Source organism: Enterococcus rivorum (genome assembly GCF_001742285.1).
GTDB classification, from domain to species: domain Bacteria; phylum Bacillota; class Bacilli; order Lactobacillales; family Enterococcaceae; genus Enterococcus_L; species Enterococcus_L rivorum.
Genome location: NZ_MIEK01000013.1, coordinates 1 through 57,671 on the forward strand (window position 1 = coordinate 1; position 57,671 = coordinate 57,671).

The 57,671-nt window shown below is 35.0% G+C and carries 53 protein-coding genes (1 of these 53 running past the window's edge); 40 read left to right on the plus strand and 13 right to left on the minus strand.

The features are described 5' to 3' along the window. The first annotated feature begins 462 nt into the window (after window positions 1-462). The 6 genes from acnA (at window position 463) to BCR26_RS18920 (ending at window position 8,170) form a co-directional block, all read left to right on the plus strand. Window positions 463-3,183, plus strand: a complete 2,721-nt coding sequence (gene acnA, locus BCR26_RS06170) for an aconitate hydratase AcnA (protein ID WP_379962665.1) — start codon at window positions 463-465, stop codon at window positions 3,181-3,183. 32 nt (window positions 3,184-3,215) lie between these two features. Beyond that, on the plus strand, window positions 3,216-4,361 hold the full coding sequence (locus tag BCR26_RS06175) for a citrate synthase (RefSeq protein WP_069698109.1): 1,146 nt from the start codon (window positions 3,216-3,218) through the stop codon (window positions 4,359-4,361). After that, a complete protein-coding gene (gene icd / locus BCR26_RS06180; protein ID WP_069698110.1) occupies window positions 4,358-5,632 on the plus strand; it encodes an NADP-dependent isocitrate dehydrogenase in 1,275 nt (424 codons plus the stop codon). The genes BCR26_RS06175 and icd overlap by 4 nt, the downstream gene beginning before the upstream one ends. Before the next feature lie 129 nt (window positions 5,633-5,761). After that, window positions 5,762-6,046, plus strand: a complete 285-nt coding sequence (locus BCR26_RS06185; protein ID WP_069698111.1) for a YtxH domain-containing protein — start codon at window positions 5,762-5,764, stop codon at window positions 6,044-6,046. A gap of 137 nt (window positions 6,047-6,183) precedes the next feature. Continuing rightward, window positions 6,184-7,002 carry a ZIP family metal transporter gene (locus BCR26_RS06190; RefSeq protein ID WP_069698112.1) on the plus strand — a complete coding sequence of 273 codons (819 nt, stop codon included), beginning with the start codon at window positions 6,184-6,186 and terminating at the stop codon, window positions 7,000-7,002. 208 nt (window positions 7,003-7,210) lie between these two features. Continuing rightward, the gene (locus BCR26_RS18920; RefSeq protein ID WP_069698113.1) at window positions 7,211-8,170 is read left to right on the plus strand and encodes a peptidoglycan amidohydrolase family protein; all 960 of its coding nucleotides are present in this window, start codon (window positions 7,211-7,213) and stop codon (window positions 8,168-8,170) included. A gap of 86 nt (window positions 8,171-8,256) precedes the next feature. Here the strand turns inward: BCR26_RS18920 and BCR26_RS06200 are convergent, their stop codons facing one another. After that, the gene (locus BCR26_RS06200; RefSeq protein ID WP_069698114.1) at window positions 8,257-8,715 is read right to left on the minus strand and encodes an S-ribosylhomocysteine lyase; all 459 of its coding nucleotides are present in this window, start codon (window positions 8,713-8,715) and stop codon (window positions 8,257-8,259) included. A gap of 299 nt (window positions 8,716-9,014) precedes the next feature. Here BCR26_RS06200 and BCR26_RS06205 point away from each other — a divergent pair, with 299 nt between their 5' ends. From BCR26_RS06205 to BCR26_RS06220, 4 genes are all read left to right on the plus strand, one after another. Continuing rightward, window positions 9,015-10,070, plus strand: coding sequence for an aspartate-semialdehyde dehydrogenase (locus BCR26_RS06205; RefSeq protein ID WP_069698115.1), 1,056 nt, complete (start codon window positions 9,015-9,017; stop codon window positions 10,068-10,070). Between the two features lie 25 nt (window positions 10,071-10,095). Next, the gene (dapA, locus tag BCR26_RS06210) at window positions 10,096-10,968 is read left to right on the plus strand and encodes a 4-hydroxy-tetrahydrodipicolinate synthase (RefSeq protein ID WP_069698116.1); all 873 of its coding nucleotides are present in this window, start codon (window positions 10,096-10,098) and stop codon (window positions 10,966-10,968) included. A 32-nt stretch (window positions 10,969-11,000) separates the two neighbouring features. Continuing rightward, window positions 11,001-12,683 carry a ribonuclease J gene (locus BCR26_RS06215; RefSeq protein ID WP_069698164.1) on the plus strand — a complete coding sequence of 561 codons (1,683 nt, stop codon included), beginning with the start codon at window positions 11,001-11,003 and terminating at the stop codon, window positions 12,681-12,683. Window positions 12,684-12,836: 153 nt separating this feature from the next. Then, complete coding sequence (locus tag BCR26_RS06220; protein WP_069698117.1) at window positions 12,837-14,018, plus strand: AI-2E family transporter; 1,182 nt, start codon at window positions 12,837-12,839, stop codon at window positions 14,016-14,018. Between the two features lie 112 nt (window positions 14,019-14,130). Here the strand turns inward: BCR26_RS06220 and BCR26_RS06225 are convergent, their stop codons facing one another. After that, on the minus strand, window positions 14,131-14,589 hold the full coding sequence (locus BCR26_RS06225; RefSeq protein ID WP_069698118.1) for a methylated-DNA--[protein]-cysteine S-methyltransferase: 459 nt from the start codon (window positions 14,587-14,589) through the stop codon (window positions 14,131-14,133). A 165-nt stretch (window positions 14,590-14,754) separates the two neighbouring features. On the opposite strand from BCR26_RS06225, the gene BCR26_RS06230 reads away from it, so the two are divergent. Genes BCR26_RS06230 through BCR26_RS06245 form a run of 4 tightly spaced genes read left to right on the plus strand, consistent with a single transcriptional unit; the run spans window position 14,755 to window position 18,235 of the window. Continuing rightward, complete coding sequence (locus tag BCR26_RS06230) at window positions 14,755-16,155, plus strand: bifunctional metallophosphatase/5'-nucleotidase (RefSeq protein ID WP_069698165.1); 1,401 nt, start codon at window positions 14,755-14,757, stop codon at window positions 16,153-16,155. 11 nt (window positions 16,156-16,166) lie between these two features. Continuing rightward, window positions 16,167-16,814 (plus strand): YutD family protein, encoded by a 648-nt coding sequence (locus BCR26_RS06235; protein ID WP_069698119.1) that lies wholly within the window; start codon window positions 16,167-16,169, stop codon window positions 16,812-16,814. Window positions 16,815-16,820: 6 nt separating this feature from the next. Continuing rightward, entirely contained in the window at window positions 16,821-17,594 is a 774-nt protein-coding gene (locus BCR26_RS06240) for a TIGR01457 family HAD-type hydrolase (protein ID WP_069698120.1), read from the plus strand. Beyond that, window positions 17,591-18,235 carry a TIGR01906 family membrane protein gene (locus BCR26_RS06245; RefSeq protein ID WP_069698121.1) on the plus strand — a complete coding sequence of 215 codons (645 nt, stop codon included), beginning with the start codon at window positions 17,591-17,593 and terminating at the stop codon, window positions 18,233-18,235. The genes BCR26_RS06240 and BCR26_RS06245 overlap by 4 nt, the downstream gene beginning before the upstream one ends. Window positions 18,236-18,345: 110 nt before the next feature. On the opposite strand, the gene BCR26_RS06250 is transcribed toward BCR26_RS06245, so the two are convergent. Together BCR26_RS06250 and BCR26_RS06255 are read right to left on the minus strand one after the other, a co-directional pair. Further along, complete coding sequence (locus BCR26_RS06250; RefSeq protein ID WP_069698122.1) at window positions 18,346-18,936, minus strand: DUF2812 domain-containing protein; 591 nt, start codon at window positions 18,934-18,936, stop codon at window positions 18,346-18,348. Window positions 18,937-18,949: 13 nt separating this feature from the next. Then, window positions 18,950-19,258, minus strand: coding sequence for a PadR family transcriptional regulator (locus BCR26_RS06255; RefSeq protein ID WP_069698123.1), 309 nt, complete (start codon window positions 19,256-19,258; stop codon window positions 18,950-18,952). Window positions 19,259-19,554: 296 nt separating this feature from the next. Between BCR26_RS06255 and BCR26_RS06260 the strand changes: the two genes are divergently transcribed. The 4 genes from BCR26_RS06260 to BCR26_RS06275 are packed head-to-tail and all read left to right on the plus strand — an operon-like array spanning window position 19,555 to window position 23,396. After that, window positions 19,555-19,959, plus strand: a complete 405-nt coding sequence (locus BCR26_RS06260) for a DUF2177 family protein (RefSeq protein ID WP_069698124.1) — start codon at window positions 19,555-19,557, stop codon at window positions 19,957-19,959. Between the two features lie 3 nt (window positions 19,960-19,962). After that, window positions 19,963-21,786 carry a DegV family protein gene (locus tag BCR26_RS06265; RefSeq protein WP_069698125.1) on the plus strand — a complete coding sequence of 608 codons (1,824 nt, stop codon included), beginning with the start codon at window positions 19,963-19,965 and terminating at the stop codon, window positions 21,784-21,786. Between the two features lie 5 nt (window positions 21,787-21,791). Next, window positions 21,792-22,565 carry a DUF1295 domain-containing protein gene (locus BCR26_RS06270; RefSeq protein WP_069698126.1) on the plus strand — a complete coding sequence of 258 codons (774 nt, stop codon included), beginning with the start codon at window positions 21,792-21,794 and terminating at the stop codon, window positions 22,563-22,565. A gap of 18 nt (window positions 22,566-22,583) precedes the next feature. Continuing rightward, window positions 22,584-23,396, plus strand: coding sequence for a lantibiotic ABC transporter permease (locus BCR26_RS06275; RefSeq protein WP_069698127.1), 813 nt, complete (start codon window positions 22,584-22,586; stop codon window positions 23,394-23,396). Window positions 23,397-23,479: 83 nt separating this feature from the next. Here BCR26_RS06275 and BCR26_RS06280 read toward each other — a convergent pair whose 3' ends face one another. The 3 genes from BCR26_RS06280 to BCR26_RS06290 all read right to left on the minus strand — a co-directional run bounded on the left by BCR26_RS06280 (window position 23,480) and on the right by BCR26_RS06290 (window position 25,909). Beyond that, the gene (locus BCR26_RS06280) at window positions 23,480-24,430 is read right to left on the minus strand and encodes an AEC family transporter (RefSeq protein WP_069698128.1); all 951 of its coding nucleotides are present in this window, start codon (window positions 24,428-24,430) and stop codon (window positions 23,480-23,482) included. 172 nt (window positions 24,431-24,602) lie between these two features. Next, entirely contained in the window at window positions 24,603-25,523 is a 921-nt protein-coding gene (gene yidC, locus BCR26_RS06285) for a membrane protein insertase YidC (RefSeq protein WP_069698129.1), read from the minus strand. A 110-nt stretch (window positions 25,524-25,633) separates the two neighbouring features. Then, a complete protein-coding gene (locus BCR26_RS06290) occupies window positions 25,634-25,909 on the minus strand; it encodes an acylphosphatase (RefSeq protein WP_069698130.1) in 276 nt (91 codons plus the stop codon). A 123-nt stretch (window positions 25,910-26,032) separates the two neighbouring features. On the opposite strand from BCR26_RS06290, the gene BCR26_RS06295 reads away from it, so the two are divergent. From BCR26_RS06295 to BCR26_RS06360, 14 genes are all read left to right on the plus strand, one after another. Next, window positions 26,033-26,797, plus strand: a complete 765-nt coding sequence (locus BCR26_RS06295) for a TrmH family RNA methyltransferase (RefSeq protein ID WP_069698131.1) — start codon at window positions 26,033-26,035, stop codon at window positions 26,795-26,797. Between the two features lie 223 nt (window positions 26,798-27,020). Beyond that, on the plus strand, window positions 27,021-27,806 hold the full coding sequence (gene rpsB / locus BCR26_RS06300) for a 30S ribosomal protein S2 (protein ID WP_069698132.1): 786 nt from the start codon (window positions 27,021-27,023) through the stop codon (window positions 27,804-27,806). Window positions 27,807-27,954: 148 nt separating this feature from the next. Beyond that, complete coding sequence (gene tsf, locus BCR26_RS06305) at window positions 27,955-28,836, plus strand: translation elongation factor Ts (RefSeq protein WP_069698133.1); 882 nt, start codon at window positions 27,955-27,957, stop codon at window positions 28,834-28,836. A 253-nt stretch (window positions 28,837-29,089) separates the two neighbouring features. After that, complete coding sequence (gene pyrH / locus BCR26_RS06310; protein ID WP_069698134.1) at window positions 29,090-29,812, plus strand: UMP kinase; 723 nt, start codon at window positions 29,090-29,092, stop codon at window positions 29,810-29,812. 3 nt (window positions 29,813-29,815) lie between these two features. Beyond that, window positions 29,816-30,373 carry a ribosome recycling factor gene (gene frr / locus BCR26_RS06315; RefSeq protein WP_069698135.1) on the plus strand — a complete coding sequence of 186 codons (558 nt, stop codon included), beginning with the start codon at window positions 29,816-29,818 and terminating at the stop codon, window positions 30,371-30,373. 246 nt (window positions 30,374-30,619) lie between these two features. Beyond that, window positions 30,620-32,098: an ABC transporter permease gene (locus BCR26_RS06320; RefSeq protein ID WP_069698136.1), complete on the plus strand. Its 1,479-nt coding sequence runs from the start codon at window positions 30,620-30,622 to the stop codon at window positions 32,096-32,098. A 12-nt stretch (window positions 32,099-32,110) separates the two neighbouring features. Next, window positions 32,111-32,785 (plus strand): ABC transporter ATP-binding protein, encoded by a 675-nt coding sequence (locus BCR26_RS06325; RefSeq protein WP_069698137.1) that lies wholly within the window; start codon window positions 32,111-32,113, stop codon window positions 32,783-32,785. Beyond that, window positions 32,778-34,493: a Stk1 family PASTA domain-containing Ser/Thr kinase gene (locus tag BCR26_RS06330; protein ID WP_069698138.1), complete on the plus strand. Its 1,716-nt coding sequence runs from the start codon at window positions 32,778-32,780 to the stop codon at window positions 34,491-34,493. The genes BCR26_RS06325 and BCR26_RS06330 overlap by 8 nt, the downstream gene beginning before the upstream one ends. A gap of 197 nt (window positions 34,494-34,690) precedes the next feature. Continuing rightward, on the plus strand, window positions 34,691-35,500 hold the full coding sequence (locus tag BCR26_RS06335; protein WP_069698139.1) for an undecaprenyl pyrophosphate synthase: 810 nt from the start codon (window positions 34,691-34,693) through the stop codon (window positions 35,498-35,500). Continuing rightward, window positions 35,500-36,300 carry a phosphatidate cytidylyltransferase gene (locus BCR26_RS06340; RefSeq protein WP_069698140.1) on the plus strand — a complete coding sequence of 267 codons (801 nt, stop codon included), beginning with the start codon at window positions 35,500-35,502 and terminating at the stop codon, window positions 36,298-36,300. The genes BCR26_RS06335 and BCR26_RS06340 overlap by 1 nt, the downstream gene beginning before the upstream one ends. A gap of 74 nt (window positions 36,301-36,374) precedes the next feature. After that, window positions 36,375-37,574 carry a 1-deoxy-D-xylulose-5-phosphate reductoisomerase gene (locus BCR26_RS06345; RefSeq protein WP_338070478.1) on the plus strand — a complete coding sequence of 400 codons (1,200 nt, stop codon included), beginning with the start codon at window positions 36,375-36,377 and terminating at the stop codon, window positions 37,572-37,574. Beyond that, window positions 37,571-38,839: an RIP metalloprotease RseP gene (rseP, locus tag BCR26_RS06350; protein WP_069698141.1), complete on the plus strand. Its 1,269-nt coding sequence runs from the start codon at window positions 37,571-37,573 to the stop codon at window positions 38,837-38,839. The genes BCR26_RS06345 and rseP overlap by 4 nt, the downstream gene beginning before the upstream one ends. A gap of 121 nt (window positions 38,840-38,960) precedes the next feature. After that, window positions 38,961-40,673, plus strand: a complete 1,713-nt coding sequence (locus BCR26_RS06355; RefSeq protein WP_069698142.1) for a proline--tRNA ligase — start codon at window positions 38,961-38,963, stop codon at window positions 40,671-40,673. A 393-nt stretch (window positions 40,674-41,066) separates the two neighbouring features. Then, entirely contained in the window at window positions 41,067-45,422 is a 4,356-nt protein-coding gene (locus BCR26_RS06360; RefSeq protein ID WP_069698143.1) for a PolC-type DNA polymerase III, read from the plus strand. A 156-nt stretch (window positions 45,423-45,578) separates the two neighbouring features. Here BCR26_RS06360 and BCR26_RS06365 read toward each other — a convergent pair whose 3' ends face one another. Together BCR26_RS06365 and BCR26_RS06370 are read right to left on the minus strand one after the other, a co-directional pair. Then, window positions 45,579-46,280 (minus strand): hypothetical protein, encoded by a 702-nt coding sequence (locus tag BCR26_RS06365; RefSeq protein WP_069698144.1) that lies wholly within the window; start codon window positions 46,278-46,280, stop codon window positions 45,579-45,581. 219 nt (window positions 46,281-46,499) lie between these two features. Beyond that, a complete protein-coding gene (locus BCR26_RS06370; RefSeq protein WP_069698145.1) occupies window positions 46,500-46,700 on the minus strand; it encodes a cold-shock protein in 201 nt (66 codons plus the stop codon). Window positions 46,701-47,153: 453 nt separating this feature from the next. Between BCR26_RS06370 and BCR26_RS06375 the strand changes: the two genes are divergently transcribed. Beyond that, complete coding sequence (locus BCR26_RS06375; RefSeq protein ID WP_084387044.1) at window positions 47,154-48,953, plus strand: choline/carnitine O-acyltransferase; 1,800 nt, start codon at window positions 47,154-47,156, stop codon at window positions 48,951-48,953. A gap of 342 nt (window positions 48,954-49,295) precedes the next feature. On the opposite strand, the gene BCR26_RS06380 is transcribed toward BCR26_RS06375, so the two are convergent. After that, window positions 49,296-50,426 (minus strand): baeRF6 domain-containing protein, encoded by a 1,131-nt coding sequence (locus BCR26_RS06380; RefSeq protein WP_069698146.1) that lies wholly within the window; start codon window positions 50,424-50,426, stop codon window positions 49,296-49,298. 564 nt (window positions 50,427-50,990) lie between these two features. Here BCR26_RS06380 and BCR26_RS06385 point away from each other — a divergent pair. Together BCR26_RS06385 and BCR26_RS06390 are read left to right on the plus strand one after the other, a co-directional pair. Next, window positions 50,991-52,295 (plus strand): Y-family DNA polymerase, encoded by a 1,305-nt coding sequence (locus BCR26_RS06385; protein ID WP_069698147.1) that lies wholly within the window; start codon window positions 50,991-50,993, stop codon window positions 52,293-52,295. Then, entirely contained in the window at window positions 52,292-52,759 is a 468-nt protein-coding gene (locus BCR26_RS06390) for a hypothetical protein (RefSeq protein WP_245341917.1), read from the plus strand. Before BCR26_RS06385 ends, BCR26_RS06390 begins: the two co-directional genes overlap by 4 nt. 167 nt (window positions 52,760-52,926) lie before the next feature. On the opposite strand, the gene BCR26_RS06395 is transcribed toward BCR26_RS06390, so the two are convergent. The 3 genes from BCR26_RS06395 to BCR26_RS06405 all read right to left on the minus strand — a co-directional run bounded on the left by BCR26_RS06395 (window position 52,927) and on the right by BCR26_RS06405 (window position 54,667). After that, on the minus strand, window positions 52,927-53,304 hold the full coding sequence (locus tag BCR26_RS06395) for a PH domain-containing protein (RefSeq protein WP_069698149.1): 378 nt from the start codon (window positions 53,302-53,304) through the stop codon (window positions 52,927-52,929). Between the two features lie 306 nt (window positions 53,305-53,610). Then, window positions 53,611-54,288 carry an ImmA/IrrE family metallo-endopeptidase gene (locus tag BCR26_RS06400; protein WP_069698150.1) on the minus strand — a complete coding sequence of 226 codons (678 nt, stop codon included), beginning with the start codon at window positions 54,286-54,288 and terminating at the stop codon, window positions 53,611-53,613. A 4-nt stretch (window positions 54,289-54,292) separates the two neighbouring features. Beyond that, complete coding sequence (locus BCR26_RS06405; RefSeq protein ID WP_069698151.1) at window positions 54,293-54,667, minus strand: helix-turn-helix domain-containing protein; 375 nt, start codon at window positions 54,665-54,667, stop codon at window positions 54,293-54,295. Window positions 54,668-54,966: 299 nt separating this feature from the next. Between BCR26_RS06405 and BCR26_RS06410 the strand changes: the two genes are divergently transcribed. The 5 genes from BCR26_RS06410 to BCR26_RS06430 form a co-directional block, all read left to right on the plus strand. Then, window positions 54,967-55,278 (plus strand): hypothetical protein, encoded by a 312-nt coding sequence (locus tag BCR26_RS06410; protein WP_069698152.1) that lies wholly within the window; start codon window positions 54,967-54,969, stop codon window positions 55,276-55,278. A 13-nt stretch (window positions 55,279-55,291) separates the two neighbouring features. Beyond that, window positions 55,292-55,717: an ArpU family phage packaging/lysis transcriptional regulator gene (locus BCR26_RS06415; protein WP_245341916.1), complete on the plus strand. Its 426-nt coding sequence runs from the start codon at window positions 55,292-55,294 to the stop codon at window positions 55,715-55,717. 184 nt (window positions 55,718-55,901) lie between these two features. Further along, window positions 55,902-56,312 carry a phage holin family protein gene (locus tag BCR26_RS06420; RefSeq protein ID WP_069698154.1) on the plus strand — a complete coding sequence of 137 codons (411 nt, stop codon included), beginning with the start codon at window positions 55,902-55,904 and terminating at the stop codon, window positions 56,310-56,312. Further along, window positions 56,312-56,986, plus strand: coding sequence for a peptidoglycan amidohydrolase family protein (locus tag BCR26_RS19210; RefSeq protein WP_069698155.1), 675 nt, complete (start codon window positions 56,312-56,314; stop codon window positions 56,984-56,986). Before BCR26_RS06420 ends, BCR26_RS19210 begins: the two co-directional genes overlap by 1 nt. Window positions 56,987-57,245: 259 nt before the next feature. After that, window positions 57,246-57,671 carry the 5' portion of a DRTGG domain-containing protein gene (locus BCR26_RS06430; RefSeq protein WP_069698156.1) on the plus strand. It continues 903 nt past the right edge of the window, so only the first 426 of its 1,329 coding nucleotides appear in the window; it begins with the start codon at window positions 57,246-57,248; its stop codon lies off the right edge, out of view.

Here is a 57,671-nt window from a genome sequence, read left to right on the forward strand (position 1 = left end):
GGAAGGCGGACTGATTCAGTAGGTCTTTAGACCAAGGCCGGTAAGAGCGGGTTCCACCCGCAGAGCAAACCACCCGTTCTCACGGGTGGTGCTGATTTATAAAAAATTTTGGATAACATGACAAAGATAGTTTAGATCGAAAAATAAGAACAATTCTCTTCGCTATGTAATTGATTTAAAATGAGTTTTAAGTTGCAAAAAAAATGAAAAAAAGGTGTGTTTATTTATATAAAAAGCTCATTTTGTTCTTGCAATTAGGACATAAATGATACTTCAAAAGAGTTTTGAAAGGAAGGTTGAATCTTACATATATGTTACGTAACTATGTTAATTTTGTTTACTTCAAGTCCTTTTGTAAGTATTTACATTTTTTTATTATGTAGGTATAATAGCTAAAATCAGCATTGCAAAACTAGCCTATTCGCTGTCTGCTAGATGCATTTATAATTTGGAGGGATGATTGTGACGAAAACAAATCAATTGAAAGATACTTTTTTTGAAATGAATCAACAAAGGTACCATTATTATCCGTTAGATTCTTTAGAAACGGCAGATGCTCCGTTTATATATAAACTTCCATATAGCATAAGGGTCTTGTTGGAATCGTTATTGAGACAGGTGAATGAGAACGGCATAACGCAAGAACATATTAAACAGTTAGCAAAATGGTCCCCTTTAAAAAAAGTAACAGGAGAAGTGCCTTTTAAACCTGCCAGAGTCATTTTACAGGATTTTACAGGTGTTCCTGCGATTGTAGATTTAGCTTCCCTAAGAAAAACGTTAGCAGATTTGGGTGGTGATCCAACTCAGATTAATCCAGAAGTGCCAGTTGATTTAGTCGTCGACCATTCGGTTCAAGTCGATGTTGCAGGAGTGAAGCAAGCGCTACAATTAAACATGAAGATGGAGTTTCAGAGAAATCAGGAGCGTTATCAGTTTTTAAGTTGGGCACAAAAAGTTTTTGACAACTACCGAGTGGTTCCGCCAGCAACAGGAATCGTTCATCAAGTGAATGTTGAATATTTAGCAACCGTAGTAACACAAAAGAAAATAGATGAGGAAAATGTCCTTCTTTATCCAGATAGTTTAGTGGGTACGGATTCTCATACGACGATGGTCAATGCTTTAGGAGTTCTTGGCTGGGGAGTCGGAGGAATTGAGGCAGAAGCCAGTATGTTAGGAGAACCTTCTTATTTTCCAATTCCAGAAGTAGTTGGTGTTCGTTTGATTAACGAACTTTCAAGTGGGGCTACGGCAACAGATTTAGCTTTAAAAGTAACCCAAACATTAAGGCAAGAAAAAGTAGTTGGCAAATTTGTAGAGTTTTTTGGTTCAGGGCTAGCAAGTTTAAGTTTGGCTGATCGTGCAACAGTTGCCAATATGGCGCCCGAATATGGCGCAACTTGTGGCTTTTTCCCTGTAGACGATGAAACAATTGATTACCTTCGTTTAACTGGTAGAAACAGTCAAGATATTGCTGTTACAGAAATGTATCTGAAAAAAAATCAACTTTTTTATGATTCACAGTTAACACAAGAGCCTTCGTATTCTAAAATAGTAGAAATTGATTTAAGTCAAATTGAAGCGAACTTATCAGGACCAAAAAGACCTCAAGATTTAATTCCACTATCAAAAATGCAATCCATATTTGAAGAAACTTTAGTTGCACCTGAAGGGAACCAAGGCTATGGGCTTCCAAAGCAAGATTTAGAAAAATCAGTTTCCCTTACTATTGATGAAGAGAATTATGAGATGAAAACAGGTGCAGTAACGATTGCTGCGATAACTTCTTGTACGAACACATCGAACCCCTTTGTGATGCTTAGTGCTGGTTTAGTGGCGAAAAAAGCCGCAATGCTAGGATTAAAAGTACCGAAATATGTCAAAACATCGTTAGCACCAGGATCAAAAGTAGTAACAGCCTATTTAGAAAAAGCTGGTTTACTACCTTATTTAGAACAATTGGGTTTTCATCTAGTGGGCTATGGCTGTACAACTTGTATCGGAAATTCAGGTAAATTAAGGCCAGAAGTAGAACAAGCGATTAAAGAGCACGACTTATTAACTGCGGGAGTCTTAAGTGGAAACCGAAATTTTGAAGGTCGCATCCATCCATTAGTTAAAGCAAACTATCTAGCCTCACCACCACTAGTAGTACTTTATGCGTTGGCTGGAACAGTCAATTTAGATGTTTTAAAGGAGCCAATTGGTTTTAGTGAAAAAGGAGAAGCAGTTTATTTTAGCGATTTATGGCCAACCAGAAATGAAATCGAAGCGCTTATTTCTGAATGCGTCACACCAGAATTGTATCGCGAAGAATACGCGCGTGTTTTTTCAGACAATCAAGAATGGAACGCGATTGAAACAACTTCTGACCCTCTATATAACTGGGATCTTTCATCAACTTATATCGCTAATCCTCCTTATTTTGAAGGGATGACAGAAAATGTAACACCAAGAGAATCGTTACAAAAATTAGCTGTTCTAGCAAAATTTGGCGATTCTGTGACAACAGATCATATTTCACCAGCAGGAAATATTCAGAAGAATAGCCCAGCAGGAAGCTATTTGCTTAATCATGGAGTACCTGTGAATGAATTTAATTCATATGGAGCCAGACGTGGCCACCATGAAGTAATGATGAGAGGTACTTTAGCGAATATTCGGATTCGAAATCAATTAGTCCCTGGAACGGAAGGTGGCTATACTAAATTTATGCCAACGCAAGAAACCATGTCAATTTACGATGCAGCTATGAATTATCAAAAGCAAGGGACTAAAACGATTATTTTAGCAGGAGAAGATTATGGCATGGGCTCTTCTAGAGATTGGGCGGCTAAAGGAGTGCAATTGCTTGGTGTAGAAGCTGTGATTGCAAAAAGTTATGAGCGAATTCATCGTTCTAACTTAGTGATGATGGGTGTTTTACCATTACAATTTCAAAATGGCGAAGATGCAGATCGTTTAGGCTTAACAGGAGAAGAACGATTTGACATTGAAATTGATGAAACAACTGGCATTTTAGCTGATGTAAAAGTAACCGCGACGAAACCAAACGGAGAGAAGATTTCATTTACCACGACGGCACGCTTTGATTCTGCTGTGGACATTACCTACTACAAAAATGGTGGAATTTTGCCAATGGTCATTCGCAAAAAATTAAAAATGAAGACAGAAAAATAACTCGGGAAATAATAGATATAGGAGGAACTAGGATGAAGATTCATAAAGGATTGGATGGCGTTATTGTTTCTGAAACGAAAATCAGTGCAATTGTAGAGAACCAATTGCTGTTTGCGGGATATAATATTGACGAATTAATCAAAGAAAATGTTTCCTTTGAAGAAGTCATTTATTTATTGTGGTATTTAAGAATGCCTAGCAATGAAGAATTAAGTTGTTTTAAAAAAGAATTATATGCTCAAATGCCTATATCGGATACAATCGTTACGTGCTTAAAGATTCAAACACGACAAAATCTTCATCCAATGAGTGTATTGCGTTCAACGATTTCGCTTTTAGGTGTGTTTGATCCAGATGCTGAAGAAACGACGAATACAGCAACATACCAACAAAGTATCTCTTTGCAGGCAAAAATTCCAACGATTATCGCGGCCTATGCTCGCTTGAGAAAAGGACTAGATCCGATTCAACCGAAGACTGATGTTTCTATGGCAGAAAATTTTCTATATATGCTAACAGGAGAAGAACCTGAAGTGATAAAAGTAGATGCTATGAATAAAGCTTTAGTTTTACACGCAGATCACGACTTAAATGCAAGTACTTTTACAGCAAGAGTTTGTGCCTCAACATTATCTGATGTCTATTCATGTATCACAGGGGCCATTGGTTCTTTAAAAGGACCACTTCATGGGGGAGCAAATGAACGAGTTTTTGAAATGTTGCGTGAAATCGATTCAGGTGATTTAAGTGTTGAAGAATATTTGAATCAAAAATTAGATCGCAAAGAAAAAGTCATGGGGTTTGGTCATCGAGTCTATAAAACAGAAGACCCAAGAAAGAAACATTTAAAGAAACTCGCTAAAGAGTTAACGACTATTTCAAATAAAGAGCAATGGTTCTTCTTATCTTGTGAAGTTGAACAGTATTTAAAAGAAAAAAAAGGTCTAATTCCCAATGTCGATTTCTATTCAGCCACGGTTTATCATTGCTTAGATATTGATAGTGACTTGTTTACAATGCTTTTTGCAATGAGTCGAATTTCAGGCTGGTTAGGGCATGTCTATGAGCAAAAACAAGAGGATTGTTTAATTCGTCCTCGGTCTTACTACACAGGACCGAAAGATTTAAAATATAAAAAGATAACTAATCAGGTTAGTTTTGGAGGAATCGAAGCATGAAGGTAGGAGAAAAAGTCTATTTTGAAAATGGTGAACTAAAGGTGCCTGATTTCCCGATTATTCCTTTTATAGAAGGAGATGGCATTGGTCCGGAAATTTGGCAAGCATCGAAACAAGTTTTTGAAGCGGCTATCAAGAAAGCATATGGAGAAAAACGAGGTATCGTCTGGAAAGAGTTGTTGGCTGGGGAAAAAGCTTTTAACGCAACTGGAAGTTGGTTACCTGATGAGACGCTTGAAGTCATTAAAAGTCATTTACTAGCAATTAAAGGGCCTTTAACAACGCCAATCGGTGGGGGCTTCCGTTCTTTAAATGTGACATTAAGACAAGAGCTTGATTTATATATATGCTATCGACCAGTTCGTTATTTTCAAGGGGTTCCGTCGCCATTGAAACATCCTGAAAAAACAGATATGATGATTTTTCGTGAAAATACGGAAGACATTTATGCAGGGATTGAATTTTCAGCTGGAAGCCTCGATGCAAAAAAAATTATCAACTATTTGAAAGAAGAGTTCGGTGTCAATAAAATTCGTTTTCCAGAAACTTCCGCGATTGGAATCAAACCAGTATCCCAAGAAGGAACCGAACGTTTAGTTCGTGATGCCATCAAGCATGCTTTAAAAAATCAAAGAAAATCGGTGACTTTAGTTCATAAAGGAAATATTATGAAGTTTACTGAAGGTGGTTTTAAAAATTGGGGCTACGCTTTAGCAGAACGAGAATTTTCTGAACAAGTCTACACATGGGCACAATATCAACGGATTCAAAAAGAATTCGGTAAAGATGAAGCAGACAAGCAATTACATGAATCAGAGAAAAACGGGAAATTAATCATTAAAGATAAGATTGCAGACATTTTCTTACAAGAAATTTTACTTCATCCAGAAAAGTACGACGTAATTGCAACGTTAAACCTGAATGGTGATTACATTTCTGATGCATTGGCTGCACAAGTAGGTGGTATTGGGATTGCGCCAGGAGCGAATCTTAACTTGCAAACTGGACATGCCATTTTTGAAGCAACCCATGGAACTGCACCAGAATTTGCAGGCTTAAATCAATTAAACCCATCATCGTTATTGTTGTCGGGAGTCTTACTATTTGATTATTTAGGTTGGAACGAAGTCGCAGAGTTGATTACTAAGAGCATTGAGCAAGCCATCAGAAACAAAACAGTAACAAAGGATTTTGCGGAGCAAATGGACGAAGCAACACTACTAAGCTGTTCAGCTTTCGGAGAAGAATTAGTTCGATTAATCAATAGCTAGCCGTCCTTTTTCTTAACGCTTTCTTTTGAAAAAATCTTTGTTGTTTTTATCAAGTATATCTTTTGTAGCAAGTTGGAAATGGTGCTATGCTAAAGGTGCAATAAATAAATTAACGGGAGGCGTTTTAGCATGACAGATTTGAACGAGCACTTAAACGATGCAAAAGAGAAAGTTGAAGGTACAGCAAAAGAAGTGACTGAAAAAGTAGATGTCAAGGCGAAAGAAGTAACCGGTAAGGTCGATGAAAAAGGTAAAGAAGCGGAAAACAAAGCTCATAATGTTTTCGGAGAAGCGAAAGAAAAAGCACATGATGCTGGTGAAGATATCAAAGAAGGTGCCGAAAAATTAGGCGAAAAAATCAAAGAGGGTTTCGAAGATATCAAAGATAAATTTCACAAACATGATAGTAAATAAAATTTAAATCCAATAGACCATCCGTGCAAATTGAGACGGGTGGTTTTTTAGAAATATTTTGTTATTTTAAATAGCTTGGAAAACGATTATATGCTAGAGTTAAGTGGATAGAGAAGGAAAAAGGAGTTGGGGGATATATGGTCAGTTGGTTGTTGACGTTAGAAGCTTGGCAGCAAGCATTACTTGGAACGGGATTCACGTATTTCATGACAGCCTTAGGTGCAGGCTTAGTTTTTTTCTTTAAAAATATAAAAAAAGAAGTTTTAAATCTAATGTTGGGTTTTGCTTCTGGGGTTATGATAGCGGCAAGCTTTTGGTCATTGTTGGCTCCAGCTATTGAACAGGCAGAAGAGAATGGCGATATCGCTTGGTTGACTGTCAGCTTTGGGTTTGGTTTAGGAGGCGTTTTCCTTTATATTGCGGATAAAACATTGCCTCACATGCACTTCGGACCCAATCATGAAAGGGAAGGGTTGCCTAGTCATTTAAAAAGAACTATTTTATTAGTATTTTCCATTACCTTGCATAATATTCCAGAAGGTTTAGCGGTGGGGGTGGCTTTTGGGGCAGCGGCGTCAGCAGATGATCCAACGAAGGCTATTTTAGCAGCTATTTCTGTTGCGATTGGAATTGGGATTCAAAATTTTCCAGAAGGAGCAGCAGTGTCTATCCCTTTGCGACAAGAAGGCTTGAGTCGTTGGAAAGCTTTTTTATATGGGCAAGCTTCAGGAATTGTTGAGCCTATTGCTGGCGTGATTGGAGCCGTTCTCGTTATGAAAATAACAGTGCTGTTGCCATATGCGCTTGCCTTCGCAGCAGGTGCCATGATTTATGTCGTCGTAGAAGAATTAATCCCAGAAGCGCAGCAAACCCTAACTAGTAAAAGACATTTTGCTGTTTTCGGGGTCATGCTTGGCTTTATTATGATGATGATTTTGGACGTAGCCTTGGGATAGGATGTTAAAAAAGCTAGGAAAGACTTTTTATAAGCTTTCCTAGCTTCTTCCAGAATAGAACTAAGCAGAAATAAATAGGAAGCGGTAATCCTTGGGAACTTCAACTGTTTTTTATATTTGGGAGAATAGTGATAGTTCCAACAAATAATTATTCTTTATACTAACATTGTAAGATCTTACAAAATAAATAGTGTTAGGAGAGAATATTATGGCAAATACTGAATCAGTAATAAACTGGTTTCGAGCAAGAGAAGGAAAGGTAACATATAGCATGACGAATCGCTATGGTCCTTATAGTTATGACTGTAGTTCAGCTGTGTATAATGCGTTAATTGAAGCTGGTTTTTTACCAGTTGGGACTGCAATAGGAAACACAGAAACTCTTTATGCGTTAGATGGATCACTATTGCAACCAATCTCACGTTCGCAAGCAAGTAGAGGTGATATTTTTATCTCAGGAGGCAAAGGAACCAGTTTAGGTGGAAATGGACATACAGGAGTATTCGTAAGTAACAGCAGAATTATTCATTGTAACTACGGGTCAAATGGAATTTCAGAAACATCTACAGAAAATGGTTGGATGGGTGGACCACCAAGTAATTTTTATCGATTAAAAGGTGGAACTACAACAACTGAAACAGAGAAAAACGGCATTGCGATTGACAATATTTCATTTGACCAAGCAAAACATATGGTGGCTTGGATTCAAACGAAATATTCTTGGACGTTATTAAGAGAACAAGTCAAAGCTGATAAGCAGAGTGACGGTCGGTATAAATTAGTGATTAAAAGTGGACAAGGTGCTCGTTTAAATAATTCACTGGCTCGATTACAGCAGGAGTTAAGAACATACTATCCTGGATATATGCAGCAAAATATAGCTGTTATAGATGGAGATAAAAGTAGTTCTTGTATTGAAGCGCGTAATATGTCAGCTTCTGCTTTTACAGAAAACAATCCTTTTGATTTGCACATGCGAAATTTTTTAAAAGATATTTTGTTGGATGGTCAAACATATGGTGAAAAAAATTCTTATGGTACTTGGGATGTTCGAGTAAAAGGGGAAGGATTTAACAACCATGATACACCTATCGTAAAAAATGAAATTGAAGCAGAAGTTCGAAAAACAGGGGCTAATGCTTTTGCAGTAAAATCATTTAAATATTAAATGTAGCGTTGGGATAGTCAAAATATTATTAAAAATAAAAAATACTGTGGGGATAATTACTATCCTCCACAGTATTTTTCATTCATTTAGAGAATCCGTTCAAAAGGATCTAAGCTAATGCCTTTTTCTAAAACGATTTTTGCATATTCTTGGGCAGAAAATAGTGAATGGTCTTTATAATTGCCACATTCTTTTGCGGAGACCGCCGGAACGAAATCTGTTGCTACAATAAATTGCAAGACAGTCACTAAAGCATCACGAATTTCTTTTGCTGAATGTTGGTTCCACATAATCATATAAAAACCAGTACGACAGCCCATTGGAGAAATATCAATAATTCCTTCTAAATGATCTCTTAAATTTACAGCCAATAAATGTTCTAATGTGTGAACCGCTGCTGTTGGCAATTCATCCTCGTTGGGTTGTAAGAAACGTAGATCATACTTCTCAATTAATACATCCCCTTGTTTTTCAGTTCCTGCTAAACGAACATAAGGAGCCTTTACTGTATTGTGATCTAATTCAAAACTTTCTACTCTAGCCATCTTAATTACTCCTTTTTCTTTATGTTTTGAGTACTATCATTTCTAAAAAATAAGACTTGCAAAATTAGTAAAACTTCTCTGTCATATTTATTCAGTAAATTCGCTTTTAACTATAGCAAAAGATCCTTAAAAGTCAATAGATAGCGTTTAAGCTTTTGGAAAAAAACAAGTAAGCCTTTTTTATAGATAAGTGCTAACAGAACATGCGAATACTGTGAAGTATTGATATCAAAACGATGTAGATTATGGTAAAATAAAAAAAGTAGGTTTCTTCAGTATTTTAAGAGGGGATGTTAAGTATGGAAAATGGATATAATGTTGCAGTGGTAGGTGCAACAGGTGCAGTAGGAACAAAAATGATTGAAATGTTGGAAAATACAACGTTACCATTAAAGAAAGTAACTTTATTGGCATCAAAGCGTTCAGCCGGTAAGGAACTGACATTCAAAGGGACTAAGTTAATTGTAGAAGAATTATTACCAGAATCTTTTGAAGGTATTGATATAGCTTTGTTTAGTGCTGGCGGAGGGATTTCAAAGCAATTTGCTCCTGAAGCGGTGAAACGTGGCGCGGTAGTGGTAGATAATACGAGTCATTTTAGAATGGACCCTAATGTTCCTTTAGTTGTTCCAGAAGTCAATAAACAGGCATTAAAAAATCATCAAGGGATTATTGCCAATCCTAATTGTTCAACGATTCAAATGATGGTGGCTTTAGAGCCAATTCGTAAAGTCTATGGCTTAGACAGAATTATTGTGTCTACCTATCAGGCGGTAAGTGGAGCTGGAATCAATGCTTTAGAAGAGTTGAAATCACAAGCTTTAGCACATATTGAAGGCACACATGCAGAACAATTAGAAGCAAATATTTTACCTTGCGGTGGCGATAAAAAACACTATCCAATCGCTTTTAATGCATTGCCACAAATTGATGTATTTTCAGATGATGATTATACTAGTGAAGAGTGGAAAATGATCAATGAAACGAAAAAAATCATGGAAGATGATGCAATTAAAGTAGTAGCAACTTGTGTTAGAATTCCTGTTTTATCAGGTCACTCTGAATCTGTTTATATTGAAGTGGAAAAAGATGGATCTTCCGTTGAAAAAATTAAGCAGTTGGTAGCAGAAGCACCTGGGGTTACATTGGAAGATGATCCAAGTCAACAAATTTATCCACAAGCATTGACTAGCATTGGAAGCAAAGAGACATTTGTAGGACGAATTCGCAGAGATATTGATATTGATAAAGGCTACCATATGTGGGTCGTTTCAGATAACTTGCTAAAAGGTGCTGCGTGGAATTCTGTACAAATTGCAGAAACACTTCATGAAATGGATTTAGTTCGGATCTAAAAAAATGAACGGGGGAAAATTAAGTATGGATTTGAAAAATGCAACGATAATTACAGCGATGGTTACCCCTTTTGATGAAAAGGGAGCAATCGATTTTGAACGTTTGCCACAATTAGTGGAACATTTATTAGCTAATCATACTGAAGGAATTATCCTTGCAGGGACAACTGGGGAGTCACCGACACTTACTCATGACGAAGAGATTGATTTGTTTAATGAAGTGATTCGCTTAGTTGATGGTCGAGTGCCAATTATTTGTGGTGTTGGTACTAATGATACAAGAGACTCGGTAGAATTTGTTCAAGAAATTTCTGCAATTCGTGGGATTGATGCTGGTTTAGCTGTAGTCCCTTATTATAACAAACCGAATCAAGAAGGTTTATACCAACATTTTAAAGCAATCGCCGAAGCTAGTGATTTGCCAATTATTTTATACAATGTTCCTGGTAGAACAGTAGCTAACCTTGAGGTGGAGACAACTTTACGTTTAGCTGAACTTGATAACATTGTTGCAATTAAGGAATGTTCAGGATTAGATGCGCTGACAGAATTGATAGAACATGCACCAAATGACTTTTTAGTTTATACTGGAGAAGATTCATTAGCTTTTGCAACAAAAGCTTTAGGTGGCCAAGGGATTATTTCTGTTGCAAGTCATGTGCTTGGTACAGAAATGCATGAGATGTATCACGCACTAGAAGGTCAAGAACTGGTAAAAGCTGCGGCTATCCAACGCAAATTGTTGCCGAAAATGAACGCACTATTTTCTGTTCCTTCACCTGCGCCAGTAAAAGCAGCTTTAAATCATTTAGGTGTTTCTGTTGGCGAATTACGACTACCTCTTGTATCATGTACAAATGAAGAAAAAGCGAAAATTTTAAGCACACTAGATTTCTAATGCTAGTGTGAGAATATAGAGAGGTGAAAATGTTGAGTACAATAAAAATCGTTCCCTTAGGTGGTGTCCGCGAAAATGGAAAAAACATGTACATTGCAGAAGTGGAAGATGAAATTTTTGTACTGGATTGTGGATTAAAGTATCCAGAGAATGAACTTTTAGGGATTGATGTAGTGATTCCAGATTTTACGTATTTGGAAGAAAATATTGATCGTGTAGCAGGAATTTTTCTGACACATGGTCATGCCGATGCAATAGGCGCATTACCTTATCTTTTATCGAAAGTTCATGTACCAGTATTTGGTACAGAATTAACAATCGAGCTAGCAAAATTAAACGTAGAAAACCATGCTGATTCAAAAAAATTCAATGACTTTCATATCATTGATGCTCGGACTGAGATTGACTTTGGCAAAGCAACAATTAGTTTCTTCAGAACAACTCATACGATTCCAGATTCAATTGGAATTAATCTGAAAACAAAAGAAGGCAACATCGTATACACAGGAGATTTCAAATTTGATCAAAGTGCGATCCCGATGTATCAAACGGATTTTGGACGCTTAGCGGAGATTGGCAGTGAAGGTGTTTTAGCGTTGTTAAGTGACTCTTCTAATGCTGAAAACCCAACACAGGTTGTTTCTGAACTTCAAATTGCTGAAGAAGTATTTGATACCATTAAATACTGGGAAGGCCGAATCATTGTTGCTTGTGTTGCCAGTAACTTGTTACGAGTGCAGCAAGTATTGGATGCAGCTTACAAGTCAAATAGAAAAGTTGTTTTAACAGGGCAAGATTTAGAACGTATCATTAGAACAGCCATGCGTTTAGAAAAATTACAATTACCAAGCGAAGACTTGTTAATTAATGCAAAAGAAATGAAAAAATATGCACCAGAAGAATTAGTTATTCTGGAAACAGGAAGAATGGGCGAACCAATCAAATCCTTGCAAAAAATGGCTAACAGTACTCATGGAACTGTAAGAATCCAAGAAGGTGATTTAGTTTATATCACAACAACACCAACAACTGCTATGGAAACGATGGTAGCAAAAACAGAAGATATCGTATATCGAGCAGGTGGAATTGTGAAGCAAATTTCTGATAACCTTCGTGTTTCAGGTCATGCCGGTCCAACAGATCTTCAATTAATGTTGAACTTAATGAAACCAAAGTACTTTATTCCTGTTCAAGGAGAGTATCGCCAGTTAGCTGCTCATGCTGATTTAGCCCACGAATTAGGGATTCCTTATAAACAAATCTTCATTACAGGCCGTGGCGATATTTTAGAGTATAAAAACAAAAAAATGACAGTTGCTGGAAGTACAACAGCAGATAATATTATGATTGATGGATTGGGTGTTGGAGATATCGGCAACATTGTTCTCCGAGATCGAAGAATTCTTTCAGAAGATGGTATTTTTGTAGTGGTTGTCACAATCAATCGCCGTGAGAAAAAAATTGTATCTCCAGCTAAAATTACTTCTAGAGGTTTTGTTTATGTAAAAACAAGCAAAGACCTTATGAAGGAAAGCGGCAGTATGGTAACGGAAATTGTCGAAAAACATTTAGCTAGTTCTGATTTTGAGTGGAGCAAGTTAAAACAAGAAATTCGCGATAACTTGAGTCGTTATCTTTTTGAACAAACAAAACGTAGACCAGTGATCCTTCCTGTAATTATGGAAGCAACACAACGTAAATGGTCTAAAAGTTAATAAAAATGAACTGTAATTTTCGCTTGTCGAGGTTACAGTTTTTTTGATAATGATGGAGAATAAATGAACGTCTGAATGGTTAGTTGAGTGGATTAGTTATTAATTTACCTTTTGACGCTTCTTCGTTACAATGAAGAGAAAGGGGATGATGGCATGGAAAAAAAGAAAGAAACAAAATGGATTCAATTTCTTGGAGGGAAAAACTTACTATTTACTTTGTTTTCTTTATTGCTCCTTGGATGTGTGATTTTCGTTTTTCATCAAATAAGTTTTATTTTTAAGCCGATTCAAGTCGTTTTTAAAACAACGATTGGACCGATGATTTTAGCATTGATTCTCTATTATCTTTTTAATCCAATAGTAAACTTTTTAGAAAAACGCAAGATTAAACGAATTTACAGTGTCATTGGTATTTTCATTCTAATTATTGCTTTAATCGTTACAGGGATTCTTTTAGTCGTTCCGATTTTACAGAAACAAGGAGATAGTCTCGTAAAAAATTTCCCGAAATACATGGACGATTTGAATCAAATGATTACTAAATTATTCCACAGTTCCTTTTTAGAAAAACCATTAACTAATGCGCTTGATAGTGTGCAAAGATGGTTTGATAATATCTCCAGTAGTTTAGGAAATTACTATAGTAAGGCGATAGAAGGAGCGTCTACAGTTTTCTCAACAATTACTGGTTTTGCTTTGATTGTTTTGACTGCACCGATTATTACATTCTTTCTATTAAAAGATGATCAAAAATTTTTCAGTTTTCTATTAAAAATAATTCCACCTAGTTTTCGGAAAGATGCCAAGGAAATTGGAGAAACGATGAATAATCAAGTTGGAGCTTATTTAAAAGGACAGATTATTGTTTCTATTGCAATTGGTATTTTAACATTTATTGGTTTTTTCTTGATTCAAGTACCTTACGCAGGAACATTAGCGATTATTGTTGGGATTACAGCCGTGGTTCCATATGTGGGTCCGGTGATTGCTTTTATTCCGGCTGCAATTGTTGCTATTATGGTTTCATTTGGTATGTTTATTAAGATGTGCATTGTTTGGATGATTGTTCAAAGTTTAAATGGGCATTTGATTCAACCTCAAATTATGGGGAAAAAGTTAGTCGTTCATCCACTAACGATTATTATCGTATTGCTAGTAATGGGTGATTTATTAGGAATGTTTGGCTTCATTTTCGGAATTCCAATTTATGCTATTTTTAAAGTTCTAGTAACTTATCTATTCCGTAAGTTTAAGCAACGTTACAATCAGTTTTATGGAGAAAATGGAGAGTATGAAGACACCGAATTTTCCAAAGAAGAATATTTAGACGAGTAGATTGGCTTAGTAATTTAAGCATAGAAGCTAACCATGATCCGCACAAATTTTAATCGGCTGAAGTAAGTTTACGCTTAGTTCAGCCGATTTATTTTATATGAAATATTCAGGATTAACTAATAAAGTTTTCTAAAGCAAGTAACTGTTTTTTTATGGATAAACCATCTAGCTCAGAACGCCCTAAGTAACCAACTAACTTTCCGTTTTTTCCAATGACGCGATGACAAGGAACAATGATTGGTAGAGGATTACGACTGTTGGCTTGACCAATTGCTCGAACCGCTTTTGGTGAGTTGACAGCAATCGCAATGTCTAAATAGCTACGAGTTTCTCCAAAAGGAATCGTATAGAGAGCCTTCCAAACTTTTTGTTGAAAAGGGGTTCCTTTCTCAAAAATAAAAGGAACGGTAAAATTTTGTCTTGTTCCAGCAAAGTATTCATGTAATTCTTGCGCTGCTTGTTCAGTAAATATATTTGTTTTAGCATTCTCAATTGATTGAAAAGAAACTTTGGTCAAGCCCAAGTCATTTGCATCTAGCCAAAGAGGGCCAATGGCAGTGTTGATTTTCATTATTTCAGAACCCCAATCCGTTGATATTTTCAGTCATTCTTTATTATACTCTGTATAGAAATATGGTACTATAATTTGTAGAGTAAGAAAGTCATATTTTTTTATTCAGTATAGCATAAAACGAGACGGATTATTTATGACAGAAGATGAAAGGAAATGGTAAAAATGGAAGAAGTGGTGATTTTCCACACCAATGATTTACACTCTCATTTAGAAAATTGGCCTAAAATTCGTCGATATATACTAGAAAAAAGAGCAGATTACTTAGCTGAAAATAAATCAGTAATTACCCTTGATTTAGGCGATTTTGTTGATCGCTGGCATCCGTTGACTGAAGCAACGGATGGGCAAGGAAATATTGAATTAATGAATACCTTGAATTACGATGCTGTAACGATTGGTAACAATGAAGGCGTTGGAAACTCCAAAGAGCAATTGAATCAACTATATACTAAAGCAAATTTTGATATTATCCTTGGCAATTTATTTGATAAAGAGACGGGAAGAGCCCCTTCTTGGGTGCAACCGCATAAAATGATAGAGACAAAAGAGCATAAGATTGGACTCCTTGCTTTGACTGCACCCTTTCCATTAACCTATAGTCCTAATGGTTGGAAAATTCATACAACGGATCAAGTATTACCAAAACTCATTAATGAAGTGAAAGAAAAATGCGATATCTTGATTTTAATGAGTCATCTTGGCATTGATGAAGATTTAAGAATTGCTAATACTTATCCTGAAATCGATGTTTTACTTGGTTCTCATACCCATCATTTATTTCCTGATGGAGAAAAAGTTAATCAAATGCAACTTGCAGCAGCTGGAAAGTTCGGAATGTATATCGGTGAGGTTCATTTAACCATTAATCAAGGACAGATTATTGATAGTTTTGCTAGAACCATTCCAACAGCTGAATTATCAGGAGAAACAGAAGATCAAGAAGAGATAGCGAACTTTTTAGATCAAGGCCATCATTTGTTAACCGAAAAAAGGATCGCTGAAATTCCTTGGATGTTAAGTAGAGATTTGAAACAGGAACATCCCTTTATTGAAGTTGCGTTGGAAGCTCTAAAAGAACGTGGAAAAACAGAAGTAGCAATTTTAAATAATGGATTGTTTATGGTAGATATTCCTGCTGGAGATGTTAATGAAGATCTGTTGCATCAGGCGTTGCCTCATCCTATGCATTTGATTAATGTAACATTAAGTGGCACTGATTTAATTCGTTTAGTACGAGAAATGGAGAAAAATAGGCATTTTTTGAGAAAGTTTCCAATTGTCGGAATGGGCTTTAGAGGAAAAGTTTTTGGCGAACTTCGATATAATGGATTATCGTATGATAAGAAAAACCAAAAGGTCTATTGGCTAGGTAACTTAGTTGATGAAACAGCCAATTATACATTTACTACAGTCGATCATTTTATGTTTGTTCCATTTTTTCCCACAATTGAGTTGGCTGGGAAAGTTGAATTTATTTTTCCTGAATTTATTCGTACAGTTGTAGGAGCTTATCTGAAACGATACTATCCAATCATTTCAAAACAAGGTATAATAAAGAAATAGGCGGTGAAGAAATGACAGAAAAAGAAACAAAATCAAATAAAAAATCAGAAAAACAAGAAGCCACATTAACAGATGAAATCACGGCTGTCCTTGAAGAAATAAAAGAAGAACCGATTAAAGAAAAGAAAAAAGGTGAAATTGTCACGATTCTTGACGAAAATCAGATTACTATAGGGGACAAAAAATACCGAATTGTTAAAGACCATCGTGAAGCGTTCGATGCAGAACGATTAGGGGAACGCTATAGTGATGTTCTTTCTCGTTATGACTATATTGTAGGCGATTGTGGTTATGATCAGCTTAGATTAAGAGGCTTTTTCAGTGAAAGTAATCGCAAAGCGGCACCGGAGCAACGGATTGATACCTTAGAAGATTACCTTTATGAATTTTGTAATTTTGGTTGTGCTTATTTTGTAATTGAACGTCTAGGCAGCAAAAAAGAAAAAACACAAAATAGAAAAAAACGTCCTAGAAAAGGGAATGGACAACAACAAGCTCATATAGAAGAAAAACAAGTTACTGTTCCTAAAGGAGCCAAAAATAAGGCGAAACCAGTAATTAAAAATCGCCAAGAAACTAAGAAACAACCGGTTGGCAAAAAACAAGAAAATAAAGAAACGAATGGTCGATCTTTTACGATTCGAAAACGTGAGGAGTAAGAGCCAGTGAGCAGAGAGTATCAAGGATATTTGATTGATTTAGATGGAACGATATATTTAGGAGAAGAGATCATTCCAGCAGGGAAAAGATTTATCGAACAGCTACAACAAAGAAAGCTACCTTTCTTATTTGTTACAAACAATACTACAAAAACACCAGAAGCTGTTGCCAATCGTTTAGCAAAAGAGTTCGACATTCATGTTTCAAAAGAAACGATTTATACAGCGAGTCTAGCAACGATTGATTACATGAAAGAATCTGGTAAAGGGAAAAAAGTCTATGTGATTGGAGAATCAGGATTAGTAGATTTAATTTTGTCTGCTGGTTTTATCTGGGATGAAGAGACACCGGATTATGTCGTTGTTGGCTTAGATACTCATATTACCTATGAAAAAATCTCCAAAGCAGTTCTTGCAATCCAAAAAGGTGGAACATTTATTGGGACCAATCCTGATAAAAATATTCCTACAGAAGCAGGTCTCTTACCAGGTGCAGGGTCTCTCATTTCTTTGGTAGAAACGGCCACGCAAGTAAAACCAATATTTATCGGCAAGCCTAATGCAATTATTATGGATGAAGCGATTAAAATAATGAACTTAGCTAAAAAAGATGTGCTAATGGTTGGAGATAATTATGAGACAGATATTCAATCAGGAGTTCAAAACGGAATTGATAGTTTGTTAGTACTATCTGGCTTTACACCTAAGACTGCCGTAGCGGATTTACCAGTTCAACCAACTTACGTTTTAGATTCTTTAGATGAGTGGGTATTTGAATGAGAAAGAAAATAGACTGGCGTTGGCTTGAGCGAGGCGGTATTTTTTGCTTGATTTTAACCATTCTGACATTAAGTATCACGATAACCATTAATTTTAGACTATTGTATGTTTTTGATATCGACAGCTTAAATATTTTGAACGGTATGGATATGAGCAAAACTGTCTTATTGAAAAATTTTGACCAATTGATGAACTATCTTAACAATCCTTTTGTGCATACGTTGAAATTATCTGATTTTCCTGTGTCGGAAAGTGGAGCCTTTCATTTTTATGAAGTAAAAAGATTGTTTTTACTCTGCTATGGTGTTTTAATTGTAACCATTGTACCTAGTATTTTGTTTATTCGTCAATTAAGTAAAAGAGATAGAATTTGGCGATTAATTAGACCTTTTCAATGGGGGATGGCAATTCCAGCGCTATTTGCTGGAGTAATGGTTCTTTGGTTTGACCAATTTTTTATTGCCTTTCATGGTGTTTTTTTCAATAACGATGATTGGCTTTTTGATCCTTTGACAGATCCAATTATCAATGTTTTGCCAGAAGAATTTTTCATGCATTCTTTTATTTTATTTTTTATCGTCCTAGAATTGTTGTTTTTTATTGGGATTATTATTGGAAAACGTTCGCTAAAAAAAATATAAGTCGTCGAAAAATTCGCTTTAGAAAAGATAGTTTATCGCTTAGAACTAAAAAAATAAGAGCATAAAAACGCACAAAATCAGCATTTTAATAATGTATTTTGTGCGTTTCTTTAGATATCATTCTTTAAAATTTTTTTCGCTCTAGTTCCTATCTTTATGTAGTAAAGAGAGCAGAGTAGTAAAAATAACGGAGGAGCTACCCGAAGTACTACGAAGAATGTTTTGACAAGAACTTGACCAATAATTTGTAGCCCAGATTGTTCCCAAGCAGGTGATGCCAAATACCACGAAGGAATATCGCTAAAATTTAGTTTAAGAATAAATAAATTGATAATAAATAAGACACTATAAAAGGTAGCTTGTTGATACAAACGCTTATATCGCTCGTTACTTGATTTAATATCTGAAAATATATTTAAGTTTTGGTTGTTTTTTGGTAAAAAGAAATGAAAGCCACTGTTTTGACTCCCACTTATATGAGACCAGCCGCTATCTTCAAACAAAGTCAAGTAATCAACGTAACTAGTTTTGTTTCTAAATGTTTGATAGTCAATTTTATAATTGGAGCTTGTCGGTGTGGATTTTTCAAATGTATAAATATTCCAGCTATTGTACTTAGCTAAACGCCAACCTTTTTCTGACATTTCTTTTAAATAATTCTCTTCTTTCTCCATATCAACAAATACTCTAAACTTTTTCATTTTATCTAGCCTCCTATAATAATTCATCAGCAATCACGACTAATTGTTTTAATCTTTTAACTTCCAGCGCTAAAACTTTTTTTCCTGCATCTGTTAATACATAGACTCGACGACGTTTATCATTGCTAGGTACTTCTCTAATCAGTTTCTGTTTTAATAAGTTTTCAGTTGCACCATACATAGTTCCAGCAGCAATACGAACTCTTCCGTTGCTTAATTCCTCTACTTTTTGCATAATGGCATACCCATGTAATGGTTCTAGTAATGAGATCATAATATAGAAGGTTGTTTCAGTTAAAGGTAATAGCTTATTTATATTCATTGTCTCCTCCTATTTTTCTTGTATTTATATAAACAGTTATACTGTATAGTTTGATTATATATAGTAAGACTGTATATGTCAATTAATAGTTGTAAGAGAAAAGTAACGATTATATTTCCGGAATCTTTCTTTTATAGTGTTAAATGATTGATTTAATAACATTTTTTTACTATATTAAGCTAAATATTTTCATAAATTATTTAACAATGCTAATCTTAACATATAGACAGAATCTGAATGATTAATAGTTTCAGAATTTTTTTCTGTTATGTAAAAAAAGAAAGAAGGAAAAGAGTATGTTTGATTGGATTAAGCTGTATTTCATCGCTGCAATAACATTTGTAGCTTTAGACTTTATTTGGTTGTTATTCATTGCTAGAAAATTGTATCAAGAGCAGTTAGGTGGCTTATTAGGAGAAACCAGAATAGCACCAGCAGTTATTTTTTATTTACTTTATTTAGCAGGGATTTTATTTTTTGTTGTAAACCCAGCAATTGAAAAAGAGAGTCTATCTTATGCCATAATGGCAGGTGGTTTTTTAGGCTTGCTGTGCTATGGAACTTACGATTTGACCAATTTATCAACAATTAAAGATTGGCCAATTCTTGTAACTAGTTTGGACTTAGTTTGGGGAACTTTTGTAACAGCTTCAACTTCTGGAATTACGTACTTTATAGCACAATGGATAAATGGGAGATAAGAAATGATGGAAACTGTCGATACTTCGCAAATGCTTGATGCTAAGGAATTATTGTTTGCAATTCAAGAGGGTGCTAAACGATTAATTAATGAAAAGCAACAATTAAATCAAATGAATGTTTTCCCTGTACCTGATGGGGATACTGGTAGCAATTTGGCCTCTCTAATGCAAACTATTCTAGAGGAAACAGAAGCCGATTTTTCTTCTGTAAAAAGTATTTTTGAAAAAGTAGCTGATGCCTCGCTGGTGGGGGCTAGAGGAAATTCAGGAATTATTTTTGCTCAGTATTTAAATGGTATTTATAATCATTTGCTTACATTTGAAGAACCAAATAGTGTACAGCATTTTATTAAAAGTGCGAAAGCGGCTACTAAAGAAGCATATCAAGCAATTGAAAATCCGGTTGAAGGTACTATGATTACGGTCATTCGAATCTGGTCAGAAGCGTTGAGTTTAACCTCTGAAAACGAAAACGATAATACGTTGGAAAATATTTTGACCAATGCGTTAAATAAAGCAAAACGAGCAGTTGAAAATACGACACGTCAATTAAAAATCCTGCAGCAGAATAAGGTGGTAGATGCCGGTGCAAAAGGTTTCTATTTATTTATCGAAGGATTTACTCAGGCTTTTATAAGTAACGAAAAAACAACCTATGTAAGCCTTTCAGAAAAAATGGAGTTAGTTATTCCCACCGAGATTCATCAAAATTCTGAAAAGCCAGTTTTTCGTTATTGTACAGAAGTTCTCTTAGATGAGGTCTCCTTGTCTAAGGCGGAAATTCAACAAGGATTAGTAAAATTAGGTGATTCAATTATCGTTGCAGTGAATAGAGGGAAGGCTAGAATTCATATCCATTCCAATCAACCAGAAGATGTACTAAGTTATTTAAGAAAAATTGGCACCCCTTTACAACAAAAAGCAGACGATATGCTTTTACAGTATGAGGTGAATCAAAAACAGAAACATCCAATTGCACTTGTAACAGATTCTATCGCCGATTTACCAGAAGAATATCTTTTATCTAATCAAATCCATGTCATTCCGATGACACTTCTGATTGATTCCACTAGCTATATAGACAAAATAACTTTAAAAAGCAATCAGTTTTTTGAATTAATCAAGAGTAGTCAGGATAAGCCAACTTCTTCTCAACCAAGTATAAAAACTGTTGAAAATTTATTTTCATTTCTAGAAACACGCTACAAAGAAATTCTAGTTATTACAGTTGCAGATCGGCTAAGTGGGACGTATCGATCTATAAAAGAAATTGCTAAAAAGCGCGATGGAAAACAAGTAAGGGTTGAAGTGATTGATTCTAAACAAAATTCAGCTGCAGAAGGATTACTAGTCATGAAGGCAAATGAATGGATAGAAGCGGGTCTTGATTTTGATGCGCTCGTTGACAAAGTTAAAGCACTAAGAAAAAAAATTAGTATCTTTGTCAGTGTGGATACATTAGAACCTATGATTAATTCAGGGAGAATTCCTCAAACATTAGGGAGAATCGCTGAAAGATTAAGCATAAAACCAATTGTTAGCTTGGATGAGGCAGGGAATGGAAAGTTAAAAGATTTTACTTTTAGTTTATCAGGAAATGAACGGAAAATAATAAAGAAAATAGCCAAAATTCATCAAGAGGAGAGTATTTCTAAATACGTAGTCGTTCATGGAGAAGCAAGGGATCGAGCTGAAAAATTTGCTGAGCTAATCAAACAGTCGATTGGTGTCGATCCAACCTATATCATGGACATATCAGCGGTTATCGCTATGAGTGCTGGTAAAGGTAGTGTAGCGGTTGCCTTGATTTCTGACGAAGGGGAGTAATAGTTATGACAATCACTTTAATTGCAATCGTTCTATTCATTTATTTCACCGCGTTATTTTTATGGGCACAAGCGCTCCAAAATAACTCTATTGTAGACTTGGCGTGGGGAATTGGTTTTGTTTTGGTCGCATTTTTAGGTTATTTGGTTATGCCACAAAAAACAACCGTTGCTTCAATAACAGTTTTATTGGTCACTATTTGGGGATTACGCTTATTCTTCCATCTAGCGAAGCGCAATATTGGGAAACCCGAGGACTATCGCTATGTGCAAATGAGAAAGCGTTGGGGAAACCATTTTCCTAGACTAAAGGCCTATTTAAATGTCTTTGTTTTACAAGGAGCATTATTAATGATTGTTTCTATTCCAATTATCCTTGTCACTACAAGTGAAAATAATAAATTCTATTTCTGGAATTTTTTAGGTATTTTAGTTTGGTTAGTTGGCTTTTTCTTTGAAGTAATGGGTGACTATCAATTAACGCAATTCAAAAGCAATAAAAATAATAAAGGAAAGTTATTAACGGAAGGACTCTGGTCACTTACTAGACATCCCAATTATTTTGGCGAAGCGTTAGGATGGTGGGGAATCTATTTACTAACCTTAAATACCACCCGTAATTTGTGGGGATTTATTGGGCCACTGACGATTACATTACTTTTGCTATTTGTATCGGGGGTTCCTCTACTTGAAAAAAAATACAAAGAACGACCTGATTTTATTGAATATGCTAATAAAACACCCAAATTTGTTCCATTTATTGGGAAAAAGGGACTCTAAAAAATGGAGGGGATAGACATGGATAAAAATAATTCTGTACTTGCAAAGGCAATCGTGACATTAACATTCATTTTCATGGTTGGAATGAATATGGCAGCGGTACTACTTCCGTTGAATGGAGTAACCACCCAAGCTGTCTCAGATAAATATGCCAATTTATTTGCACCTGCTGGTTTAACGTTTTCTGTCTGGTCAGTTATTTATCTATTATTAGCACTTTTTGTTTTTTATCAATGGAAACCAACAGTAAAAAACTCTGTAATGAAGGATGAAAACTTTTCTAAAAAAATTCGGATTCTTTTTATCATCTCTTCATTACTTAATGGTGTTTGGCTTGTGGCATGGCAATATTTCCAATTAGAGTTATCTGTTTTAATTATGCTTTGCTTGCTGATTACATTAATTTTGATTAATAATCAATTGGTAAAGGAAACATTTAATTTGAAAGAATCTGTTTTTCTGCGTTTACCTTTTAGTGTTTACTTTGGTTGGATCACCGTTGCGACAATTGCTAATATAACAGCTTTATTGGTGAGTAAAAATATTTCATTTCTTCAAAGTAATCAAGTTTTTTGGACAATCACGATTCTAATTATTGGACTAGTAATTGCCGGTGCGACAATTGTAAAAAATCGGGATACCGCTTATGGTTTAACTGTTTTTTGGGCTTATTTAGGCATTCTGATTAAGCATTTGTCTTCTACTGGTTGGAATAACAACTATCCTAGTATTATTTTAACAGTCATCGGTTGCCTCATTGTTCTGTTAGCCCTTTGTGTTTACGGGGGAATCAGAAACCGTAAAAACAGGAAAATACACGAAGTGAAATAAGCAATTCATACAAAATAAGAAGAATTTATAAGAATGTTGACAAAACATCATGTAAATTCTTCTTTTTTTATTTTGTTCCATGTTTAGTTAAGTCCATTAATGAAAACTAATAATAACGGAATATAAAATAAGTACCCTAAAATACTGTAGCCTAGACTGGAGGCTGCAAATTCTTCATCAGCTTGGTAGTTACGAGCAAGAATAGGGACAGAGTTTTGAATAGGCATAGCCGATTGGACAATGAAAACGTGAAGCATCATTTCTGGAATTTGAATTATTTGCCCTAAAAGCCAGACAATTAGTGGGGAAATCAAATAACGTCCTAACAAAACACCGACAATATCTTTATTTAATCTTAAATTCCTAATTCCGATTTGATAGACGATAATACCAATCACAAACATGGAGAGAGGGGTTGTTAAATGACCAAGATAGCTAGAAAAAGAGCGTAAAAATAACGGAAGAGGGATTTCTAGTAGCATCCAAATTAGTCCAATCACAAAACCAAGAATTGCAGGAGAAATAATCTTTTTTAGCGCAGTCACTGGATGAAATCTAACTTTAGCACTTTCATAAACTGAGCTGTCTTTTGCAATCATATAAATGCCAATCGTCCAAAAAAAAGTCGTGTTTATAATGTAATAAAGTAGAACATAAGGAACAGAAATTTCACCGAAAATAGCTAAATTGATAGGTAATCCAATAAAAATAGTATTTGAACAAGTGAACATCGTCGAGAAAGTTCCTTTTCTACCTTTTTTTACATGAGTAAACTTGCTGTAAAGAAGACTGAATATAAAAGTAATTCCCATTGATAAGATAGGAATCAACATCCCTTGAAATAAATTTAAAAATTCAGATTTAGAAAATTTTTCAGTCATATTTAAAAACATACTGAAAGGTAAGGCGAGATTGAGTACTAGTTTAGAGAAAACATCCGCTATTTGATTGCTAAACCATTGTTTATAGCTTAGCCAATAGCCGATAAACATTAAAAAGAAAATAACAAAAATATTTAAATAAGCGTCTAGCATAAATACACCCCATTCTGAGAGATATCTGATTATTCTAATAGAAACTATGATTTTAAAAATAGTAGTTTACTAGTAAATGTTTAGATGAGAGCACGTTACCAACGAAAAAACATACCTTCAAGATTGTTAAAATCCGAAGGTATGTTTTAAATGGATTAGTCATCCTAAAAAATTATTTTCTATTTTGTTTTCCAGCATTGCGCCCCTTTTTAGAAACAGGAGTTGATTGCTTGATTTTTGTTTCTGCTTTTGGTGTTACATCTTTACGAGGTGTAACCACTTGTTTTGGTGGGTTTTTCTTAAATTCTTCAGCCACTTGCACTTTGATTCTAGGTCTCAGTAGGATATTCATGATAAGTGTTTGGATGCAAGAGAAAATACCGCCGACTACCCAATACAAAGTAACTCCTGCTGGTGAACTAAGGGACATAAAAACAATCATTAGTGGGGAAACAATCAACATTGATTTCATTGTTTTCTTTTGTTCTTCAGGAATTCCAATCGTTGAAAGATATCCTTGTCCTAGATAGGCTACTCCAGCTAAAATAACCAGAATAATACTTGGAGATCCTAGATTCATCCCTAAAAACGTTGCTTCAGAAATCCCAGGAGTATATTTCGCTGCAAAAAATAGCGCAGAGAAAACTGGCATTTGGATAAGGAGTGGTAAACACCCGATACCGCCCATCATACTCATATTGTTGTCTTTGTACACTTGTTGTAATTCAGCTTGAGCTTGCATTTGTTCCTCTTGAGATGTTGCTGCTTTTAATTTCGCTTGAGCTGCATCTAATTGAGGTTTAATCACTTGCATTTTTTCAGTTTGAATTAAACTTTTTTTCGACTGATGTAAGCCTAAAGGTAAAATGATTAGTCGGACAATAATCGTAATAAAGATGATCGCCCATCCGTAATTCCAATTGAAATTATCAACCAGATACGTAATCGCATTACCTGTTGGTTTGACTAAGAAATTATAAACAAACCCTTCGCCGGTTGGTTGGCCATTTTTTCCAGTTTTGACACAGCCAGATAAAAATAGTAATAACGTAAATAGACCAGAACTTAATAGCCACTTATTTAATTTTCTCATGTAATTCGTCCTTTTTATTAAAAATTTGCACAATGTTAACTATACTTGAAAAAGTCTTACTTTTCAATCATAAATCAAAAGATTCCAGCCTAAGATTCATAGATAACATGCTAATTTGTTACTGAAAATTTCTTATATACTTCCATTAGAGGATATTCTTGAATGTCTACATAAGTTACTCTACCCATTGGACTAGGAGATTCTTTTACTTTTTGAATAAACAGGGTCATGGCTTCGTCCGTTCCAATTGCTTCAATAGAAACGGAACCATCATCTTCGTTGCGAACGGTTCCCTTAATTTCAAGCTCATCTGCAACCATCTTTGTCATATAACGAAAACCAACACCTTGGACTCTTCCTTGAACATTCATGCGTACTTTTCTCATGTTAACACCTCTTTATATTCATTGTTAAAGTAATGATAGCGATTTTTTCAGGATATGGCAAATATTCTTTTAAATTAGTTGAAATGGTATGAAAAATGATATAATACAAAACGAGGTGTAATTATGAAAGAAATTTTATCAAGTAAGAATCCATTAATTAAAGAAATAAAAAAACTTCACAAAAAAAAGGCGCGAGACGAAAAAAAACAATACGTAATAGAAGGTTTCCACTTAATTGAAGAAGCGAAGAATTCAGGGGCAATTATCGAATGGATACTATTTAATCAACGGGGACAAGCAGAATGGGCAAACTGGTTAGAAACGTGCGACCCAGAAAAATTAATTTTTGTTAGTGATGAAGTATTAAATAGCCTGTCAGATTTGCCAACGCCCCAAGGTATTTTAGCTGTTATTAACAAGAATGAAGCAGACCATTTAGCGGAATTCCGTGGAGGATGGTTGCTTTTGGATAATGTTCAAGATCCTGGGAATGTAGGCACTATGATTCGAACAGCGGATGCTGCTGGCTTAGCCGGTGTGATAATTGGAGAAGGATCCGCCGACATTTATAGTACTAAAGTGCTTAGAGCTATGCAGGGTAGTAATTATCATCTTCCTGTTATTCATGGAAATCTAGCAGACATTCTTCAACAGTTTATTCAAAATCAGATTCCTATTTATGGGACAGAGCTAAATGAGCAGGCTGTTGATTATTTAAAAGTGAACAAAGCTGAGAATTATGGACTCATTATGGGAAATGAAGGACAGGGTGTGTCAGCGACTCTTTTGGCACAAACGACTCAAAATATTTATATCCCAATTAGAGGGCAAGCGGAGTCTCTAAATGTCGCTGTCGCAGCAGGGATTTTGATGTATCATTTATCTTAAAAAGAAATCATTCACCGTTGTTTTAACAGCTATTCTCAGAATGTAATGAAATTTTATTGAATTTATTTAAGTTATGTTGTATACTATCAAAGGTGCTGCTCTTTAGAACAGTATCAAATCCACATCCTTGTTTGATTTATAAGGCGGTGCTACTATTAGTAGTTCCTTGTAGAGTTGAAAACGGGAGAGGGAACAAATAAAAACCAATTGGAGGAAACAAAAAATGGCAGTAATTTCTATGAAACAATTACTAGAAGCCGGCGTACACTTTGGACACCAAACACGTCGCTGGAACCCAAAAATGAAGAAATATATCTTCACAGAAAGAAACGGAATCTATATCATTGATTTGCAAAAAACAGTGAAATTAGTAGATTCAGCTTATGAATACATGAAAAATGTTGCTGAAGATGGCGGCGTTGCTTTATTCGTAGGAACTAAAAAACAAGCACAAGAAGCGATCAAAGACGAAGCGATTCGTTCAGGTCAATACTATGTAAACCACCGTTGGTTAGGTGGAACTTTAACAAACTGGGATACAATCCAAAAACGTATTAAACGTTTGAAAGATATTAATAAAATGGAAGAAGATGGAACATTTGATGTTCTTCCCAAAAAAGAAGTTGTTGGTTTAAACAAACAACGTGAACGTCTTGAAAAATTCTTAGGTGGTATCGCTGATATGCCTAGAATTCCAGATGTAATGTACATTGTTGATCCTCGTAAAGAGCGTATTGCTGTTCAAGAAGCTCAAAAATTGAACATCCCAATCGTTGCGATGGTTGATACAAACTGCGATCCAGACGAAATTGATGTAGTAATCCCTTCAAATGATGATGCGATTCGTGCTGTGAAATTAATCACTGCTAAAATGGCTGATGCGTTTATCGAAGGTAATCAAGGTGAAGACCAAGCTGTAGAAGAAATTTTTGTTGAAGCAGCTCCAGAAGCGGCAACTTCTATTGAAGAAATCGTTGATGTAGTTGAAGGCGACAACGCAGCTGAATAAGTCAATTAAAGTTAGACAGAGTATTATCTAACGAGTGATTAAAACATTAGAGCTGTCTTGAAGGCTAGGCGAAAAAAAGCCTGTTATACCTTTGAGATAGCTTTTTTAAAAACAAATACGTGAATACAAATTAGGAGGACCTATAAAAATGGCAGATATTTCAGCTAAATTGGTTAAAAAATTACGCGACATGACTGGTGTCGGCATGATGGATGCAAAAAGAGCATTAGTAGAAGTTGAGGGAGATATTGATAAAGCAGTAGATCACCTTCGTGAAAAAGGAATGGCAAAAGCTGCGAAGAAAAACGATCGTGTTGCAGCTGAAGGTTTAGCAAATGTTGCTTCAAACGGCAATTTTGCAGCTATCGTTGAAATTAACTCAGAAACAGATTTTGTTTCTAAAAACGAAATGTTCCAAGAATTAGTGAAAAAAATTGCAACTGAAATTGCAACAAATAAACCTAAAACAATGGAAGAAGCTTTAGCATTAAAAACTGACAAGGGAACTCTTGAAAGTGAATTAATTGAAGCGACAACTGTTATTGGAGAAAAAATCAATTTCCGTCGTTTTGAATTAGTTAAAAAAGACGATAATGCAGCGTTTGGTGCTTATTTACACATGGGCGGTCGTATTGCTGTACTAACTGTCTTAGAAGGTACAACAGATGAAGAAGTTGCGAAAGATGTAGCAATGCATGTTGCAGCAATCAATCCTCGTTATGTTAATGATGCGCAAATTCCTCAAGAAGAATTAGCACATGAAGAATCAGTACTTAAAGAACAAGCATTGAATGAAGGAAAACCAGCAAATATCGTTGATAAAATGGTTGCTGGTCGTATGAACAAGTTTAAAGCTGAAATTTCTTTAGTAGATCAACCATTTGTTAAAGATCCAGATATGACTGTTCAAAAATATGTTGCTTCTAAAGGTGCGACAGTTAAATCATTCATCCGTTTTGAAGTGGGCGAAGGAATTGAAAAACGTGAAGACAACTTTGTTGATGAAGTAATGAGTCAAGTTAAAAAATAGTCTTTAAATAGTTGGTATGAAAAATGAAAGGATTTCTATTTTTGATAGAGTAGCTTACTTTTACACTATTAGAAAGAGAAATTTGGAGAGGAAAATCTTTAAAAAGATTGAACCTTCAAGAATTTCTATTTCTTACCTAATGGGAACGCAATAAAATGCGCTCCCTTTTTTTAGGCAATATGCATAAATTACTGGCAGAATTACTTTCTTATGATAAAATGATTTTAGAGAATTGATGGAGGGAACTAAAAAAATGGTAAAACCTAAATATCAACGTGTTGTATTAAAGCTAAGTGGAGAAGCTTTAGCTGGAGATGAAGGATTTGGAATTAAACCTCCTGTGATCAAAGAGATTGTTGAAGAAATTAAAGAAGTTCATGAACTAGGAATTGAAATGGCTATTGTTGTCGGTGGTGGAAACATCTGGCGCGGACAAATTGGTGCGCAAATGGGAATGGAACGCGCTCAAGCAGACTACATGGGGATGCTGGCAACAGTAATGAACGCTTTAGCTTTACAAGACACTCTGGAAAATTTAGGTGTACCAACTAGAGTGCAAACCTCTATTGATATGCGCCAAATTGCAGAACCATATATCCGTCGTCGTGCAGAACGTCACTTAGAAAAAGGGCGTATCGTTATTTTTGCAGCTGGTACTGGAAATCCTTATTTTTCAACAGATACTACTGCAGCATTACGTGCGGCTGAAGTAGATGCCGATGTTATTTTAATGGCAAAAAATAATGTAGATGGTGTTTATTCTGCAGATCCTAAATTGGATTCAAGTGCAGTCAAATTCGAAGAACTAACACATATGGATGTTATCTCTAAAGGGTTACAAGTAATGGACTCAACAGCAAGTTCATTAAGCATGGATAACGATATTCCGTTAGTTGTATTTAACTTAAACGAAAAAGGCAACATCCGCCGAGCTTGTCTTGGTGAGAATATTGGAACAACTGTTAGGGGGAAATAGAAAATGAGTGGAACAGTATTAGCAACTGCAAAAGAAAAAATGCAAAAAGCAGAACAAAGTTTACAACGTGAATTTGGTCAAATTCGTGCAGGACGTGCAAATGCAAGCCTGTTGGATAGAATCCAAGTAGAATACTACGGTGCAATGACACCAGTCAATCAATTGACTTCAATTAATATTCCAGAAGCAAGAGTTTTAATGGTTACACCTTTTGATAAAAGTTCAATTGGAGATATTGAAAAAGCAATTCAAGCTAGTGATATCGGAATTAGTCCAGCCAATGACGGGAACGTTATTCGTCTAGTTATACCACAATTGACAGAAGAGCGTCGTAAAGAATTAGCTAAAGATGTTAAAAAATTAGCTGAAACTGCGAAAGTTGCAGTTCGTAATGTTCGTCGCGATGCAATGGATGACTTAAAAAAACAAGAAAAGAATAACGAAATCACTGAGGATGAGTTGAGAAATCTTGAAAAAGAAGTCCAAAAACTGACTGATGATAGTGTAAAAAATGTTGATCAAATTACTGCTGAAAAAGAAAAAGAGTTATTAGAAGTTTAAAACGATTAAAAAATATATAAAATCGTGTGGATCCTAATTTATTAGGATACGCACTTTTTTTACCTTGAATTAAATCAAGATAAAATTTCGATAATTGATATATTTAAAACTATATTTATAGCAATAGTTGATTTTTTACTGTCTATTCAAAGGAAATAGTCCTAAATATGCAAAAAAGAGCTTGTGAAACATAGTCCGTTATGGAATAATTGTACTACATATATCATATTAAAAGGGGATGAGAAAGTGAATTTTGTTAGACGAGCTTTGTGTAGTGTGACTAGAAAAAAAGGGAAGTCTCTAATTCTCTTTGCGGTGATTTTTGTTTTAGGGAATGTTATCGCTGGAGCAATTGCAATCCAACAATCAACAGAGAATGTTGAGAAAAGTGTTAAAAAGCAATTAGGCGGTATGGCGACAGTTGAAATTGACTATGAAAAATTTCAAGATGAGTTGATGAAAGAAGAAAATCAAAAAGAGTTAAAACCTTTGGAATTGAAGACAATAAAAAAAATTGGTGATTCACCTTATGTAAAATACTATGATTATAATGCAAGTGGGTGGATTTCAAGTAAGAAATTGAAGAGCGCTTCATTTGGTGATGATAGTTCAATGGGATTTCCAGAGGGAAGTTTTTCATTAAAAGGCTCGAATTATGCTAAAGTTTTAGATGTTGAAGAAAACAAGATTAAAATTACTGAAGGACGAACCTTCAAGCAAGAAGAAATTGATAAAGGGACAAATGGGGCGATTATTTCGTCTAAAGTAGCGGACGAGAATGGTCTTGCTGTTGGTGATCAGATGGTATTGGATAATGTAGCCTATGAATCTTATAATGAAAATGGTGGTGTAGGTGAACTATACAAAATAGATACGCCGGTTGAGATCATTGGAATTTTTGAACCAACTTCGGTAAAAATGAAAGAAGAAAGCAAAGATAACAATAATGGTGAACAAGATAAAATGAATCAGCAAATGCTGTCGACGGAGCAACTTAATACGATCTATTTAACCAATAAACTAATCATAGATATGAACAAAGAACTTTTTGAAAAAAATAAGAAAGCTTATCCTGATGAAGTTACTGAAGAACAAGAGGATTACTTTGTCCCTGTTTATGTCTTAAAAAGTCCAGATGATGTAGACGCCTTCAAGCAAGATGTAAAACCGCTTTTACCTAAATATTATGCCGTTAAAGCTTCTGCGGATCAGTATGAACAAATTGGCGGAAGTATGAAAAAAATGTCTCAAATCTCTGGTTATGTTGTCATGATTGCCGTGATTGCTACGTTATTAATTATTTCTTTAGTCGTGCTATTGTTTATGCGGGATCGGAAACATGAGTTAGGGATTTACCTTTCACTTGGTGATAAACGCAGTCATGTAATGGGACAAATTGTCATTGAAATGTTTTTAATCAGTGGAATCGCTTTGATTCTTTCTTTAATTACAGGAAACTTTTTAGGTAAAGTAGTCTCAGACTCCCTATTAAATAGTGACATGTTAGCTACTGCGAAATCAGCAAATCAAGACATGTATTTTGTAATGAGTGGGTTAGGCGTTTCAGAACTTACTAACGCGGATGTAATGAGTGCTTATGAAGTGAAATTCTCGCTTGGCTATATTGTGACCTATCTCTCAGTGGGCTTAATTACTGTGTTGGTTTCAGCTGTGTTACCGCTAGTATACATTTTACGCTTGAATCCAAAGAAAATTATGATGTAGGAGGGGAAAAAGATGGCGATTTTAGAAACGAAAAATTTAAGTTATTTTTATCAAGATGGCGATCAACGTCGTTTTATTTTAAAAGACACGAATGTTTCCTTTGAGCAAGGGAAGTTCTACACCATTTTAGGACAGTCTGGTTCAGGAAAAACGACATTCCTTTCTTTAATTAGTGCATTAGACACGCCTAAAGAAGGTCAAGTATTATTAAATGGAAAAGATATTAAAACAATTGGCTATGAAAAGTATCGTCGTGACGACATTAGTATTATTTTTCAGAGTTATAACCTAGTACCTTATTTGACAGCTTTAGAAAATGTATTAGTAGCTATGTCAATTACGGATAATGAATTACCTCCGAACCAAAAAGAAGTGGCCTATAACCTGCTAGATTATATTGGCATCAATACTAGTAAAGCAGATCGCTTAGTAAACCAACTTTCAGGTGGAGAACAACAAAGGGTTGCTATCGCTCGTGCTTTAGCAACGAATGTAGACATTATTCTGGCAGATGAACCAACAGGAAATTTAGACGAAGGAATGGAGCAAGAGATTGTAGACATTTTTCAAAAATTAGCTAAAGTTCATAATAAATGTGTAATTGTTGTTACTCATTCAAATGAAATTGCGAACCAATCTGATGAAACCTATTACCTTAAAAAAGGTGTGTTAAAAAAATATGAGTGATTTTTTATCCAATTTTAGTGGCGATAACTATAGCAAAACGCGTCAAGAAAAACTATATGACAAAAAGAAAAAGAAAAAAGGCAAGCCAGTGGCTAAAAGTTCAACTGAACCTAAAGAACCCTTAATTACGCAGGAGCAACCAGTTGCGAAAACGCCTATTGTTGTCAAGAAAAAGAAAGCGAAAAGACAGGCAGGAGATGTTCCTTACGGTCCTGTTAATGTGATTCCAGATGAAGTATTTGAAAAAAGAGTACAAAAGCGAAAAGCGATGGCTAACGAAGAGGATTATTTAAGTCCTTCCACTGATGGAAATCATAACCTGTTTGATGAAGAAAATCTGATTGGCGATGAGAAACAGCAGGAAGATCAATACGAAGATCAATATCAAGATCAATATCAAGATTTTTACTCAACAGAAGACTTTGAACCAGTAGAAGAGCCAGTAACTGAAACACCTGATTTAGTAGAGCTAGACTCCTCTTCCGAAAGTACCCGCGATGAGGAATTTATAGAGACTGACCCAACCTATCAAAAGAAAAAAAGAAGAAAATATATCATTATTGGGATTTTATCAGCCATTGTAGTAGGTGTACTTTTCTTTACGTACTATCAAATGACTCATGTTTCAGTTCCTAATTTTAAGGGCAAAGAATTAGCGGATGCTCGTAGTTGGACCACAGAAAATGATGTGAAATTGAAAGTTGAACAAAAATATGATTTCAAAACAGAGACTAATGTCATTCTTAAACAAAGTATAACAAAAGGAAAAATAAAAAAAGGAACTGAATTGGTTGTTGAAGCTAGTTTAGGTCCAGATCCAAAAGAAGTCATCCCTTTACCAGATTTTAAAAAAATGAAATTGAAAGATGCTAAGAAATGGATTTCAGAAAACAAAGCCGATAATTTAGCAATCATTGAAGAATACAGTGAAACAATAGCAGCTAGTGATTTTATCAAATTTGAAATGACAACGAAAGATGTCAAAGCTGAAAACTACAAGCGAAAAGACAAAGGGAAAGTCTATTTTTCTAAAGGGAAAGAAGTCTATGAAAAAGATATCACTGTACCTGATTTTGCAGGGAAAGCTAAAGAAGAAGCAGTTGAATGGACAAAGAAAAATGAGATTCAATTGAAAACAGAAGAAGAAGATTCTAACACGGTTGAAATAGGTAAAATTATTTCGCAAAGTGTTGCCAAAGATCAAAAAATGGCTAAAAAAGAGACGATTACTATTAAAGTTTCTAAAGGAAAAGCGTTGTCTATTCCTGATTTTTCTCAGTACACTCTTCAAGAGGCGGAAGCTAAAGCAGAAGGCTTACAAGTTCAAGTGAAACAAACATTTAATGATACAGTTCCCTATGGTCGCTTTATTGGGCAAAGTATAGAAGCTGGAACCAAGTATAGTGAAAAAGGTGAGAAACCATCTCTACTAGTCACTTATTCTGCTGGAAAACCCTTTTTGAAAGATTTAAAAGATACCACTCTTGAAGGCGATTTACAAAAAATATTCTATGAGGACTACCAATCTAAAGGAGCAAACATTACCTATCAAGTTTATTATGTTGATTCTTCTGTTACTAAAGGAACAGTTGTACAGATGAGTAAGTACAATGAATTTGTTCCGATTGATTATGTTGTTCAAATTGGAATAAGCAGAGGAAATATCCAACCTACTGAACCTGATAAGCAGCCAAGTGAACCTGAATAAATAACTAGAACATCTGTCAGCTCAGCCTGAAGGTGTTCTTTTTTATTTTTTAAAATATGAATAGATGAAATTGTTTCATTTTCAGCTTTTTTTCATAAAATTCTTAATAATCGTGAAAAATTTTCTGTTTGAATAGGTTTTTGCTAAACTTATTGCTATAATAGTAACGATAGATTTTTTGGATTGGAGGGAAAAAGATGTTTCGATTTTTTCCGCAAAAAAATAAATATGTGCAAGAAGAAAGTGAATTTACTTTTGACCATACAGGATCAATACCACAACATGTAGCAATCATTATGGACGGAAATGGTCGTTGGGCTCAAAATAGACGTTTACCAAGAGTTGCAGGCCATAAAGAAGGTATGAACACTGTAAAAAAAATCACGAAACATGCGAGTAAACTGGGGGTTAAAGTACTAACCCTTTATGCCTTTTCTACTGAAAATTGGAAGCGACCAACAGAAGAAGTAAGTTTCTTAATGCAGTTACCTGTTGATTTTTTTGATACATTTGTACCAGAATTGATTAAGGAAAATGTAAAAGTAAACGTAATGGGCTACACGGATTTTTTACCTGAACATACACAGGATGCGGTTAAACGTGCAATTGAGCAAACGAAAGATAGTACTGGCATGGTATTGAATTTTGCTTTAAACTATGGCAGTCGAGGTGAGATTGTTACTGCGGTACAACAAATTGCTGAAAAAGTAAAACGCAATGAAATCGACCCTAATATGATTGATGATAGCTGTATTTCAGATCATTTAATGACTGGTTTTCTTTCAGAGCAGTTACGTGACCCAGAGTTGTTAATTCGTACAAGCGGGGAAGAACGGATCAGTAATTTCTTACTGTGGCAAATCGCTTATAGTGAATTATTTTTTACAGATGCATTATGGCCAGATTTTACTGGTGAGTTATTAGAAATTGCAATTGCATCGTACCAAAATAGAAATCGTCGTTTTGGTGGATTACAAGAGCCGAAAGAAATTGAGGAGGAAGTTTAGTGAGACAAAGAGTTATTACGGCAGCCCTTGCTTTAGTCGTTTTTATTCCGATTATTTGGTATGGTGGGTTTGTTATTGAAATTGCTGCAGCGGTGCTTGCGGTAGTTGGTGTATATGAGTTGTTTAAAATGAAAGGCCTAGCAATGTTAAGTTTTGAGGGAGTCTTATCTGCGATTGGAGCAGTGTTCCTAGTACTGCCTATGAATCGTTGGTTTTTCTTTTTACCTGAGCAAGCCGATAACTTTATTCTGTTTTATTTAGTTGTAATGATTTTATTGGGAACATCGGTTATTTCAAAAAACACGTATACGATTGATGAAGCAGGGTTTCCGGTTATCGTTAGTTTATACGTTGGGGTAGGATTTCAAAACTTTGTGAGTGCTAGAGGTTCAGGTTTGTCTATTTTAGTTTATGCTTTGTTTGTTGTTTGGGCGACTGACATTGGTGCTTACTTTATTGGTAAAAAGTATGGAAAAAGAAAATTGATGCCTGATGTATCGCCAAATAAAACAATTGAAGGTTCTATTGGTGGAATCGTTTCAGCAGTAATCGTTGCCCTACTTTACTTGACCTTAATTCCTCATAAACAACCGTTTGCATACAGTGTTCCTATCTTATTAGCGATGACAGTCATTTTTTCAATTGTTGGTCAGTTTGGAGACTTAGTAGAATCTTCTATCAAGCGTCATTACGGGGTGAAGGATTCTGGAAATATTTTACCCGGTCATGGAGGTATTTTAGATCGATTCGACAGCTTACTTTTTGTTTTTCCAATCATGCACCTATTCGGTTTATTCTAAAAGTTGAATGAGCATAGGCCGTGTCTGAAAATTAGAGTAAACTTTGCAATTTTCTTATTCTACAAGAAGGGAAGGTGAAAAACTCTGAAGATTCAGAGTTTTTCTTTATTATCATGAAAAAAATTGCCTTATTAGGAGCAACAGGTTCAATTGGAACCAATACTATTGATGTTGTACAAGCTTATCCAGAACGTTTTAAAATCATTTCATTAACATTTCACCGGAATGAACAAAAAGGACGAGAAGTTATTAAAAAACTCCATCCTCAATTTGTGGGTGTCGGCTCGTTAGCTTTAAAGAACCAATTAGAAAAAGAATTTCCAGAAATACGCTTTGGTTTTGGTGAAGAAGGTCTTGTGGAAGCAGCAACCTTAGCAGATGTTGATATTGTTTTAACAGCCGTTACAGGAAGTGTTGGTTTAATGCCTACTATGGCTGCGATAAGAAGGAAGAAGGACATTGCTTTAGCCAATAAAGAAACCCTTGTGATGGCTGGACAATGGGTAATGGCTGCTGCAAAAGAACACCAAGTGAAGATTTTACCAGTTGATAGTGAACATTCAGCGATTTTTCAATGCTTAGAGGGACAACCAGTGGGAAATGTAAAAGAATTAGTTATCACTGCCTCTGGTGGAAGTTTCCGAGACCTGACTCGTGAAGAACTGAAAACAGTTACGTTAGAACAAGCGTTGAAGCATCCAAATTGGTCAATGGGTAAAAAAATTACGATTGATTCCTCAACAATGATGAATAAAGGTCTTGAGGTTATTGAGGCACATTGGTTATTTGACGTTGAATATGATAAAATAAAAGTTGTTTTACACAAAGACAGTGTTGTTCATTCTATGATCGTTTTGCAAGACGGAGCCTACCTAGCGCAATTAGGTGCAAGTGATATGAGAGAGCCAATTCAGTATGCTCTTACTTATCCAGAACGATTAGCAATCAAGAATGAAAAGGAGTTTGATTTGACTCAGATCGGCCAACTTCATTTTGATAAAATGGATTTTCAACGTTTTCCAATGTTGGCATTAGCCTTTTCTGTTGGGAAAAAAGGCGGAGCCTATCCCACTGTTTATAATGCTGCAAATGAAATTGCTGCAAATGCTTTTATTGAAGGGAAAATTCCATACCTAGCAATCGAAGCTTTGGTGGAAAAAGCTGTAAATGAGTACGAAGAAACAACAGAAGTTACTTTTGAAGAAGTTATTAAGGTTGATAAAGAAACACGAAAAAATGTAGAAAGTTGGATAAAGAAAGAAGGAAATATATGAAAACAGTTATTACATTTATTATTGTCTTCGGAATCCTTGTCATTGTACATGAATTTGGCCATTTCTTCTTTGCTAAAAGAGCAGGGATTTTGGTCAGAGAGTTTGCAATTGGGATGGGGCCAAAGATTTTTTCTCACCAAGGAAAAGACGGAACAACTTATACCATTCGTATTTTACCTATAGGTGGTTATGTAAGAATGGCAGGTGCAGGAGAAGACGAGGTTGAACTAAGTCCAGGTATGACACTTTCTGTTGAATTGGATGAGCAAAATGAAATTACTAAAATAAATACAAGTAAGAAAGTCCAACTAACCAATAGTGTTCCTTTAGAACTGATCGATTTTGATTTAGAGAAAGAACTCTTTATTAAAGGTTATGTAAATGGAGATGAAACACAAGAAGTTACGTACAAGGTAATTCATGATGCAACGATTATTGAAAATGACGGGACTGAGGTTCGAATTGCACCAATCGATGTCCAGTTTCAATCAGCAAAACTTTGGCAACGAATGCTTACTAATTTTGCTGGCCCAATGAATAATTTCATTTTAGCAGTTATTCTGTTTACTGTATTTGTGTTTATGCAAGGTGGCGTAAGCTACTATGATACGAATGCTATTGGTAAAATTCAACCTGATGGACCAGCAGCTGAGGCAGGATTAAAAGCTGGTGATACTATTGTGTCTATTGATGGAGAGAAAATTCAAACATGGGAAGATTTTACAACGATGGTTCAAAAAAATCCTGAAAAGAAATTGGATCTTGTCGTCGAATCTGCAGGGAAAGAAAAAAATATTCAAGTTACCCCTAAAGCAGAAGAAACGGGTGATACAACAGTTGGTAAAATCGGTGTCTCACCACCAATGAAGACGGGGGTAATCGATAAACTATTCGGCGGTCTGCAAGCGACGATTGCCAATTCAACGCAAATTTTTAAAGCGTTAGGATCGCTGTTTACTGGATTTAGTCTAAACAAGCTTGGTGGTCCGGTTATGATGTTCAAATTGTCATCAGAAGCTTCTCAAGCTGGTTTACCAACCGTTATTGGATTGATGGCGATGTTGTCTGTCAATTTAGGGATTATTAACTTGTTGCCAATTCCTGCATTAGATGGCGGGAAAATTCTATTGAATATTTTCGAAGGTGTAAGAGGAAAACCTCTTAGTCAAGAAAAAGAAGGAATCATCACATTAATTGGTGTTGGGTTCATCATGGTGTTGATGATATTAGTAACGTGGAATGATATTCAACGATTTTTCTTTTAGAAAAATAAAAGTTCATTCGTTTTATCATAATTGTTGGTCGCGTCATCAAAAATATAAAAATGGGTTTGTTTTGAAGGATATTTATTATCCTTAATGTTACTGCAAACAAAGGAGAGTTCTAATGAAACAGTCAAAAATGTTGATTCCTACACTACGAGAGGTACCAAATGATGCTGAAGTGTTAAGTCACCAAATGTTGTTGAGAGCAGGTTATATCCGTCAAGTATCAGCGGGGATTTATTCTTATCTACCACTTGCTAATCGAGTGTTGGAAAAGTTGAAAAAAATTATTCGTGAAGAGTTCGATAAAATCGATGCAATTGAAATGTTGATGCCCGCGTTGCTTCCAGCTGAACTTTGGAAAGAGTCTGGACGTTATGAAACATACGGTTCGAGTCTCTACCGCTTGAAAGACTGTAATGATCGTGACTATATCTTAGGTCCAACTCATGAGGAAACCTTTACTGAATTGATTCGTGATGAAGTTAGTTCCTATAAAAAATTGCCATTAAACCTGTATCAAATACAGACGAAATATCGTGATGAAAAGCGTCCGCGTTTTGGCTTGTTGCGAGGCAGAGAATTTATTATGAAAGATGGTTATTCTTTCCATGCAAGTGATGAGAGCTTAGATGTTACGTATCGTGATTACGAAAAAGCTTATACAGCTATTTTCAATCGTTGTGGTTTAAATTTTCGCTCAATCATTGGTGATGGCGGTGCTATGGGTGGAAAAGATTCTAAAGAGTTTATGGCTATTTCGGATATTGGCGAAGATATCATTTGTTTCTCCACCGAAGGAGACTATGCAGCGAATTTAGAAATGGCAACTAGTTTATATACACCGAAAAAATCTCATGCAACGTACCTTGACCTCACAAAAGTAGAAACACCAGATGTAACCTCTGTTGAGGGGGTAGCGAAGTTTTTTGAAGTTGAACCTCAGCGCGTGATTAAATCTGTTTTATTCATTGCTGATGAAAAACCAGTCTTGGTTCTTGTTAGAGGAGATCATGAAGTCAACGATGTGAAGTTGAAAAACTTTCTTGGCGCAAGTTTCTTAGAAGAAGCAACTGATGAAGATGCAGTAAGGTATTTAGGCGCGGATTTTGGTTCAGTAGGACCAGTTGGCCTCTCAGAAGAGGTAGCTCTGTATGCTGACTTACACGTTCAAGATTTGGCAAATGCTATTACAGGTGCTAATGAAACTGGATTCCATTTGAATAATGTAAATCCGGGTCGTGATTTCACACCAATTAGCTATGAAGATTTACGCTTTGTCCAGGAAGGTGATCCTTCTCCTGATGGGAATGGTGTACTTGAATTTACCAAAGGAATTGAAATTGGACATATCTTTAAACTAGGAACCCACTATAGTGAAGCGATGGATGCGAAAGTTTTAGATGAAAACGGTCGTGAAAAACATGTAATTATGGGCTGCTATGGTATTGGTGTGAGTCGTTTACTTTCAGCGATTGTTGAACAAAACGCCGATGAAAATGGTATTAACTGGCCAGCAGGAATCGCACCTTTTGACCTGCATGTAGTTCAAATGAATGTAAAGGATGAGTATCAAACTCGTTTGGCGCAGGAAGTTGAAGCGTTGATGACTGGTGCGGGCTATGAAGTATTAGTTGATGAACGGAATGAACGAGCTGGAGTGAAATTTGCAGATGCAGATTTAATTGGTTGCCCAATCCGTATCACAGTTGGTAAAAAAGCTGTAGATGGTGTTGTTGAAGTGAAAATAAAACGCACTGGAGAAATGCTTGAAGTCCGTAAAGAAGAATTAGATAATACTTTATCCATTCTGTTAAATAGGGAAAAAGAATAGGTTTGATTGGTTGTAGGATTTGTGTGAAATCAAATTCTGCAACCTTTTTTAAAGAGGCAATGTTAGATACAATTCATTATCACTATTTCGAATAAAGGATGTCCAAAAGCTGGTTTTGTTCAAGTTGAACTTAAACAGCCGTTGGCTCACCCTCTTATTCTTTCGCTTTTTTATCGGTCTCTTATAATAGCATTTATCTCATACTGTGAGTTGTTATCGATTATCAAAACTAAAAAAAGCAAGTATAGTCTAGCTTAAAGAAGTTTCTTTAAAGATTTTACAAAGGAACACTGATTGTATTTAGCTAGAAAAAATAGTATACTTAAACATGGCGAGGCACTTGGCAGAAATGTCTAAGGGCCTCTTTCTTATTAAGTAAGGAGGTTCATTTTTGTGGCAGAGAATTCACGAGAGTTATTTGAGAAATTACTTGCTCAAATTCAATTAAATAATGAAGAAAAAGAACATCCGATTATCAAAAATGGGCGCATTGATAAAGTAATTGTGCACCAGAAAAGTCGTTTATGGGAATTTCATTTAGGGTTTGGTGAGATATTACCTGTTATGCTCTATCAATCACTGATTCAACATTTAGAGTTAGCTTTTCAGTCCATTGCAAATGTAACAGTAAAAATAGCAGCGGATAAAAATGAGCTGACGGTTGAACAATTGACTGATTATTGGCAGTTAGCTTTGTTGAGTAGTCAGTGTGATACCCCACTGGTTCAACGAGTAATGAAGACACAGACACCGATTATCGAAGACAAAAAAATTATTTTGCCAGTAGACAATGACGCGGTGATTCCTTATTTGAAACAGCAGTATTTACCAATTATTGAAAATTTTTATGTAAATTGTGGTTTTCCTAAATTTCATATTGAACCGAAAATGGATGAAGAACAGGCTGCAAGAGTTTTAAAATTATTTGAAGAGCGAAAAGAAGAGCAAGCGGCAGCTTTCCAACAACAGGCAGCAGAATCTTTAGTGAAAAATGAACAAAAGAAACGAGAGCGACAACAACAAGGACCAGCCTTGGATGGACCAATTCGCTTAGGAAGAAATATTCCTAATGATGAACCAATTATGTCTATGGGTGACATCTTAGAGGAAGAGCGTAGAGTAACGATTGAAGGATTTATTTTTGATAAAGAAGTCCGAGAGTTACGTTCTAAGCGAAAAATACTCATTTTGAAAATCACAGATTATACCTCTTCGTTTATTGTTAAAAAGTTTTCTAATGGAGAAAAGGACGAACAAATTTTTGATGCGATTCAAAAAAATAGCTGGGTTCGAGTACGTGGGAGTATTCAAGAAGATACGTTCATGCGGGATTTAGTTATGAACTGTCAAGATTTAATGGAAGTAAAGCATGCGCCTCGAAAAGACTATGTACCGGAGGGCGATAAGCGAGTAGAGCTTCATTTGCATAGTAATATGAGTACGATGGATGCCACAAATAACATCGGTGATTTTGTTGCCCAAGCAGGAAAATGGGGACATAAAGCGATTGCCATTACAGATCATGCCGGAGCACAAGGATTCCCAGATGCCCACAGTGCAGGTAAAAAAGCTGGAGTAAAAATACTCTATGGTGTAGAGGCGAATATAGTAGATGATGGTGTTCCAATTGCTTACAATGAAGCGCATATTGAGTTAACCGATGCAACCTATGTCGTATTTGACGTGGAGACAACAGGGTTATCTGCCGTTTACGATACGATTATTGAATTGGCTGCTGTAAAGATGCACAAAGGAAATATTATTGAAACCTTTGAGCAATTTATTGATCCGGGACACCCACTGTCACAAACAACCATTAATTTGACAGGAATTACCGATGAAATGGTTCGTGGTTCAAAGTCAGAGGAAGAAGTCTTACGAATGTTCCAAGAGTTTTCAGAAGGAACGATTTTGGTAGCCCACAATGCTTCTTTTGATATGGGATTCTTAAATACTAGCTATGGCAAATACGGTATTCCAGAGGCGCCTAATCCTGTCATCGATACTTTGGAGTTATCTCGTTACTTGCATCCGTCTTTCAAAAGTCATCGCTTGAATACTTTGTCGAAAAAATTTGGAGTGAATTTAGAACAGCATCACCGAGCAATCTATGACTCAGAATCAACTGGGCATCTTTGCTGGATATTCTTAAAAGATGCAAAAGAAAATCATGACATGCATTATCATGATGATTTAAACAGACATATCGGAGAAGGAGACTCGTACAAAAGAGCTCGACCATTCCATGCGACCATTTTAGCGACAACCCAAGATGGATTAAAGAATCTGTTTAAACTGATTTCAATGTCTAACATCAATTACTTTTTCCGAATTCCTCGGATTCCTCGTTCTCAGCTAAATAAATTGCGTGAAGGCTTAATTATTGGTTCAGCCTGTTCAAATGGTGAAATCTTTGAAGCGATGATGCAAAAGGGAGTAGAAGAGGCAAAAAATAGGGCGAAATTTTATGATTACATTGAAGTCATGCCAAAAGCGGTTTATGCGCCTTTGATTGAACAAGAACTAGTGAAAAGTGAAAAAGATTTAGAAGAGATTATTACTAATTTAGTGAAAATTGGTGATGAATTAAATAAACCAGTTGTAGCAACAGGAAATGCTCATTACTTAAATGAAGAGGATAGTATTTATCGGAAAATTCTTGTTGGTTCGATGGGGGGAGCGAATCCTTTAAATCGCCATAGTTTACCAGAAGTACATTTTAGAACGACCGATGAAATGTTGACAGCTTTTCAATTTTTGGGAGAAGATGTGGCACATCGCATAGTAGTGGAAAATACCAATGCAATAGCAGATATGTGTGATGAAGTTACTCCCGTAAAAGATGATTTGTATACGCCGAAGATTCCTGGCTCAGAAGATGAAATTAGAGATTTAAGCTATAATCGTGCGAAAGAATTATACGGCGATCCTTTACCAGATATTGTGGAAAAACGTTTGAAAAAAGAACTGGACAGTATTATCGGAAATGGGTTCTCTGTAATCTATTTGATTTCACAAAAATTAGTGCATAAAAGTATGGAAGATGGCTATTTAGTAGGTTCTCGTGGTTCTGTTGGCTCAAGTTTCGTAGCTACGATGACAGGAATTACAGAAGTAAACCCATTGGCACCTCACTATCATTGTACTAATTGTCAATATTCTGAGTTCTTTGAAGACGGATCATATGGTTCGGGATTTGATATGCCAGAGAAAAAATGTCCTAATTGTGGCGAACGATTGTTTAAAGATGGACATGATATTCCCTTTGAAACGTTTTTAGGATTCCACGGCGATAAAGTACCCGATATCGATTTAAACTTTTCCGGTGATTACCAAGCTGAAGCTCATAACTACACTAAAGTACTATTTGGTGAGGAATATGTGTATCGTGCAGGGACAATTGGAACAGTTGCCGATAAAACAGCTTACGGTTATGTAAAAGGGTACGAACGTGACCATAATTTGCATTTTAGAGGGGCAGAAATCGATCGGCTAGCAAAAGGGTCTACTGGGGTTAAAAGAACAACAGGGCAGCATCCAGGGGGAATAATTGTGATTCCAGATTATATGGACGTCTATGACTTTTCTCCCATTCAATATCCAGCAGATGACCAAAATTCTGAATGGAAAACGACCCATTTTGATTTCCACTCCATTCACGATAACATTTTAAAATTAGATATACTTGGTCATGATGATCCAACCGTTATTCGGATGCTACAGGATTTATCTGGAATAGATCCTAAAACAATTCCGACAGATGATTCAGAAATGATGCGAATTTTTGCTGGGCCAGAAGTACTAGGTGTCGATAAAGACCAAATTTTCTCTAAAACGGGTACTTTGGGTATTCCTGAGTTTGGTACTCGCTTTGTTCGGGGCATGTTAGAAGAAACGCATCCATCGACTTTTGCTGAACTTCTGCAAATTTCTGGGCTTTCTCATGGGACAGATGTTTGGCTAGGTAATGCAGAGGAGCTGATTCGTAAAGGAGACGCTACTCTTGCGGAAGTAATAGGTTGTCGGGATGATATCATGGTTTACTTGATTCATGCTGGTTTAGACGATGGTATGGCCTTTAAAATTATGGAAACAGTACGTAAAGGACTTTGGAACAAAATACCAGATGACTTGCGAGAAACCTATTTGACCGAGATGAAAAAGAATAATGTGCCAGACTGGTATATTGATTCTTGTTCCAAAATCAAATACATGTTCCCTAAAGCCCATGCGGCTGCTTATGTATTGATGGCTCTACGTGTCGCTTACTTCAAAGTTTATTTCCCGATTCTTTACTATTGTGCGTATTTTTCCGTTCGTGCAGATGATTTTGATTTAGTAGCGATGTCTCAGGGCAAAGAAGCAGTGAAAACAAGGATGAAGGAAATTACTGATAAAGGTTTAGAAGCATCTACCAAAGAGAAAAATTTACTGACTGTTTTAGAACTTTCAAATGAAATGTTAGAGCGAGGCTTCAAATTTGGAATGATTGATCTTTATAAATCAGATGCGGAAAATTTCGTGATTGAAGGAGACACGCTGATTGCTCCTTTTAGAGCAGTTCCCAGTTTGGGTGGCAACGTAGCAAAGGCTATTGTAGCAGCCAGAGAAGAGCAGGAATTCCTCTCTAAAGAAGACCTTGCAACACGAGGGAAGGTTTCTAAAACATTAATCGAATATATGACTGAAAATGGTGTGTTGAAAGACTTGCCGGATGAAAACCAATTGTCACTGTTTGATATGTTATAAGAAATATTCGGAAACTTTTGTTTTCCCAACCTATGTAAAAATGAATAAAAAAGATCATCAAGTAAAAAGAGTCCTCCAAAAAAGTTAGAATAAGTGTCTAGCTTTTTGAAATTGGATAGTACTCCAAAGACTTGTTGATCTTTTTTTGTAAGTTCATCATTCAATATGACTTAATTTATCTAATTCATGAATTTCTTTGCCCATTCTAGCCATTAAATCAATAGAAAGTAGATCCAATGAGTGATCCAGCTGTTCCAATTTTGAAGAATAGTCATGAACTTCTTCGTTGAATTGACTAGTAGAATTAAAAGATAAACTAAGTTCTAATTTATCTAATTGTTCAGTACTTCGCGTAAATAAAGTGACAATTTTTGAGATTGTAGGTGCGTAATCTTGAAAGTAGATGCTCAGTAGCTCAATATCATGAATTAATTTTTCTGCTTCATTTTGATTTTTAAAAAGCTTATTAAGTAAATCTGTTTTTGAACTATCTTTATTATGATAAGTAATTCGACGAATAGACTCTTCGTTTTTGTAAATACAAGTATTTAATTTGCTGTATAAGTTCTCGATTTTTTGAAATAGCAATTCTCTATAGAGAAATTCTGCTTGAATGGATCGGTCTTTTTTTGCATTCATTTCAATTTCTGAACGCAATGCGTCATTTTGACTTTTGTTTTCGCTAAAAGCTAATAAAACGGCCCCGATTATGCCGAAAAAAGAACCGATAAAATTGTATAACCCATCTACGGTTAGTTCAGGTGAAATAGTGTTCTTTAAAATTGGAATAAAGACTAAAAAAATACCAATTAAAATAGTCATTAATAATAAAAGATGATTTTTAACAAATTTTTTCATAAGAGAATTCGCTCCTAAATGTGTGTAATTGTTACATTTAAGATAGCAGAGGGATGGGAATAGTGCAAAAGTAAGCTATTTGAGAGGAGGTAGGAAGTAAGAAAATTCACTTGGCAAATAATGAAAATAATTATTTTTATAAAAGGTAATTCTAAAGAAAATTTGTGGCTAAAAAAAAACCTAACGAAAAATCGTTAGGTTTAGTAAGTTCTACTTTAATTAAGCTTTGTTAACGTTAGTAGCTTGAGGTCCACGTTGACCGTCTTCAACATCAAAAGTAACCGCTTGGCCTTCTTCTAATGTTTTGAATCCGTCGCCTTGGATAGCTGAGAAATGTACGAATACATCGTTACCGTTTTCTGCAGTGATAAATCCAAAACCTTTGTCTGAGTTAAACCATTTTACTGTACCTGTTTCCATAATAAATATCCTCCTTGTTGTATAACACATATTTGCAATTACTTGAATGGTGAAAATGTGGAAGATGTTTATTTGAAACAGCTACACATATATTACCGAACAAAAACTACATCTATTACTATATCACACTATATTGCGTTTGCATAGTAATATCTCTCTGCAATTTAACAAAAAGTTTAAAAAGACTGCTGCAATGTGTTTACTTGTAAAGAATAGTAAGAAAGAGACTGTTATTTAATCATTTTTATTAAGAATAGGTTACTGTTATATATCAGAAATAGAATGCCATCATGATAAGAGTTATTGAGTAAACACAGCAAAACAGAATTATTTTAATGAGTACTTCTACAAGGAAAAAAGAAAATAGAAAGATTATCTATTATTATTTATGTATTTTGTGTATGATTAATATGGAAAATAGAAAAGGGCTGTAAAAAAAGGAGTAACAAAAGAATGATGAAAAAATATCAAGAAGATTTGACTCAAAAGTTAAAAAAATTACCCCTATCAAACTTGGACACCACCTTAAGTCACATATTAGAGTGGAGCAAACCAGTTTTAACATTAGAAGAATTTCAGAATTTCAAAAATGTAGTAGAAAAATTTTCTATTAATGAGGGACCAAAACTTCAAAATGAACTCCAAAATTTTATGAACCAATCAGAAGGCAGTTGGTTGTCAAAATTCTGGTTGGAAGGTTATTTAAGTGGAAGAGGACCTGTACAAAGTGAGACGAATTTTGCCTTGGTCATTAACCCATACTATCATGAAAAAATTGAAAAAGTTGAAGTCAAAATGGGAATGATTATTTATCAACTAACAAAAATTTATAAAAGTTTCGTTGAAGGAACGTTTCCTTTAGAACAAACAAAATCTGGTCAATATATAGATATGTCATTTTATGCTAACTTTTTTAAAAGTATTCGGTTGCCAGATGAAGACATGGATCATTTTTATCGAGGAGAAGCAGGAACGGTAAATAATTTTATTTTGATTGTAAAAAATGGTCATTACTTTAAACTTTACGTGACTGATGAAACAGGCAGCCTGATTTCGTTGAAACAATTAGTTGCAAATATTCAGACTATTTTAGCCATTAAATTAGAAGAAATGCAAAAAGACCTGCCGATTCATTATTTATCTGCTATCGATCGTAAAGAATCCTCTGCCTTGTACACAGAGTTAATGAAAAAAAGCAAAAATCGCGAAAATTTTGAGACTCTTGCCGATTCATTATTTGTTGTAAGCTTTAATGAATTTTCAGATGAAGGGAAAGCAGATCGTATTAAAAATATGTTGTTGCATCCTGAAAATCAATTTTTTAGTAAAACGATGCAACTATTAGTGACGAAAAATGGTTCCGTTGGCTTTAACTTTGAACATTCTGCTATTGATGGTGTTCCCACTCTGACGATTTTAGACGAAGTAATCCAAGCAATAAGCCAAGATTCTGAGGGGAAACTTGAAGTTGAAGTAGAAGCAGAAAAAGCGACTAACTTATTTTCGAAATTAGAATGGGAAATACCAGAAGAATTAATTGGAAAAATGAATTTAGCAAGTCGTACAGCAGCATTAGAAGTAGAAAAATTCTCAATGACTCATCATGTGTTTAACCAATTCGGTAAAGAAGCAATAAAAAAAGCTGGCGTCAGTCCAGATGCTTTTTTCCATATCGCATTAGTGATGGCACAATACGAAGTAACTCAGAATTTCAAAAGCATCTATGAACCGGTTGCTATGAGAGCCTATTATCAAGGGCGAACAGAATCTGCTCGGCCAATGAGTGTGGAAAAACGTTCATTCGTAGAAGCTTTCTTCGCAGAAAATCGGACTCCAAACACAAGAGAGTTGGAGGAGTTGTTTAAAGTAGCAGCTTTGGCGCATGGGGAACGAATTGCGCTCTGTCAATCAGGAAAGGGTGTTGAAAGACACTTGTTTGGTTTGAAAAAAATGGCTGAAATGAAAACAGACAAAGGCATAAACTCGGATTATTTCTTTTTGTCAGAGGGAATGAAGGCGATTCAAAGTGATTTTATCTCTACGACAGGAATTCCGTATGATATTTTAGAATCATTTAGTTTTGCTCCGGTTAACCAAGAAGGTTTTGGTCTTTATTATGGTCTTTTAGCAGACCGAATCGTTTTAGATATTTCATCTAGGCAAGAGAATGAGAGGCAGTCTAAGGAGCTGCTAAAAGCTTTGTGTAACAATTTAGTGCGGTTAAGCGAACTAACTGAAGCAAAAGGCAAGTAAGTAAAAAAATAGTGAACCGAATATAGAACTAAGGTTTTTCTTAAGAAAATAAAATTAAACTAGCAAACCCACGTGAAAACTGTTATGATTAATTAAGTATTAAGAGTTAAGTATGAAAGTTGTTACATGGTTATATTGAAGAAATCTATTCCGAAGGCGCAACCTTGGAGTTGCATAGATTTGAAAGTAGGATGGGTTCAAATTGTATAGATGAGAGTAATTGTGTTAAAGCTAATAGATAATTTTGCATGGTTTAAAGCTAATAAAATATTTAATGACTTAATTAAAGAGCCTCTCAGTGATGAGAGGCTCTTGTCCATTTTCTGGATAAAACACTTAGAATTAGTAACGTAGGATAGCTAAGAGTGATTTCTCGTCGGGGGCAGCTTGTTGATCTAAAACGAAGACTTCACCACCGGCTTGAAGAACTTTATCCGTGGCTTTATTCAGAACTTGTCTTCGGTCAAACTCTGTTGCGGACATTTCATTTGTTTCAGTAATAAAGTTACTAGTAGAAATGAAAAAGTGAGAAATTCGTCCAGCTTCAGCAGCAGGCAGAATATCAACTAGTTGATCAACAAATTTTTTGTCTAAAAGTTTATTGTAAGTCGCCGTTTCAAGCAATTCTAGTTGTTGATTTATTTTTTTGACTCCCTCTTGAATATCCTTGATGGATGCTTGTGCAGGTGAAAAAGGATAAGAAGCATCTGTGTTTAAATAATTATTTTTAGCAATTTTTTTGAATAATGTTTGATTTTCAGGTAAAGTATATAAGCGAATCGGTAACTGTTCTGGGTTTTCAAAGTCCTTTTTGAAAAAGTTATCGACTGCTTGGTAATAGTTAACCCAATCAATTTTAACTTCTTCATCTTTAGCATTTACACCATGGTAAGCGATGCCTTCTTTAGTAGAACCATTGAATCCAGTTCCCCCTTGAATCGAGTAATTGATATCACCGCCAGTTAATTCATCACCTAAAGCATTGATAATAGTGGTTGGTGCTGTTTTTGGTAGCTCTATTTCTGAAACCTCATCATTAAAAGCGTGGTAAAGTTTCATAGAATCTCTGTTTAAAGCCAATAAATAATAGTGATAACTAAATTGGTTGTTTTTGATGATTCCTAATAAGTAAGGTCGGTTACCAACATAATACTGATCATCAATTTCTACTCGTTGTTCATAAACATACGTATTTTCTTGGGTAAGAATAATCGTTAAGCTTTTAGCACTTACTCGCCAAAAAGAAGAATCTGACAGTAATAAATTGATTTTTTCTTTAAAAGGCTCCCAAGAAAGGCTTGGATATTTTTTATTGAATCGTTCTTTGGCATGTTTTGCAAAGTTTTTTAAAGTTAGAGCAGCCTTTTCGGTATTTTGACGGGCAATATGTGTATTTAGTAGAAATGTAACAAAAGGACCTTGAATTTCTTCTGAAAAAAGTACAGATAAACTATTTTTTTCTTGATTGACCATGATAAATTCCTCCTTAATAATGTCTTATCTACAAGGAAAGTTTAGCACAGAGGGAAAAATGTTAAAAATGATATGGTTATATTTTTTAGAAACAATTGTTCTCATTGGAGAAATAATAGTCAATAAAATGAATGGTTTCTCATAAAATATTTAGTAAATACATACGGGTTATTCATGACGGATTTATAAAGAGTTTATATACTATCTATATGCCAATTATCCCGAATTGGTTTTTCATACTTACTCCTACCAAGAGTAAATAACAACCTTCATTTCCACCACTTGCGACGGCAGTGGTGGTTTTTTGTTGTTTTACTTCACATTTTTTTAGGATAGTTGACACTAATTTTAAGTGAAATTTAAAATAAATATTAGAAATAATCGTAGGGTAGGACTAAAAAATACTTTAGAAAATATATGAAAATATTTGCTAAAGTATTTTTAAATAAGTAGGTTCTAACTTTTATTTCTTTATTTTAGATAATAAAAAAATTTTACTTTACAAACAGAACATTAGTTCGTATAATTGTCCGTGAGACAATCTAGAATTGGAGGTAGAATACTATGTTTGATTATTCGAAGGAGCCGACTAGGGATATTTTATGCATTGATTGTAAAAGTTTTTATGCTAGTGTAGAGTGCGTGGAACGTGGGTTAAATCCATTAAAAACAATGCTCGTTGTGATGAGTAATGCAGAAAATGCAGGTGGTTTGGTTTTAGCCGCAAGTCCGCTGGCAAAAAAAGTATTAGGTATCTCAAATGTCACTAGAAAAAATGAAGTACCCGATCATCCTGATTTGTTGGTTGTTCCTCCAAGAATGAACTTGTATATGAAAAAATACTATGAAATTAATCAAATTTATCGAAATTTTGTTGCTAATGAGGATCAACACACTTATTCTGTTGATGAGAGTTTCTTAGATGTCACCCAATCATTGAGCTATTTTGATTGTCAGAAGGCACAAGAATTAGCTAGGCTGATACAGCTAGAGGTTAAAAATAAAACGGGAATATACATAACGGTTGGAATCGGAGATAATCCTCTATTGGCTAAATTAGCGTTAGATAATGAAGCAAAAAGTAGCAAAAATTTTATTGCTGAATGGAGGTATAAGGATGTACCCAATAAAGTGTGGACAATTGCTGATATGACAGACTTCTGGGGCATAGGAGGAAGGACAGCTAAGAGGTTAAGAACGTTTGGTATACAGACAATTTATGATTTAGCACATACAGATTATCAGAAATTAAAAGATCGACTTGGAATAATAGGAGAACAGCTATATGCTCATAGTTGGGGAATAGATCGCAGTTTTTTAGGTGATTTACACATAGCAAAAGAAAAATCCATTGGAAATAGTCAAATCCTACCTTCCGATTATACTAGCAAAGGACAAATAGAAATTGTATTAAAAGAAATTGTTGAGCAAGTAACGATGCGATTGAGAAGGATGAATACAAAAACTGAAAACATATCCATTTATTTAGGTTATCCTAAAAATTACATAGATCTGAATGGAAAGAGACAAGCCAACAAGCAAATGAAAATTCCTTTGACAAACAATTCAAAAGAGTTAAAATCATTTGCTATGCAGCTGTTTACTCAGATATATTTTGGTCAAGAAGTGAGGTCACTTGGTTTTTCCTGTGGTAAGCTCAGTACGACAGATAATTTGCAACTTAATCTTTTTTTAGACCCTACAGCACAAATTGCTGATGATCGTTTAGATTTATTAATTGATACTATTAGACGAAAGTATGGATTCAAATCGATTGTACACGCAACCTCATTACTTGAAGGAGCGACCGCAATAAAAAGAGCGAATCTTGTAGGTGGGCATGCTGGTGGAAATGAGGGATTATCATGAATTCCAAAAAATTTGATGATTACAATGATTATCATGATAGAGGCATTATGAAGTGGCAGACAGCTTTTGCATTAGGAGAATTAGTTTCTGCTATTGATAAAGGAGATCAGGAGGCTGAGAGCAGCTTAAAAAAGTTACCGCAACAAAGCCAACAAGAAATTGAACTTTTATTAGAAAAATCTATAAAATGTAATCAACCAATTGAAGTACAATTAAATACATTAGATGATTTTGGTAGAGTAAAAAGACCTCTTTTCGGAAACTTTAGAGGAATGGTAGAGATGGATACCGCTCAAATTGGAGAGCATTATGTTAAGTTTTGTGATATTAGACATATTAAAATCCACGATTTTCGTAAATGGAGCGACGTATCAAACGACAACGAGTCTAAAAGTATGATGGGAAATATCTCAACAGATGAGGATAGCCTTGGGAATTTTGAAGAAGATTTTTGGATTGAATAAAGTGACTTAAAGCATATTCTGATTAGGACAGAAAAAGCAATAAATAATACTACCTTATGTTATTTTTGGGGAATTTCCGAAGACCCAGACTTTTGCTCACCGTTTACTCGGATTTAAAGGATGAAACAAAACTGATTTTTAGTTTTGTCCCATCCTCGTAGAAATAACTATAAAACAGCACTTGCCAGCGCTTGTTGGATTTCAATAATATTGTTATCTTTTTTAAATTGTAAACTTTCAGCGGGTTCTACACCACTAGATATCCAGATATTTAGTTCAGCATCCAAATCAAAATGACCAGAAGTTTCAACGCTAAAACGTGAAATAGATCTATATGGAATAGATTTGTATTCTATTTTTTTACCCGTAATACCTTGTTTATCAACTAAAATTAAACGTTTATTTGTAAAAACAATTAAATCTCTAACCAATTTAAATGCTAGGTCTACTTCTTCACCAGAAGTTAGTACACCAGAAAGCTGTTTTTCTGCCTCTTCGTTAGAATGTTGTGTTGCGTTCCCCTTTAAACCATCAAATAATCCCATTTTCATTCCTCCTTAATATTATTTTAGTAATAATTTAATGTTGCTTGAAAAATATAAGGCTGTCAATAGGATTTGAAGAAAAATAGACGATCAATAAAAATTATTTTATGCGAAAAAATCATGTCTAATTCAATTGATTTCAGACCTGAAAATATGAAATATAAAAACAGAAAGCGTTTTATTTGTATGTTTTTTTATAAGAGGTTATGATTAATTCATACCAACAACAACTTTTTTATTTTCATATTTACTCTTATGAGTAAATACTCCTTTCCCCACTCATTCATTTGAGTGGGGTTTTTCTTATTATAATGCCTCAATAAATCGGTTAGTCTGAATTAAATGTTTTTCTAAATTAGTTCCTAGTTCTGTGGCCGCTAGTTTCCCTTTACCATGAAATTTGTAACGGATGGTATCTGCATTTTTTTTCGCTGCAATAAAATTAACCCCAAAATAAGCTTGCATGGTTTGAATTAAACGGATGTAGAGGGCGCTTTCAGAAATGCCAAATTGCGTCGATAATTGAGTTAAGTTCCAACCATTTTTTAAATGGCGAAATAGAACAACATCAGGAATCAAAATGGCAGAAGCCCCAATGTTTGCTTGAAATTCATGCAAAACTTCATTATAAGAATAATGTAAACTTTTTTTTGTATCCATAAAAATAGGATTTTCCTCATTCATATGAAATAAGTAGTGAGTGATTTCGTGACTAATGGTAAAATTTTTCCTTTTCTCACTCATATTTTGGTTATATCCGATAGTTGTTTCTAAAGAATCTCTAACAATCATTCCTGAAATCCTTTCTCTAGCTACACCATAAAAAGGAAAGCATCTAATTGCTACCCCTTTTGACTGAATGAAGTCCCAAACATAAGTATGATTATACTCTTCATACCCAATATTATTCGCTATCATCACTGCTGAGACATAGTCGTTTATTTTATCGGAAAAACTGAGGTATTCATCAATTTGTTCTGTCATAGAATCACGCCTTGTCGTTTGAATTTACGTTACGTTCACTTTCGATTTCCGATTTTCTAAATCTAAGGAAACGATCTACTTCGGTTTTTAATTCATCTACTTCATCTTGTGTTAACCCTTCAGTATTCATACGGAACATAATTTGAGAAGATAAATTTTGGCCATCAAAATCATCAATTCTAGGATTTTTACTTCTTCCAATTAAGTAGTCAGTAGATACATTAAAAAAATCAGCTACTTTTTGAATATTTTCAATTTTTGGAGAAGAACTGTCCCAACGTCGAATTTGCCCATTAGAAATGCCGGTTTTTCGCTCAATTTCAGCAATAGTAACATTTTTTTCGTCGGCTAATTGTTTAATTCTGTTTGTCAAACTCATTGTTTTCAACCTTTCTTCAGCTTTTAAAAATAAAATAGCGTAAAAGCTATTTTATTGATTGACAAATAGTTTAAAAGCTAATATAATTGTCTTATCATTCAAGTAATTAGAAATGAATTACTTAAAAAGAGTATCTGAGTTTTTTTTCTATAAAATGAAATAGAAAAGAGAAGCTTAGATATAAAACTATACCCTTATGATAGCGTAAAAGCTAATGATAGTCAATTTTTTTAGCGAAAATGCTATAAAAAATTGAAATAGAGAAATTTTAAGAAATATTGCAAGAAAGGAGAAGGACGATGAGAGAACGCAAAATAAATAATAAATTGTTAACCTATTACCTAAATTTAGCTGAACTAGGGGATAAAGATGCAGAAGTGAAAGCTAAGGAAATTGGGAAAAAAATGTTTTTTGAGGGAGAAACAGAAGTAAAAATGTCTAGTAAGATCAAAGTGATTTTTCCGACTGGAACAGTCAAAGAATATAATTCGGCAAAAGAAGTAATGACCAAATTTTTTATGGATTTAGAAACCTTAAGAAACTGTATTGAATATGGGCATGTAGATAATGCTGGAAGGATGTTTGAACAAATAGAAAGTAGAAAAAAATAGAAAAGGAGTACGAATGACGATGATTTTGTTCCCTGAAATTGATAAAAAGAAAACCAAAAAGAATGTAAGTAACTTACTAAATACCTATCGTTCATTAATTAGAATTGCTGGAAGTGAGCACTCGCCCAAAATAACGGCTACTTATTTTTTTGAGATGAAAGATTGTCTGCTACAAAAAGTCAATAGGATAGAAACAATACAGAATCGAAAAAAACTAGCAGAGTCAGAATTACTAAAAATTATTGACACGATGAATCGGTTAGACGCAAATGATCGAGAGCTTTTATATGATAAATTTATGCATGCAACTGAACAGACGAATATTGCAATTTATATGAAACATCATATGAGCGAAAGTAAATTTTATCGAGAATTGGATAAAGCTCTGATTCATTTTGCAGAAGCATATGGAGATGGAGAACTGATAATAGAAAAATGACGCTAAACTGAAAGAATCATGAAAGGGATGCTTCTTGTTTTTACTATAAAATAGACTTATCTAATTGTAGAAACAGTTGTTTAGCATAGCAAAAGGAGAAAAAACAAACTTTAAAGGAATCAAGCTATTTTTTTAAAATAAAAAAAGAACATACGTTCCTTTCAAAGGAAGTTAGGAGAGAGAAATGGAAAAATATTTCAATAGTATCAGCATGGTTTTTGGATTAATAGGAGGAGCAGCAGTCAGTTTTCTTGGGGGGATGGATACCATTTTACACGCCATTTTGTATTTAGTGATAGTGGATTATTTAACAGGTTTAGCGAAATCATGGAAAAATAAAGAGCTTTCGAGTCGCGTTGGTTTCTTTGGGATAATAAAAAAAGTCATGATTTTTGTAGTCATTTCGGCAGCAGTTGAAATCGAACAACTAACAAATGATAGCATTCCGTTGCGAGAAGTTGTGATTATGTTTTATATTGCCAACGAAGGTATTTCATTTTTAGAGAATGTATCGGAGTTTTTGCCTTTACCAAATAAGTTTAAAAATTATTTTTTACAGCTTCGTGGAGATACGGAGAAGGAGGAGGATAAATAATGGCGATTAATATCGAAACAGCAATCAACAACATGTATGCACTAAAAAATCGTGGTATTCGTTACTCAATGACCGGATCTCGGACAGGGGTAGATGGTACAGGAGATTGCAGCGGAACCATCTACGATTCCTTACGAAAAGCAGGAGCAAGCAATGCTGGTTGGGTCTTAAACACTGACTCAATGCATTCATGGTTAATTAAAAACGGTTTTGAGTTAATCGCTGAAAATCGAGAGTGGCCAATGAAACGTGGAGATATCGTTATCCTCGGAAAAAAGGGCGCTTCTGGCGGTGCAGCTGGACATGTTTTTCTAGCCGTTGATGGCACAAATGCAATTCATTGCACGTGGAAAAATGCATCAGAAAATGGGGTATATGTAGATAATGAAGCAACAATGCCTTATTCGATGGGGTGGTATGTGTATCGCTTAAAAGGTGGCTTTAGCGTTGGTAGTAGCAACGTAACAAATGGTGGAGCAAAGTTTGCAAAAGGTCAAAGTGTAACGTTGTTAAATCGTGCGACACATTATCAGACAGGGCAGTCTATTGCTAGTTTTGCTAAAAATAGAAAATACACTATTCTAGAAGTGAAATCAGTCAATCAGTCGAACTCTAAATATGCTTACTTACTGAGTGGGATTATGAGTTGGGTATTGGAGCAGGATTTAGGCTAACCAACTGTTGTTAGTTGTGTAAGATATAAAAGTAGTTCCTTACTAAAGTTTATTTTTCGATTAACGCTAGTTCCACAAAATTGCCCAAAATCAATCTGTTATACTCATACAGAAAAAACTGTACTAAAATAGGTTTCATCTGTTATACTTTTAGAGAAAGAGCACTATTTTTTTATGAATAAAATCCTTTATTTGCACTTATTTATTATAAATATAGTTTGATTTTAAGAAGATAATAGAGAGGTTTTGGGAGGTTATTATGGCAACTAAACATGATCAAATATTAAAGTATATTGAAGGGTTACCAATTGGCGATCGAATATCTGTCCGTAGTATCGCTAAAAATTTAGGCGTTAGCGAAGGAACCGCTTATCGAGCGATAAAAGATGCTGAAAATATTGGATTAGTTTCCACTATTCAGCGTGTTGGAACTATTCGTATTGAAAGAAAGCTTAAAAAGCATATTGAAAAATTAACCTTTGGAGAAGTAGTACGAATTATCGAAGGAGATGTACTGGGTGGTTCTTCTGGACTAGACAAAGTGTTGAATAAGTTCGTGATAGGTGCAATGACTGAGAATGCAATGACACGATATATTACACCAGGCTCTTTGATGATTGTTGGAAATCGTCAAGAAGTGCAAAAGCTTGCATTGGAAAATGGCGCAGCCGTATTGATTACTGGT

Bases quoted from the DNA above. Each gene is read 5' to 3' on its own strand.
- BCR26_RS06365 (WP_069698144.1), bottom strand. From the start codon at position 46,280: ATGAAAAAATTTGTTAAAAATCATCTTTTATTATTAATGACTATTTTA.
- BCR26_RS06220 (WP_069698117.1), top strand. From the start codon at position 12,837: ATGGAAAAAAAGAAAGAAACAAAATGGATTCAATTTCTTGGAGGGAAA.
- BCR26_RS06295 (WP_069698131.1), top strand. From the start codon at position 26,033: ATGAAAGAAATTTTATCAAGTAAGAATCCATTAATTAAAGAAATAAAA.
- BCR26_RS06280 (WP_069698128.1), bottom strand. From the start codon at position 24,430: ATGCTAGACGCTTATTTAAATATTTTTGTTATTTTCTTTTTAATGTTT.
- BCR26_RS06290 (WP_069698130.1), bottom strand. From the start codon at position 25,909: ATGAGAAAAGTACGCATGAATGTTCAAGGAAGAGTCCAAGGTGTTGGT.
- BCR26_RS06375 (WP_084387044.1), top strand. From the start codon at position 47,154: ATGATGAAAAAATATCAAGAAGATTTGACTCAAAAGTTAAAAAAATTA.
- BCR26_RS06370 (WP_069698145.1), bottom strand. From the start codon at position 46,700: ATGGAAACAGGTACAGTAAAATGGTTTAACTCAGACAAAGGTTTTGGA.
- BCR26_RS06405 (WP_069698151.1), bottom strand. From the start codon at position 54,667: ATGAGTTTGACAAACAGAATTAAACAATTAGCCGACGAAAAAAATGTT.
- frr (WP_069698135.1), top strand. From the start codon at position 29,816: ATGAGTGGAACAGTATTAGCAACTGCAAAAGAAAAAATGCAAAAAGCA.
- tsf (WP_069698133.1), top strand. From the start codon at position 27,955: ATGGCAGATATTTCAGCTAAATTGGTTAAAAAATTACGCGACATGACT.
- BCR26_RS06330 (WP_069698138.1), top strand. From the start codon at position 32,778: ATGAGTGATTTTTTATCCAATTTTAGTGGCGATAACTATAGCAAAACG.
- dapA (WP_069698116.1), top strand. From the start codon at position 10,096: ATGGATTTGAAAAATGCAACGATAATTACAGCGATGGTTACCCCTTTT.
- BCR26_RS06250 (WP_069698122.1), bottom strand. From the start codon at position 18,936: ATGAAAAAGTTTAGAGTATTTGTTGATATGGAGAAAGAAGAGAATTAT.
- BCR26_RS06380 (WP_069698146.1), bottom strand. From the start codon at position 50,426: ATGGTCAATCAAGAAAAAAATAGTTTATCTGTACTTTTTTCAGAAGAA.
- BCR26_RS06335 (WP_069698139.1), top strand. From the start codon at position 34,691: ATGTTTCGATTTTTTCCGCAAAAAAATAAATATGTGCAAGAAGAAAGT.
- BCR26_RS06235 (WP_069698119.1), top strand. From the start codon at position 16,167: ATGACAGAAAAAGAAACAAAATCAAATAAAAAATCAGAAAAACAAGAA.
- rseP (WP_069698141.1), top strand. From the start codon at position 37,571: ATGAAAACAGTTATTACATTTATTATTGTCTTCGGAATCCTTGTCATT.
- BCR26_RS06410 (WP_069698152.1), top strand. From the start codon at position 54,967: ATGAGAGAACGCAAAATAAATAATAAATTGTTAACCTATTACCTAAAT.
- BCR26_RS06190 (WP_069698112.1), top strand. From the start codon at position 6,184: ATGGTCAGTTGGTTGTTGACGTTAGAAGCTTGGCAGCAAGCATTACTT.
- BCR26_RS06245 (WP_069698121.1), top strand. From the start codon at position 17,591: ATGAGAAAGAAAATAGACTGGCGTTGGCTTGAGCGAGGCGGTATTTTT.
- BCR26_RS06270 (WP_069698126.1), top strand. From the start codon at position 21,792: ATGACAATCACTTTAATTGCAATCGTTCTATTCATTTATTTCACCGCG.
- BCR26_RS06420 (WP_069698154.1), top strand. From the start codon at position 55,902: ATGGAAAAATATTTCAATAGTATCAGCATGGTTTTTGGATTAATAGGA.
- BCR26_RS06260 (WP_069698124.1), top strand. From the start codon at position 19,555: ATGTTTGATTGGATTAAGCTGTATTTCATCGCTGCAATAACATTTGTA.
- BCR26_RS06355 (WP_069698142.1), top strand. From the start codon at position 38,961: ATGAAACAGTCAAAAATGTTGATTCCTACACTACGAGAGGTACCAAAT.
- BCR26_RS06255 (WP_069698123.1), bottom strand. From the start codon at position 19,258: ATGAATATAAATAAGCTATTACCTTTAACTGAAACAACCTTCTATATT.
- BCR26_RS06225 (WP_069698118.1), bottom strand. From the start codon at position 14,589: ATGAAAATCAACACTGCCATTGGCCCTCTTTGGCTAGATGCAAATGAC.
- BCR26_RS06175 (WP_069698109.1), top strand. From the start codon at position 3,216: ATGAAGATTCATAAAGGATTGGATGGCGTTATTGTTTCTGAAACGAAA.
- BCR26_RS06230 (WP_069698165.1), top strand. From the start codon at position 14,755: ATGGAAGAAGTGGTGATTTTCCACACCAATGATTTACACTCTCATTTA.
- BCR26_RS06415 (WP_245341916.1), top strand. From the start codon at position 55,292: ATGACGATGATTTTGTTCCCTGAAATTGATAAAAAGAAAACCAAAAAG.
- BCR26_RS06275 (WP_069698127.1), top strand. From the start codon at position 22,584: ATGGATAAAAATAATTCTGTACTTGCAAAGGCAATCGTGACATTAACA.
- BCR26_RS06395 (WP_069698149.1), bottom strand. From the start codon at position 53,304: ATGGGATTATTTGATGGTTTAAAGGGGAACGCAACACAACATTCTAAC.
- BCR26_RS06325 (WP_069698137.1), top strand. From the start codon at position 32,111: ATGGCGATTTTAGAAACGAAAAATTTAAGTTATTTTTATCAAGATGGC.
- BCR26_RS18920 (WP_069698113.1), top strand. From the start codon at position 7,211: ATGGCAAATACTGAATCAGTAATAAACTGGTTTCGAGCAAGAGAAGGA.
- BCR26_RS06385 (WP_069698147.1), top strand. From the start codon at position 50,991: ATGTTTGATTATTCGAAGGAGCCGACTAGGGATATTTTATGCATTGAT.
- BCR26_RS19210 (WP_069698155.1), top strand. From the start codon at position 56,312: ATGGCGATTAATATCGAAACAGCAATCAACAACATGTATGCACTAAAA.
- rpsB (WP_069698132.1), top strand. From the start codon at position 27,021: ATGGCAGTAATTTCTATGAAACAATTACTAGAAGCCGGCGTACACTTT.
- BCR26_RS06390 (WP_245341917.1), top strand. From the start codon at position 52,292: ATGAATTCCAAAAAATTTGATGATTACAATGATTATCATGATAGAGGC.
- BCR26_RS06265 (WP_069698125.1), top strand. From the start codon at position 19,963: ATGATGGAAACTGTCGATACTTCGCAAATGCTTGATGCTAAGGAATTA.
- yidC (WP_069698129.1), bottom strand. From the start codon at position 25,523: ATGAGAAAATTAAATAAGTGGCTATTAAGTTCTGGTCTATTTACGTTA.
- BCR26_RS06185 (WP_069698111.1), top strand. From the start codon at position 5,762: ATGACAGATTTGAACGAGCACTTAAACGATGCAAAAGAGAAAGTTGAA.
- BCR26_RS06205 (WP_069698115.1), top strand. From the start codon at position 9,015: ATGGAAAATGGATATAATGTTGCAGTGGTAGGTGCAACAGGTGCAGTA.
- icd (WP_069698110.1), top strand. From the start codon at position 4,358: ATGAAGGTAGGAGAAAAAGTCTATTTTGAAAATGGTGAACTAAAGGTG.
- pyrH (WP_069698134.1), top strand. From the start codon at position 29,090: ATGGTAAAACCTAAATATCAACGTGTTGTATTAAAGCTAAGTGGAGAA.
- BCR26_RS06200 (WP_069698114.1), bottom strand. From the start codon at position 8,715: ATGGCTAGAGTAGAAAGTTTTGAATTAGATCACAATACAGTAAAGGCT.
- BCR26_RS06400 (WP_069698150.1), bottom strand. From the start codon at position 54,288: ATGACAGAACAAATTGATGAATACCTCAGTTTTTCCGATAAAATAAAC.